At 71.8% G+C, this 57671-nt stretch carries 51 protein-coding genes (2 of these 51 running past the window's edge); 29 read left to right on the forward strand and 22 right to left on the reverse strand.

Annotated elements, in window-relative coordinates; translation table 11 throughout:
• Positions 1-1635, reverse strand: partial view of a serine hydrolase domain-containing protein gene (locus D1369_RS38240; protein ID WP_007379876.1) — the 5' portion only. It extends 129 nt beyond the left edge of the window; only the first 1635 of its 1764 coding nucleotides appear in the window; it begins with the start codon at positions 1633-1635; its stop codon lies beyond the left edge, outside the window.
• A 99-nt stretch (positions 1636-1734) separates the two neighbouring features.
• Here D1369_RS38240 and D1369_RS38245 point away from each other — a divergent pair, with 99 nt between their 5' ends.
• Together D1369_RS38245 and D1369_RS38250 are read left to right on the forward strand one after the other, a co-directional pair.
• Positions 1735-2844 carry a nitronate monooxygenase gene (locus tag D1369_RS38245; protein ID WP_007379875.1) on the forward strand — a complete coding sequence of 370 codons (1110 nt, stop codon included), beginning with the start codon at positions 1735-1737 and terminating at the stop codon, positions 2842-2844.
• Complete coding sequence (locus D1369_RS38250; RefSeq protein ID WP_007379874.1) at positions 2841-4394, forward strand: acyl-CoA synthetase; 1554 nt, start codon at positions 2841-2843, stop codon at positions 4392-4394. Before D1369_RS38245 ends, D1369_RS38250 begins: the two co-directional genes overlap by 4 nt.
• 3 nt (positions 4395-4397) lie before the next feature.
• Here the strand turns inward: D1369_RS38250 and D1369_RS38255 are convergent, their stop codons facing one another.
• Complete coding sequence (locus tag D1369_RS38255) at positions 4398-6794, reverse strand: penicillin acylase family protein (protein ID WP_037898895.1); 2397 nt, start codon at positions 6792-6794, stop codon at positions 4398-4400.
• Between the two features lie 63 nt (positions 6795-6857).
• Between D1369_RS38255 and D1369_RS38260 the strand changes: the two genes are divergently transcribed.
• Positions 6858-8354, forward strand: coding sequence for an acyl-CoA synthetase (locus D1369_RS38260; RefSeq protein WP_037898892.1), 1497 nt, complete (start codon positions 6858-6860; stop codon positions 8352-8354).
• 22 nt (positions 8355-8376) lie between these two features.
• Here the strand turns inward: D1369_RS38260 and paaK are convergent, their stop codons facing one another.
• The gene (gene paaK / locus D1369_RS38265) at positions 8377-9672 is read right to left on the reverse strand and encodes a phenylacetate--CoA ligase PaaK (protein ID WP_118082917.1); all 1296 of its coding nucleotides are present in this window, start codon (positions 9670-9672) and stop codon (positions 8377-8379) included.
• Between the two features lie 213 nt (positions 9673-9885).
• Here paaK and D1369_RS38270 point away from each other — a divergent pair, with 213 nt between their 5' ends.
• Positions 9886-10605 (forward strand): alpha/beta hydrolase, encoded by a 720-nt coding sequence (locus D1369_RS38270; RefSeq protein ID WP_037898887.1) that lies wholly within the window; start codon positions 9886-9888, stop codon positions 10603-10605.
• Here the strand turns inward: D1369_RS38270 and D1369_RS38275 are convergent.
• Entirely contained in the window at positions 10583-12367 is a 1785-nt protein-coding gene (locus tag D1369_RS38275) for a hypothetical protein (RefSeq protein WP_037898885.1), read from the reverse strand. The genes D1369_RS38270 and D1369_RS38275 overlap by 23 nt on opposite strands.
• A 145-nt stretch (positions 12368-12512) precedes the next feature.
• The gene (locus D1369_RS38280) at positions 12513-14144 is read right to left on the reverse strand and encodes an acyl-CoA synthetase (protein ID WP_037898883.1); all 1632 of its coding nucleotides are present in this window, start codon (positions 14142-14144) and stop codon (positions 12513-12515) included.
• Positions 14145-14321: 177 nt separating this feature from the next.
• On the opposite strand from D1369_RS38280, the gene D1369_RS38285 reads away from it, so the two are divergent.
• From D1369_RS38285 to D1369_RS38325, 9 genes are all read left to right on the forward strand, one after another.
• Positions 14322-15122 carry a crotonase/enoyl-CoA hydratase family protein gene (locus tag D1369_RS38285; protein WP_007379867.1) on the forward strand — a complete coding sequence of 267 codons (801 nt, stop codon included), beginning with the start codon at positions 14322-14324 and terminating at the stop codon, positions 15120-15122.
• A gap of 129 nt (positions 15123-15251) precedes the next feature.
• On the forward strand, positions 15252-16193 hold the full coding sequence (locus D1369_RS38290; RefSeq protein ID WP_037898880.1) for an OB-fold nucleic acid binding domain-containing protein: 942 nt from the start codon (positions 15252-15254) through the stop codon (positions 16191-16193).
• Positions 16190-17233, forward strand: coding sequence for a thiolase domain-containing protein (locus D1369_RS38295; protein WP_007379865.1), 1044 nt, complete (start codon positions 16190-16192; stop codon positions 17231-17233). Before D1369_RS38290 ends, D1369_RS38295 begins: the two co-directional genes overlap by 4 nt.
• A complete protein-coding gene (locus tag D1369_RS38300; RefSeq protein ID WP_118082919.1) occupies positions 17230-18396 on the forward strand; it encodes a thiolase domain-containing protein in 1167 nt (388 codons plus the stop codon). The genes D1369_RS38295 and D1369_RS38300 overlap by 4 nt, the downstream gene beginning before the upstream one ends.
• 95 nt (positions 18397-18491) lie before the next feature.
• Positions 18492-18734: a DUF397 domain-containing protein gene (locus D1369_RS38305; protein WP_007379863.1), complete on the forward strand. Its 243-nt coding sequence runs from the start codon at positions 18492-18494 to the stop codon at positions 18732-18734.
• A gap of 153 nt (positions 18735-18887) precedes the next feature.
• On the forward strand, positions 18888-19808 hold the full coding sequence (locus tag D1369_RS38310) for a universal stress protein (RefSeq protein ID WP_118082921.1): 921 nt from the start codon (positions 18888-18890) through the stop codon (positions 19806-19808).
• A gap of 85 nt (positions 19809-19893) precedes the next feature.
• Positions 19894-20499 (forward strand): ABATE domain-containing protein, encoded by a 606-nt coding sequence (locus D1369_RS38315; protein ID WP_007379861.1) that lies wholly within the window; start codon positions 19894-19896, stop codon positions 20497-20499.
• A gap of 161 nt (positions 20500-20660) precedes the next feature.
• A complete protein-coding gene (locus D1369_RS38320) occupies positions 20661-23543 on the forward strand; it encodes an AAA family ATPase (RefSeq protein WP_118082923.1) in 2883 nt (960 codons plus the stop codon).
• 77 nt (positions 23544-23620) lie between these two features.
• Positions 23621-24118 (forward strand): hypothetical protein, encoded by a 498-nt coding sequence (locus tag D1369_RS38325; RefSeq protein WP_007379858.1) that lies wholly within the window; start codon positions 23621-23623, stop codon positions 24116-24118.
• Between the two features lie 181 nt (positions 24119-24299).
• Here the strand turns inward: D1369_RS38325 and D1369_RS38330 are convergent, their stop codons facing one another.
• Entirely contained in the window at positions 24300-26255 is a 1956-nt protein-coding gene (locus D1369_RS38330; protein WP_118082925.1) for a peptidoglycan recognition family protein, read from the reverse strand.
• A 268-nt stretch (positions 26256-26523) separates the two neighbouring features.
• On the reverse strand, positions 26524-27660 hold the full coding sequence (locus tag D1369_RS38335; RefSeq protein ID WP_007379856.1) for an aminoglycoside phosphotransferase family protein: 1137 nt from the start codon (positions 27658-27660) through the stop codon (positions 26524-26526).
• Between the two features lie 243 nt (positions 27661-27903).
• Here D1369_RS38335 and D1369_RS38340 point away from each other — a divergent pair, with 243 nt between their 5' ends.
• A complete protein-coding gene (locus tag D1369_RS38340; RefSeq protein WP_007379855.1) occupies positions 27904-29397 on the forward strand; it encodes a hypothetical protein in 1494 nt (497 codons plus the stop codon).
• A 5-nt stretch (positions 29398-29402) separates the two neighbouring features.
• Here D1369_RS38340 and D1369_RS38345 read toward each other — a convergent pair whose 3' ends face one another.
• A complete protein-coding gene (locus D1369_RS38345; protein ID WP_007379854.1) occupies positions 29403-30833 on the reverse strand; it encodes a PP2C family protein-serine/threonine phosphatase in 1431 nt (476 codons plus the stop codon).
• Positions 30834-31209: 376 nt separating this feature from the next.
• Between D1369_RS38345 and D1369_RS38350 the strand changes: the two genes are divergently transcribed.
• The gene (locus tag D1369_RS38350) at positions 31210-31623 is read left to right on the forward strand and encodes an SsgA family sporulation/cell division regulator (protein ID WP_118082927.1); all 414 of its coding nucleotides are present in this window, start codon (positions 31210-31212) and stop codon (positions 31621-31623) included.
• 34 nt (positions 31624-31657) lie between these two features.
• Here D1369_RS38350 and D1369_RS38355 read toward each other — a convergent pair whose 3' ends face one another.
• From D1369_RS38355 to D1369_RS38380, 6 genes are all read right to left on the reverse strand, one after another.
• Positions 31658-32755 carry a chemotaxis protein gene (locus tag D1369_RS38355; RefSeq protein WP_118082929.1) on the reverse strand — a complete coding sequence of 366 codons (1098 nt, stop codon included), beginning with the start codon at positions 32753-32755 and terminating at the stop codon, positions 31658-31660.
• A gap of 294 nt (positions 32756-33049) precedes the next feature.
• Complete coding sequence (locus tag D1369_RS38360) at positions 33050-34636, reverse strand: alpha/beta hydrolase (protein ID WP_037898872.1); 1587 nt, start codon at positions 34634-34636, stop codon at positions 33050-33052.
• Between the two features lie 88 nt (positions 34637-34724).
• A complete protein-coding gene (locus tag D1369_RS38365) occupies positions 34725-35468 on the reverse strand; it encodes a methyltransferase (protein WP_106433463.1) in 744 nt (247 codons plus the stop codon).
• A gap of 13 nt (positions 35469-35481) precedes the next feature.
• Positions 35482-35631 carry a hypothetical protein gene (locus tag D1369_RS38370; protein ID WP_007379849.1) on the reverse strand — a complete coding sequence of 50 codons (150 nt, stop codon included), beginning with the start codon at positions 35629-35631 and terminating at the stop codon, positions 35482-35484.
• Between the two features lie 353 nt (positions 35632-35984).
• Positions 35985-36362: a nucleoside deaminase gene (locus D1369_RS38375; RefSeq protein ID WP_007379848.1), complete on the reverse strand. Its 378-nt coding sequence runs from the start codon at positions 36360-36362 to the stop codon at positions 35985-35987.
• A 15-nt stretch (positions 36363-36377) separates the two neighbouring features.
• The gene (locus tag D1369_RS38380; protein WP_007379847.1) at positions 36378-37583 is read right to left on the reverse strand and encodes an MFS transporter; all 1206 of its coding nucleotides are present in this window, start codon (positions 37581-37583) and stop codon (positions 36378-36380) included.
• A gap of 58 nt (positions 37584-37641) precedes the next feature.
• Here D1369_RS38380 and D1369_RS38385 point away from each other — a divergent pair, with 58 nt between their 5' ends.
• From D1369_RS38385 to D1369_RS38395, 3 genes are read left to right on the forward strand one after another with little or no spacing between them, the layout of a single operon-like run.
• Positions 37642-38019, forward strand: a complete 378-nt coding sequence (locus D1369_RS38385; RefSeq protein ID WP_037898870.1) for a MerR family transcriptional regulator — start codon at positions 37642-37644, stop codon at positions 38017-38019.
• A 41-nt stretch (positions 38020-38060) separates the two neighbouring features.
• Positions 38061-38837 carry a GNAT family N-acetyltransferase gene (locus D1369_RS38390; protein ID WP_007379845.1) on the forward strand — a complete coding sequence of 259 codons (777 nt, stop codon included), beginning with the start codon at positions 38061-38063 and terminating at the stop codon, positions 38835-38837.
• A gap of 53 nt (positions 38838-38890) precedes the next feature.
• On the forward strand, positions 38891-39814 hold the full coding sequence (locus D1369_RS38395; protein ID WP_118082931.1) for an NAD(P)-dependent oxidoreductase: 924 nt from the start codon (positions 38891-38893) through the stop codon (positions 39812-39814).
• Here the strand turns inward: D1369_RS38395 and D1369_RS38400 are convergent, their stop codons facing one another.
• A complete protein-coding gene (locus tag D1369_RS38400) occupies positions 39815-40696 on the reverse strand; it encodes a GNAT family N-acetyltransferase (RefSeq protein ID WP_037898865.1) in 882 nt (293 codons plus the stop codon).
• 298 nt (positions 40697-40994) lie between these two features.
• On the opposite strand from D1369_RS38400, the gene D1369_RS38405 reads away from it, so the two are divergent.
• Positions 40995-42434, forward strand: a complete 1440-nt coding sequence (locus tag D1369_RS38405; protein ID WP_007379842.1) for a hypothetical protein — start codon at positions 40995-40997, stop codon at positions 42432-42434.
• Here the strand turns inward: D1369_RS38405 and D1369_RS38410 are convergent.
• Entirely contained in the window at positions 42427-42624 is a 198-nt protein-coding gene (locus D1369_RS38410) for a hypothetical protein (protein ID WP_007379841.1), read from the reverse strand. The genes D1369_RS38405 and D1369_RS38410 overlap by 8 nt on opposite strands.
• 65 nt (positions 42625-42689) lie before the next feature.
• Complete coding sequence (locus D1369_RS38415) at positions 42690-43241, reverse strand: GNAT family N-acetyltransferase (protein ID WP_118082933.1); 552 nt, start codon at positions 43239-43241, stop codon at positions 42690-42692.
• A gap of 30 nt (positions 43242-43271) precedes the next feature.
• Here D1369_RS38415 and D1369_RS38420 point away from each other — a divergent pair, with 30 nt between their 5' ends.
• On the forward strand, positions 43272-43997 hold the full coding sequence (locus D1369_RS38420) for a phosphotransferase (protein WP_118082935.1): 726 nt from the start codon (positions 43272-43274) through the stop codon (positions 43995-43997).
• A gap of 63 nt (positions 43998-44060) precedes the next feature.
• Here D1369_RS38420 and D1369_RS38425 read toward each other — a convergent pair whose 3' ends face one another.
• A complete protein-coding gene (locus D1369_RS38425; protein WP_007379839.1) occupies positions 44061-44501 on the reverse strand; it encodes an SPW repeat protein in 441 nt (146 codons plus the stop codon).
• Between the two features lie 174 nt (positions 44502-44675).
• On the opposite strand from D1369_RS38425, the gene D1369_RS38430 reads away from it, so the two are divergent.
• Positions 44676-45677, forward strand: a complete 1002-nt coding sequence (locus tag D1369_RS38430; RefSeq protein ID WP_007379838.1) for a MerR family transcriptional regulator — start codon at positions 44676-44678, stop codon at positions 45675-45677.
• A 2-nt stretch (positions 45678-45679) separates the two neighbouring features.
• Here the strand turns inward: D1369_RS38430 and D1369_RS38435 are convergent, their stop codons facing one another.
• Both D1369_RS38435 and D1369_RS38440 read right to left on the reverse strand, forming a co-directional pair.
• The gene (locus tag D1369_RS38435) at positions 45680-47053 is read right to left on the reverse strand and encodes a deoxyribodipyrimidine photo-lyase (RefSeq protein ID WP_118082938.1); all 1374 of its coding nucleotides are present in this window, start codon (positions 47051-47053) and stop codon (positions 45680-45682) included.
• Positions 47054-47089: 36 nt separating this feature from the next.
• Entirely contained in the window at positions 47090-48616 is a 1527-nt protein-coding gene (locus D1369_RS38440; protein WP_118082940.1) for an SDR family oxidoreductase, read from the reverse strand.
• A 248-nt stretch (positions 48617-48864) separates the two neighbouring features.
• On the opposite strand from D1369_RS38440, the gene D1369_RS44230 reads away from it, so the two are divergent.
• Positions 48865-49053, forward strand: coding sequence for a hypothetical protein (locus D1369_RS44230; RefSeq protein ID WP_007379835.1), 189 nt, complete (start codon positions 48865-48867; stop codon positions 49051-49053).
• 9 nt (positions 49054-49062) lie between these two features.
• Here D1369_RS44230 and D1369_RS38450 read toward each other — a convergent pair whose 3' ends face one another.
• Positions 49063-49983, reverse strand: a complete 921-nt coding sequence (locus D1369_RS38450; protein WP_007379834.1) for a LysR family transcriptional regulator — start codon at positions 49981-49983, stop codon at positions 49063-49065.
• Between the two features lie 344 nt (positions 49984-50327).
• Between D1369_RS38450 and sfnG the strand changes: the two genes are divergently transcribed.
• The 6 genes from sfnG (at position 50328) to D1369_RS38485 (ending at position 56521) form a co-directional block, all read left to right on the forward strand.
• Positions 50328-51437 (forward strand): dimethylsulfone monooxygenase SfnG, encoded by a 1110-nt coding sequence (gene sfnG / locus D1369_RS38460; protein WP_037898859.1) that lies wholly within the window; start codon positions 50328-50330, stop codon positions 51435-51437.
• 13 nt (positions 51438-51450) lie between these two features.
• Positions 51451-52668 carry an acyl-CoA dehydrogenase family protein gene (locus D1369_RS38465; RefSeq protein WP_007379832.1) on the forward strand — a complete coding sequence of 406 codons (1218 nt, stop codon included), beginning with the start codon at positions 51451-51453 and terminating at the stop codon, positions 52666-52668.
• Between the two features lie 66 nt (positions 52669-52734).
• The gene (ssuE, locus tag D1369_RS38470) at positions 52735-53289 is read left to right on the forward strand and encodes an NADPH-dependent FMN reductase (RefSeq protein ID WP_118082942.1); all 555 of its coding nucleotides are present in this window, start codon (positions 52735-52737) and stop codon (positions 53287-53289) included.
• A gap of 5 nt (positions 53290-53294) precedes the next feature.
• Entirely contained in the window at positions 53295-54479 is a 1185-nt protein-coding gene (locus tag D1369_RS38475; RefSeq protein ID WP_118082944.1) for an SfnB family sulfur acquisition oxidoreductase, read from the forward strand.
• Positions 54480-54501: 22 nt separating this feature from the next.
• Complete coding sequence (locus D1369_RS38480; protein WP_007379829.1) at positions 54502-55647, forward strand: LLM class flavin-dependent oxidoreductase; 1146 nt, start codon at positions 54502-54504, stop codon at positions 55645-55647.
• A 58-nt stretch (positions 55648-55705) separates the two neighbouring features.
• Complete coding sequence (locus D1369_RS38485; RefSeq protein WP_007379828.1) at positions 55706-56521, forward strand: alpha/beta hydrolase; 816 nt, start codon at positions 55706-55708, stop codon at positions 56519-56521.
• Here the strand turns inward: D1369_RS38485 and D1369_RS38490 are convergent.
• Complete coding sequence (locus D1369_RS38490) at positions 56518-57564, reverse strand: acyl-CoA dehydrogenase family protein (protein WP_007379827.1); 1047 nt, start codon at positions 57562-57564, stop codon at positions 56518-56520. The two genes, D1369_RS38485 and D1369_RS38490, sit on opposite strands and share 4 nt — an antisense overlap.
• A 94-nt stretch (positions 57565-57658) precedes the next feature.
• Here D1369_RS38490 and D1369_RS38495 point away from each other — a divergent pair, with 94 nt between their 5' ends.
• Positions 57659-57671: the start of a YciI family protein gene (locus tag D1369_RS38495; protein WP_037902977.1), read on the forward strand. It continues 344 nt past the right edge of the window; 13 of the gene's 357 nt are visible here — the first part of the coding sequence; its start codon is at positions 57659-57661; the stop codon falls past the right edge of the window.

The following is a 57671-nucleotide window of genomic DNA, read 5'->3' on the forward strand; positions in this document are numbered from 1 at the left end:
CAGCCGGTCCGTGGAGTACCGCCAGCGCAGGGCGAGTCGGCGATCCGTCGGCAGGTCGGCGGTGAGCCGGTGCCAGACCCGTCCCGACCAGCCGGTGACCGTACCGGTGGCGTGATCCTGCCCGCCGTCGTGTTCCGTGGTGAACGGCACCGGCTGCCACGTGGCCCCGCCGTCCGTCGTGGCCTCCAGGGCCAGGGCGTCCGCGGGCTCGACGTCCCACCACAGCGCACACCGCAGCCGCGCGTCACCCGACGACGTGTCCAGCGCGGGCAGCGTGAGGGTGGCGTTCGTGGCGCTCGCCATCCCCGAGAACCATGCCGTACGGCCCCGGGCCGGACGGACCGCCACCGCGCGGGCCATGTTGTTCCCGGCGGCCACCCGGGGCGCCGAGCCGGAGCGCCACGTGCGCACCGGATGCACCGAGTTGCCGAGCACGACGAGGAAGGAGTCGGTCGTCGGGTCGAGCACCAGCGAGGTGCCGGTGAAGCCGGTGTGGCCCGCGGTGCGCGGTGTGGCCATCGCCCCCATGTACCAGTGCTGGTAGAGCTCGAACCCGAGCCCGTGCTCGTCGCCGGGGAAGGCGGTGTTGAAGTCGGTGAACATCAGCTCCACGGACTCCGGGCGCAGGATGCGGGCCCTGCCGTACGTCCCGCCGTTGAGCAGAGCCCGCCCCAGTACGGCCAGGTCCCACGCGTTCGAGAACACGCCCGCGTGACCGGCGGCCCCGCCCAGGGCGAAGGCGTTCTCGTCGTGCACCTCGCCCCACACCAGGCCTCTTTCGAGGCCGGACCAGGGCTTGCGGGCGTCCTCCGTGGCCGCGATCCTCGGTTTCCAGGAGGCGGGCGGGTTGTAGCGGGTGCTGCGCAGACCGAGCGGGCCGGTGATCTCCTCGCGCAGCAGGACGTCCAGCGTGCGGCCGGTGATCCGTTCCAGGACCAGCTGGAGCGAGATGAGGTTGAGGTCGGAGTAGAGGTAGGTCGTCCCGGGTGGGTTGAGGGGCGCCTGGTTCCAGACGAGCTGGAGCTTCTCCTCGTACGTCGGAGCGTTGTACAGCGGGATCCATGACCTGAACCCCGAGGTGTGCGTGAGGAGTTGACGGACCGTGATGTCCTGCTTGCCCGCCGCGCCGAACTCCGGGAGATACGCGGCGACCTTGCCCTCCAGTTCCAGCGTGCCCCGCTCGATCTGCTGGACGGCGAGGAGCGAGGTGAACAGCTTCGACACCGAGGCGAGGTCGAAGACGGTGTCCTCGGCCATGGGGATCCGCTGCTCGGCCGGGAACTCGACGCCGGTGTCCGTCTTCTCGTCGTACGACCGGTAGCGCACCGCCATGCCGATCGGCCGGTGCAGGGCCACGGTGCCACCGCGCCCGGCGAGCAGGACGGCACCCGCGTACCAGGGGTGTTCGGGGGAGGGGCCGAGGAACGTCTCGGCGTCGGTGACGAGTCGGCGCAGGTGGGCGGGGAGGAGCCCGGCCCGTTCGGGGGAGCCGTGGCGGAGGGTCGGACGGCGTGCGGGGGCGGCCGCCTGGGCGGGGCCCGCGGGGAAGGGGGCGACGGCGAGGGCGCCGCCCAGCGCGAGTGTTCTCCGGGCCAGCTGACGGCGGGTCACTCCGAGGGTCACCTCATCGGTCATCGTGGAACTCTATCCGGCGACCCGGAACCGGCGACCTAAATCTGACGGAGCATCAGAAAACCTCTTCCGTCGTCCGGAGGTCTGCGGCATCCTGCGGCCATGCAGACGGAGCTGAGCAAGAAACTGGGAGTCGAGCACGCCGTCTTCGGCTTCACGCCGTTCCCCGCCGTCGCCGCGGCCATCAGCCGGGCCGGTGGCTTCGGAGTGCTCGGTGCGGTCCGCTACACGGCCCCCGACGAACTCAAACGCGACCTCGACTGGATCGAGGCCCACGTCGACGGCAAGCCGTACGGCCTGGACGTCGTCATGCCCGCCAGGAAGGTCGAAGGGGTGACCGAGGCGGAGGTCGAGGCGATGATCCCCGAGGGGCACCGGCAGTTCGTGAGGGACACCCTCGCCAAGTACGGCGTGCCCGAACTCGCCGAGGGCGAGGCGTCGGGGTGGCGCATCACGGGCTGGATGGAGCAGGTCGCCCGCAACCAGCTGGACGTCGCCTTCGACTATCCGATCCGGCTGCTCGCCAACGCCCTGGGTTCCCCGCCCGCCGACGTGGTGGCCCGCGCACACGAGCGGAACGTCCTCGTGGCGGCGCTCGCGGGCAGCGCCCGGCACGCCGTGAAGCACAAGGAAGGGGGGATCGACATCGTGGTCGCCCAGGGTTACGAGGCCGGCGGCCACACCGGGGACATCGCCTCCATGGTCCTCACCCCCGAGGTCGTCGACGCCGTGGACCCGCTGCCCGTGCTGGCGGCGGGGGGCATCGGCAGCGGTCAGCAGGTGGCGGCCGCACTGGCACTCGGCGCCCAAGGTGTGTGGCTGGGCTCCATATGGCTGACCACCACAGAGGCCGAACTGCCCTCGCCCAAGCTGATCGAGAAGCTGTTCGCGGCCGGTTCCGGCGACACCGTCCGCTCCCGCGCGCTGACCGGGAAGCCCGCGCGCCAGCTCCGTACGGAATGGACCGACGCCTGGGACTCCGCCGACGGGCCGGGCACCCTGCCCATGCCCCTCCAGGGCCTGCTGGTCGCCGATGCCGTCTCGCGGATCCAGAAGTACGAGGTGGAGCCCCTGCTGGGCACGCCCGTCGGCCAGATCGTCGGCCGGATGACCAGCGAACGCAGCGTCCAGGCCGTCTTCGACGACCTCACCCGCGGCTTCGAGGAAGCCGTCGATCGCATCAACCGCATCGCCGGAAGGAGCGGCCAGTGACGAGCACACCTCCCGCGGGCTTCTGGGCCCAGGCCGCGCAGGATCCCGCCCGCACGGTCCTCGTCGCCCCCGACGGCTCGTCCTGGACCGCGGGCCGCCTCCTGGCGGCCGCCAACCAGCTCGTGCACGGCCTGCGGGCCGCCGGCCTCGAACGCGGGGACGCCTTCGCCGTCGTCCTGCCCAACGGCGTGGAGTTCTTCACCGCGCACCTCGCCGCCAGCCAGGCCGGTCTCTACCTGGTCCCGATCAACCACCACTTCGTCGCCCCCGAGATCGCCTGGATCGTCGCCGACTCCGGCGCCAAGGTGCTCCTCGCCCACGAGCGCTTCGCCGACGCGGCCCGGCAGGCGGCCGACGAGGCGGGCCTTGCCGCGACCCACCGGTACGCCGTCGGCGAGATCGAGGGCTTCCGTCCGTACGCCGAACTCCTCGACGGGCAACCCGAGTCCACGCCCGCGGACCGTGAACTCGGCTGGGTCATGAACTACACCTCGGGGACGACGGGCCGCCCGCGCGGCATCCGTCGGCCCCTGCCCGGGAAGCGGCCGGAGGAGGCGTACCTCGGCGGCTTCCTCGGCATCTTCGGGATCCGGCCCTTCGACGACAACGTCCACCTCGTCTGCTCGCCGCTGTACCACACCGCCGTCCTGCAGTTCGCGGCCGCTTCCCTGCACATCGGCCACCCGCTGGTCCTGATGGACAAGTGGACGCCGGAGGAGATGCTGCGGCTGATCGACGCCCACGGCTGCACCCACACCCACATGGTCCCGACCCAGTTCCACCGTCTGCTGGCGCTGCCCGAGGAGGTCCGGGCACGCTACGACGTCTCGTCCATGCGGCACGCCATCCACGGCGCCGCCCCCTGCCCCGACCATGTGAAGCGGGCGATGCTCGACTGGTGGGGGCCCTGCGTGGAGGAGTACTACGCGGCCAGCGAGGGCGGCGGAGCCTTCGCGACCGCCGAGGACTGGCTGAAGAAGCCGGGGACGGTCGGAAAGGCCTGGCCCATCAGCGAGCTCGCGATCTTCGACGACGACGGCAACCGGCTGCCGCCCGGCGAACTCGGCACCGTGTACCTGAAGATGAACACGGGCGGCTTCGCGTACCACAAGGACGAGGCCAAGACGAGGAAGAACCGCATCGGCGACTTCTTCACCGTCGGCGACCTCGGCCTCCTCGACGAGGACGGGTACCTCTTCCTGCGCGACCGCAAGATCGACATGATCATCTCCGGCGGGGTCAACATCTACCCCGCCGAGATCGAGTCCGTCCTGCTCCAGCACCCGGCCGTCGCCGACGCCGCCGCCTTCGGCATCCCGCACGACGACTGGGGTGAGGAGGTCAAGGCCGTGGTGGAACCGGCCCCGGGTCACACCCCCGGGCCGGACCTGGCCACCGACATCCTCGCCCACTGCGCCGCGCAACTCGCCGGCTACAAGCGCCCCAAGAGCGTCGACTTCATCACCGAGATGCCCCGCGACCCCAACGGCAAGCTGTACAAGCGGCGCCTGCGGGACCCGTACTGGGAGGGGCGCTCGCGACCGGTGTGAGCCTCAGGAACGGACCCGGACGATTCTCAGCGCGGGCGACGACAGGATGTCCTTCTCGCAGAACCGGGACGTCACCCACTTCTTCGCCGAGAACAGCCGGGTCTGGTCGCTGAAGTGCGGCGAGTTCGGGTTCGAGGACTGGGAGTACGTCAGCAGGGTCCGGGCCACCGGGCAGCGGCCGCCGTCCCAGCCGACCGCCTGGATGTAACTGGACCCGGTGGTCACCTCGGTGTATCCGCCGCCCGCCGGGTCCCACACCGGCTCGACCTTGTTCCACACCCCCAGCGACTCGGTGCCGCCCGGAACGGCGATGCGCTTGCCGTTCCGTACCACGAACTGGTACTCCCCGAGCCGGGAGTTCAGCGCGATGCCCGCCGCCCTGAGCTCGGTGACCGTGTCCGCGAGGGCCCTCGCGAAGGCGGGTGAGCCGGTGTCGAGGGTGTTCGGGGTGTTCACCGGGTCGGCCGCCGAGAACGGCACCTTCCACAGCTGGGACACGGGCAGCCTCCGCCACAACCGGTCGAAGAGCAGCGCGCCCCGGCTGCCGGTGTTGGCGGAGCGGTCCCAGGCAGCGAGCACCCCGCAGGCCTCGGTGACGTCAACGGCCTTGCCGTCGCTGCCCGTCGCCGTGCCGCCGGGCAGGGCCGCACACGCCCGCGCCGCGTCCGCCGCCACGAGGGCGCCCGCGGGCACGCGGTTGGCGAACTGCTGCTTCTGAAGATCCCGCACGGTCAGCCCACCCCGCGCGGCCATCGCGGACACGTCCTGCAGAGCGCCCCGCGTGCGCAGGGAGCGCTGCGTCCCCAGCGTGCCGAAGACCCGCTCGTAACCCGTCAGCGGACGCTCGGCGTTGGCCAGCCAGGCGCTGTCGTTGGAGTTCTCCGCGTACGGCGCGTCCTTGAGGACCGGCATCTTCGCGGGTCCGAAGATCCCCGGCTGTACGGCGTCCGGGTCGCTGCCGAGGGCGCAGTCGCCGCGCGAGCCGTCCAGGACCGCCACCCCCGAGGCGGGGTAGGTGGCCTTGCCCAAGGGGGTGGAGCAGCGCTGCGCCAGCTCGTCGGTGATCCGGGGGAGCACCTGGGACTGCGTGAACAGCGTGTGCCCCCGCGAGTCGGCGGCGATCGTGTTGACCCAGGGCAGCCCCTGCGTGCGCCTCAACGCCCCCAGCACGTCGCTCGTAGCGCGGGCCCTGCTGAACCCCAGGGCCGTGTCGGAGGCGCGCAGGTTGGTGGCGTTCGGGTCGTTGAGGGCGTACGCCGTCGTCGTCGTCCAGGGCAGCGGCAGCGCGGCCCCGAGCGAGGTGACGACGGGGCCGTACCGCGTCCACCACTGGGTCCTGGTCACCGGTGCGCCGCCCTGGACGGCGACGGTCACCTCGCGCCTGGTCATCCGTTCCGGCCGGCCGTCCACGAGATACGTGGTCGGGTCGGCCGGGTCCAGGGTGAGCTGGTGCAGGTTGAAGGGGACGCCGGTGGCCACGGTGTGGCTCCAGGCCACCTGAGCGTTGTGGCCGATGGACATCGTCGCCGAGCCGAGCAGCGAGCCGCCCGCGATGTTCAGTTCGCCGGGGATGGTCTGCTGCGACTGCCAGAAGCGGCGGCCGCCCTGCCAGGGGTAGTGCGGGTTGCCGAGCAGGAGCCCGCGGCCGTTCGCCGTCGTGGCCCCGCTGAAGGCCACGGCGTTGGAGCCCATGTCGGCGGAGTCGGCCGCGAAGAGCTCATGAGCTGCGCGTGCGGTGTCCTGCGCGTCCGGTGCGCCGGCCGCCGGGGTGGTGGACGAGGGTGGCTGCGCGGCGGTGATGCCGTCCACGGCCCGGCCCTGACCGCCGAGCACGGCCAGCGCGAAGCTGCGCGCGGCCACGTCCTGGACCGACACCGGACGCACCCAGTCGGCGCCCCTGCACGCCGGGTCGGTGATCCGGTTCTTCTTCAGCCAGGTGTTGTAGCCCGCGGCGAAGCCCCGGATCAGGTCCTTCACCTCGCGGCTCGGACCACGCGGCGCCGGCTCGGCCATCAGCCTCTCCACCGTCCCCGCCTCCCGCACTCCGCGGAAGTACAGGTCGCCGGCGAGGTTCTTCGTGGCCGAGGAGAGCGCGGAGTCGGAGGCCGCGTCGGCCCCGAAGTACCGAGAACGCTCGCCGCGCACGGTCACGAACCCGTCGGCGAGCGTGCACACCTGGTCGGCGGCCTGCGCCCATCCGGTGCCGAAGCCGAGGTCCGCGTAGTTCTTCGCGAGGATGTGCGGGACGCCGTACTCGGTGTAGCGGATGGTGGCGGACAGACCGCCGTGCGACGGATGTTCCTGTCTGTGCTGGTCCTGCGCGGCTGCGGCCGGCAGGGTGCCGACGGCGGCGAACAGGGCGACGGCCGTGACGACGGCGCGTCTGGGACGGGTGCGCATCGTGCCTCCCAACGTCATTGAGGGAAGGAGCGGTTGAGCGTACCAACCGGTAGGTTGTCCCGTATGACGCCTGGACACGGCAGTACGGTTGACGGGGTGCTGAGGCGCAGCGCCCGGCGCACCCCAGCGCGCGTCGCGGTGGAGTACGGCGAGCGCTCATGGACGTACGAGGAACTCGACGACGCCGTCTCCCGCGCGGCGCGCCTGCTCCTCGACCAGGGCCTCGACCGCGGCGACCGGGTCGGTGCCTACGGCCACAACTCGGACGCGTATCTGATCGCCTTCCTCGCCTGCGCCCGCGCGGGACTGGTGCATGTGCCGGTCAACCAGAACCTCACCGGCGACGAACTGGCGTACCTCGTCGGCCAGTCGGGCAGCAGCCTCGTCCTCGCCGATCCCGGCCTCGCGGGACGGCTGCCGGACGGTGTGCGCACGCTGCCCCTGCGGGATTCCGCCGACTCGCTGCTGACCCGCCTCGCCGCGACGCCGCGGTACGACGGCCCCGAAGCGCGCGGCGAGGACCTCGTCCAGCTCCTGTACACCTCGGGGACGACGGCCCTGCCGAAGGGCGCGATGATGCCCCACCGCGCCCTGGTCCACGAGTACCTGAGCGCGATCACCGCCTGCGACCTGAGCGCGGGCGACCGCCCCGTGCACTCGCTGCCGCTGTACCACTCGGCCCAGATGCACGTCTTCCTGCTGCCCTACCTCGCGGTCGGCGCGACGAACATCATCCTCGACGCGCCCGACGGCGACCGCCTCTTCGACCTGATCGAACAGGGCCGCGCGGACAGCCTGTTCGCCCCGCCCACGGTGTGGATCGCGCTGACCAACCGCCCCGACTTCGCCACCCGTGACCTCGGCGGGCTGCGCAAGGCGTACTACGGCGCCTCGATCATGCCGGTGCCCGTCCTGGAACGGCTCCGCGAGCGCCTGCCGAAGCTGGCCTTCTACAACTGCTTCGGCCAGAGCGAGATCGGCCCGCTGGCCACGGTCCTCGCTCCCGACGAGCACAAGGGGCGGATGGACTCCTGCGGCCGTACCGTCCTGTTCGTCGACGCCCGGGTCGTGGACGAGGACGGCAAGGACGTGCCGGACGGCACGCCCGGCGAGATCGTCTACAGGTCGCCGCAGTTGTGCGAGGGCTACTGGGACAAACCCGAGGAGACCGAGGCGGCCTTCCGGGACGGCTGGTTCCACTCCGGTGACCTCGCGGTGCGGGACGCGCACGGCTACTTCACGATCGTCGACCGGGTCAAGGACGTCATCAACTCCGGTGGGGTGCTGGTCGCCTCACGCCAGGTCGAGGACGCGCTCTACACGCACGAGGCCGTGGCCGAGGTCGCCGTGATCGGCCTGCCCGACGAACGGTGGGTCGAGGCCGTCACCGCGGTCGTGGTCCCGCGCGGCGAGGTCACCGAGGCCGAACTGATCGACCACGCGCGCGAGGAGCTCGCCCACTTCAAGGCGCCCAAGCGGGTGCTGTTCGTGGACGAGCTGCCGCGGAACGCCAGCGGGAAGATCCTCAAGCGGGAGCTGCGGGACCGGTTCTCGTCGTGAGGGCCAGGGCCTGTTGCAGGCCTCAGCGGGGGCGCAGGTCGACGATCCGGCGGATCTTCCCGACCGACCGCTCCAGGGACTCCGGTTCGACGATCTCGACGCCGACCGACACCCCGATGCCGTCCTTGACGGCCGCCGCGATGGACTGCGCGGCGGCCTCGCGGGCCTCGGGCGTGGCGCCCGGCCGGGCCTCCGCGCGCACGGTCAGGGCGTCCAGGCGGCCCTCGCGGGTGAGCCGGAGCTGGAAGTGGGGCGCCACGCCCGGAGTACGCAGGACGATCTCCTCGACCTGGGTGGGGAAGAGGTTCACCCCACGCAGGATCACCATGTCGTCGCTGCGGCCGGTGACCTTCTCCATCCGCCGGAACACCCGGGCCGTGCCCGGCAGCAGCCGGGTCAGATCCCGGGTCCGGTACCGGATCACGGGCATGGCCTCCTTGGTCAGCGAGGTGAACACCAGCTCACCCCTTTCTCCGTCCGGCAGGACCTCCCCGGTGATCGGGTCGACGATCTCGGGGAAGAAGTGGTCCTCCCACACATGGAGCCCGTCCTTCGTCTCCACGCACTCCTGCGCGACACCCGGGCCGATCACCTCCGACAGCCCGTAGATGTCGACGGCGTCGATCGCGAACCGCTCCTCGATCTCCCGGCGCATCTCCTCCGTCCAGGGCTCGGCACCGAAGACGCCCACGCGCAGGGAGGTACTGCGCGGATCGACGCCCTGTCGCTCGAACTCGTCCAGCAGCGTGAGCATGTACGACGGGGTCACCATGATGATCGCGGGTTCCAGGTCCTGGATGAGCTGGACCTGGCGTGCCGTCATGCCGCCGGACGCGGGGACGACCGTACAGCCGAGCCGTTCGGCGCCGTAGTGCGCGCCGAGCCCGCCGGTGAACAGCCCATAGCCGTACGCCACATGCACCACGTCCCCCGGCCTGCCGCCGGCCGCCCGGATGGAACGTGCCACCATGTCGGCCCACAGGTCCAGATCGTTGTCGGTGTAGCCGACGACCGTGGGGCGCCCGGTGGTACCGCTGGAGGCATGGATGCGGCGCACATGGTCCCGGGGCACGGCGAACATCCCGTACGGATAGTTCGCGCGCAGGTCGGCCTTGGTGGTGAACGGGAACTTGGCCAGATCGCTCAGGGACCGGCAGTCGTCCGGCCGGACATCCGCCTTGTCGAAGGACTCCCGGTAGAACGGCACATGCTCGTACGCGTGCCGCAACGAGGCCCGCATCCGCTCCAGCTGCAACGCCCGCAACGCCCCGGCGTCCAGCCTTTCCCCGGAGTCCAGCAGCTCCGCCGCATCCGCCATCGGAACGTCCCTTCCGCCAACCACATCATTACGGGCGACCGATCATTCGGTCGAGGTGCTGGGGATCAGTAATCCAGGCGAGGGGGGTCGAGGCAAGAGGTCGGCGCGATTCAGGGGCGGAACCCACCGACCAGCCGCTGCTCTTCGCGTCGGCGCTCTGCCCTGGGCAGAGCCGGGACTCGGCCGACCGTCCCTCCGGATACGGTCACCGGCATGGACTTCGTCAAGGCGAACGGCATCACCCTCGCGTACCGGTCCTGGGGCCCCGAGGACGCGCCGCCCGTGCTGTTGTTGCACTGCCGGGGTGCGGACGGGGCCGACTGGACCCGGATCGCCGAGCGGCTTGCCGTGGGAGCACGACCGCGCCGCGTGTACGCGCCCGATCTGCGGGGGCACGGGCGCAGCGACTGGCCGGGAGCGTACGGGTACGAGGCGATGCGCGACGACATGCTCGGCTTCCTGGCCGCCCTGGGTGTCGAGCGCGCCGACGTCGTGGGTCATTCGCTGGGTGGGGCCGTCGCCTACCTCCTCGCGCAGCACGCGCCCGGTGTCGTACGACGGCTGGTCCTGGAGGACGTCCCCGCGCCGATGCCCCTCGACCCGCCGCGACCACCTGCCCCCGCCCCGGACACCGACCCGCCCTTCGACTGGGCCATGCTGCGGGCCACCGACGCGCAGCGCAACGCCCCGGACCCCGTGTGGTGGGACCACATGGAGCGGATCACCATGCCCACGCTGCTCATCGGGGGCGGTGCCACCAGTGCGATCCCGCAGGAGCAGGTCGCCCTGTTGGCCTCAATGATCCCCGCCGCCCGGCTGGTGACCGTCGGCGGCGGTCATCTCGTGCACGAGACCAGGCCGGAGGAGTTCCTGGCAGTCGTCGTGCCCTTCCTGGACGCGCCGCCGGACGTCACTTCGCGAACGCCGTCATGAAGCGGTCGCGGAACTTGTCCATGCCCCACTCGGGCGCGTTGTCGGCGGGCTTGAGGCCGTCGGTCCAGTTCCAGTCGGCGACCCGGTCGAGCACCTTCGGGTCCTTGGCGACGATCGTGACCGGCACGTCCCTGCTGGTGGAGCCCTTGGTGACGGTCGGGACGGGCTGGTGGTCGCCGAGGAAGACCAGAACCGTCTTCTCGTCGCCGTAGCGCTGCATCCACTGGGTCAGGCTGTCCACGGAGTACTGGATGGCCTTGCGGTACTCGGTGCGCACCCGCTCCTGGCTCTTCCAGACCTCCGTCGGGTTCGTGCCCTCCTTCTTGATCTGCTCGAAGACCGAACCGTCACCGAGGTCGTTCCAGTCGATCGTGTGCGCGATCGGCGACCAGGGGTTGTGACTGGAGGCCAGGATGATCTCCGCCATGATCGGGTCACGGTTCTTCTTGCCGTGCTCCAGCTTCTGGAAGGCCTCCAGGCTGAACTGGTCCGGCACGGGCGTCCAGCTGAAGTAGGGGCCCTTGTAGCCGAGGTGTGTGGAGTCGTAGATGTGGTCGAGACCGAAGTACTTGCCCTCGGGCCAGGACTTGCGCACGCCCGGCACGATGCCGACCGTGCGCCAGTCGCCGGTCTTCTGGAAGTAGCTGGTGAGGGTCGCGCGGTCGCTGGAGGTGAGGTTCAGGTACCGCTGCTGGTTCTTGACCCACAGCCCGGACAGGAACGTCGAGTGGGCCATCCAGCTGCCGGCGCCCGTCACGGGGGACCTCAGCCAGCCACTGCGCGACGCGAATCCGGCCGCCTTGAGCGTCGCGTCGCCCTTCTTCAGCGTCGCGTCCATCTCCGGTGCCATCGCCGGGTCGTCGATCGCCACGCGGCCGTAGCTCTCGATGAAGGTGAACAGGACGTCCTTGCCGCGCAGCCCGGTCAGGAGCTGGTCGGGAGGGGTGGCGGCGAAGGCGTCGACGGCGGACTGCTTCTCGAAGACCTTGGCGTCACCCAGTCCGTTGCGCACATGCTGCACCCGGTTGGCGAGGAACTCGGTGTTGCCCTTGGTGGCGAACGAGACCCCGCCGAACTGCACGCCCACCGTGAAACAGGTGACCCACACCGTGCCGAGGACGAGGGTGGTGCCGACGGCCTGGGGGCGGTGCCGGGACATCACGTTCGTCAGCCGGACCATCGCCCACGTGCACAGCGCGAGCAGGGCGAGGAAAAGGACGATCACCCCGATCACCGCGAGGATCTCGCCGGTGCGGCCGAACGTCTCCCTGAGCCAGTCCGTGGCGTTGCCCAGCATGATCCAGTCGAACACCAGGTCGAACGGTCGGGCCAGGGTCTGGTAGAAGCCCATGTCGAGGAACTTCACGACGGTGAACAGTCCCAGGAACACCCCGAAGGCGACCGCCGCGATCCGCCGTGCCTTCGGCGGCAGCACCAGAAGGACCGCCGCGATGACGATCGCCTCGACGGGGAGACGGAGGAACGACCGGAGGTTCATGTGGTCGAGACGGTTGGGGAAGAGCAGCACGAGCAGCAACAGAAGTCCGGCCAGCACGCTCGTCCCCACGGACACACCACGGGCCGTACGGGGGTAGCGGCGGCGCCAGCCGAACCAGCCAGGGCGAGGGGAGCCGGGTACGTCCGTGGACAGGGGTGCGTCCGGGGGGAGGTGCTCAGCCTCGTCCTGGGCCGACGGAGTCCCCTCCACGGCCTCCTCCGTCACCGTGTCCGGCAGTTGACGAGAGCGAGTGAAGAGCGACACCCGGTGGTCCTTCCGTGCTGTCTTGCTATGGCGTGCGGTCCTGCCGCGACGGCATGACGAACAGGGCCCGCTCACCGAGCCTGCCATCACCAGTACGTTCGCACGTCACGTTCGGTTCAATCGCACGGGGGCCGGAACGGGACCGTCACCCGTCGGCCGGTGCCGCCGCCACGGCAGCCACCTTCTGCGCCCACCGGTAGTCCGCCTTGCCGCTCGGCGACCGGCGGATGGACTCCGCGATCACCAGCTGGCGCGGCACCTTGTAGCCCGCGAGCCTTGCCCGGCAGTGCGTCTGGAGGTCGTCCAGGGACATCCGTACCGCCCCCGCGCGCAACTGGACGACGGCCGCCACATGGTGTCCCCACCTTGCGTCCGGCACTCCGGCCACGAGCGCGTCGTAGACGTCCGGATGCGCCTTGAGCGCCTGCTCGACCTCCTCCGGGTACACCTTCTCGCCGCCCGTGTTGATGCACTGCGAGCCCCGTCCGAGGACGGTGACGACCCCCTCTTCGTCGACGGTGGCCATGTCGCCGAGCAGCACCCACCGCTCACCGTCCTTCTCGAAGAAGGTCTCGGCGGTCTTGCGGGGGTCGTTGTAGTAGCCGAGCGGCACATGACCGCACTGCGCGACCCGGCCCACCTCGCCCACCGCGACGGGTTCATGGGTCGCGGGATCGACCACCTGGGTACGGGAGTTGACCCGGACCCGGAAGCCGCGCTCGGGGCCGGAGTCCTCCGTGGCCGTGCCGTTGAAGCCGGATTCGGAGGAGCCGAAGTTGTTGAGCAGCATGGCGTTCGGGACGAGTGCCCGGAACTGCCGGCTCACCGTGTCCGACATGATCGCGCCCGACGAGGACACGCTGAACACCGACGACATGTCGGTGCCCATCATCGGGCCCGCCAGCGCGTCGATGAGCGGCCGCAGCATCGCGTCGCCCACCAGCGACATGGCGTTGACCTTCTCCCGCTCGACGGTCCGCAGCACCTCCTCGGGCACGAACTTGCGGTGCAGGACGACCCGTTGGCCGAAGTTGAAGCCGATGAGGGAGGTCAGGGTCGAGGTGCCGTGCATCAGCGGGGGCGTGGGGAAGAAGGTGATCCCCGCCCCGCCCGCGGCGACCCGCTCGGCCAGTTCCTCGGGTCGCTTCACCGGCTCCCCGGTCGGAGCGCCCCCGCCCAACCCGGAGAAGAACAGGTCCTCCTGACGCCACATCACTCCCTTGGGCATCCCTGTGGTGCCGCCGGTGTAGATGATGAACTGGTCGTCGGCCGAACGCGCGGGGAACCTCCGCGCGGGCGACCCGGAGGCCTCGGCGTCCGCGAAGTCCACCGCCGACAGCCCGCTCGGCTCCGCCTCCGCCGCCCCGACCCGCACCAGCTGCCGCAGCCGTTCCGTGTGCGGCAGCGCCGCCGCCACCCGGTTCGTGAACTCGCCGTCGAAGACCAGCGCCACCAGATCCGCGTCCCGGTAGATGTAGACCAACTCCTCCTCGACGTAGCGGTAGTTGACGTTGACCGGCACGATCCGGGCCTTCAGGCAGCCCAGCAGCGTCTGCACGTACTCCACCCCGTTGTAGAGATGCAGTCCGACGTGCTCACCGGCGCGTACTCCGCTGTCGAGCAGATGGTGACCGATGCGGTTGGCGGCGGCGTCCAGTTCCGCGTACGTCAGACGGCGCTCCGCACCCGTACCCGGAATGTCGAGGTACGCGAGTGCCTCACGGTCCGGCACCACGTCGACGACCGACTCGAACAGGTCGGCAAGGTTGTACTCCACCGTTCCTCCTGAACTGGTCCCGGCCCGGCGCTGTGACGGCTCGCCGGTCATCAGAGCAAAGGGCGGCGTGACTGTGAAGGGTTCACGCGAAGAAATCTGACTGTCTGTCAGAAAACCCTTGAAGTGCATCGGCGCCTCCTGCAACCTGTTCTCGTTCCGGCAGAGGGGAGACGGTCGATGGGTGGCACGGAACACCTCGACATCCAGCGCGAGGGCGCCACACTGGTGCTCACGCTCAACAGGCCGGAGGCGAAGAACGCGCTCTCGTTGCCGATGCTGGTCGGCCTCTACGACGGCTGGGTGGAGGCGGACGCGGACGACTCGATCCGCTCGGTGGTCTTCACCGGCGCGGGCGACTCGTTCTGCGCCGGCATGGACCTCAAGGCCCTCGCCGGCAAGGGCACCGGCGGCGAGCGGTACCGGGACCGGCTGACCGCCGACCCCGACCTGCACTGGAAGGCGATGCTGCGCCATTACCGCCCCCGCAAACCGGTGATCGCGGCCGTCGAGGGGTACTGCGTGGCGGGCGGCACCGAGATGCTCCAGGGCACCGACATCCGGGTCGCCGGCGAATCCGCGACCTTCGGCCTCTTCGAGGTGAAGCGCGGCCTGTTCCCGATCGGCGGCTCCACGGTCCGGCTGCAACGCCAGATCCCGCGCACCCACGCGCTGGAGATGCTGCTCACCGGACGCCCGTACACCGCACGCGAGGCCGCCGACATCGGCCTCGTCGGGCATGTCGTCCCGGACGGCACCGCCCTCGACAAGGCCCTGGAGATCGCCGAACTGGTCAACGGCTGCGGTCCGTTGGCGGTCGAGGCGGTCAAGGCCTCGGTGTACGAGACGGCGGAGATGACGGAGACCGACGGGCTCGCCGCCGAACTGAAGCGCGGCTGGCCGATCTTCGACACGGCCGACGCGAAGGAGGGGGCCCGGGCTTTCGCGGAGAAACGGTCACCCGACTACAAGCGCATGTAGCGCCGCGCCGGTTGGAAGCTGCGGGCCGTCTGTGGCTGGTCGCGCCCACGCGGCGGAGCCGCAGATGTCACCGCCCCGCGCCCCTGAGGGCGCACCCACCGCACCGACCTCCTAAGGAGGCACGCCCCTATGCCCGACGTGCTCAAGGCCCCCCTGGTCGTCGAATTCCCCTTCACCCGCTCCCTCGGCCCCGTCCAGAGCGCCTTCCTGACCGGTCTTCGTGAACGCGTGATCCTCGGGGTCAAGACCCGCGACGGGCGCACCCTGGTTCCGCCCGTCGAGTACGACCCCGTCACCGCCGAGGAGATCCGCGACCTCGTCGCTGTCGGCGTCACCGGCACCGTGACCACCTGGGCCTGGAACCACGCACCGCGCCGCGGCCAGCCGCTGGACAGGCCGTTCGCCTGGGTCCTGGTGAAGCTCGACGGTGCCGACACCGCACTCCTGCACGCGCTCGACGCCCCCGGCCCCGACGCCGTCCGCACCGGCATGCGCGTCCGCGTCCGGTGGGCCGAGGAACGCACCGGCGCCATCACCGACATCGCCTGCTTCGAGCCGTACGACGGGGACGACTCCGAAGTCGCCGTCCACGCGGGCGAGTTCGAGGACCCGGTCCACGGCATCGTCGCCCAGGCCCGCCTCGACTACACCTACTCGCCGGGCCGCGCCCAGACCGCCTACATCAACGCCCTCGCCGAACGCCGGGCCGTCGGCGAGCGCTGCCCGTCCTGCCGCAAGGTCTACGTGCCACCGAGGGGTGCCTGTCCCACCTGCGGTGTCGCCACGGCGGAACAGGTGGAAGTGGGCCCGAGCGGCACGGTCACGACCTTCTGCATCGTCAACATCAAGGCGAAGAACCTCGACATCGAAGTGCCGTACGTCTACGCCCACATCGCCCTGGACGGCGCCGACCTCGCGCTGCACGGCCGGATCGGCGGCATCCCGTACGACCAGGTGCGCATGGGCCTCAGGGTCGAACCGGTGTGGACCGAGGGCGGCCGTTACCCGGACCACTACCGGCCCACCGGTGAACCCGACGCGGAGTACGACACCTACAAGGAGCTGCTGTGACCCGTGACATCGCGGTCGTCGCCTTCGCCCAGTCCGACACCCTGCGCTCCACCGAGGAAGTGTCCGAGGTGGAGATGCTCATGCCGGTCCTGCACGACGTCCTCGCCCAGACCGGCCTGAAGACCGCCGACATCGGCTTCACCTGCTCCGGTTCCTGCGACTACCTCGCCGGGCGCGCCTTCTCCTTCACCCTCGCCCTCGACGGCGTGGGCGCCTGGCCGCCCATATCCGAGTCGCACGTCGAGACGGACGGGGCGTGGGCGCTGTACGAGGCGTGGACCAAGCTGCTGTCCGGGGACGCCGACACCGCGCTGGTGTACTCCTACGGCAAGTCCTCGCCCGGCTCCCTCCGGGACGTGCTCACCCGGCAGCTCGACCCGTACTACGTCGCCCCGCTGTGGCCCGACTCCGTCGCGCTGGCCGCCCTCCAGGCCCAGGCGCTCATCGACGCGGGTGACACGGACGAGCGCGAGCTGGCGGCGATCGGCGCCCGCAGCCGCAGCACCGACAACCCGCGCGCGCAGCTCAAGGGCCCCGTACCGCAGGGGGATTACCTCGTACGACCGCTCCGCACCGGGGACTGCCCGCCCATCGGTGACGGGGCCGCCGCGGTGGTCCTCGCGGCGGGGGAGCGGGCCAGGGCACTGTGCGAACGCCCCGCGTGGATCCGCGGGATCGACCACCGCATCGAGGCGCACTCGCTCGGTGTCCGCGATCTCACCGACTCACCCTCCACCCGCCTGGCCGCCGAGCGGGCCGGCGTCTTCGAACGGCCCGTGGACACCGCCGAGTTGCACGCACCGTTCAGCTCGCAGGAGGTCGTCCTGCGCAAGGCACTCCGGCTCGACGACAGCACGCGGGTCAACCCCTCAGGGGGCGCACTCGCCGCCAACCCGATGATGGCCGCCGGACTCGCACGTATCGGTGAGGCCGCCGCCCGGATCCACCGGGGGGAGTCCGACCGGGCCCTCGCCCACGCCACCTCCGGGCCCTGTCTCCAGCAGAACCTGGTCGCCGTACTCGAAGGGGATCCCCGATGAGCAAGGAGCCCGTAGCCGTCGTAGGCATCGGCCAGACCAAGCACGTCGCGGCCCGCCGGGACGTGTCGATCGCCGGGCTCGTCCGCGAGGCGGCCGTGCGGGCGCTCGACGACGCCGAGTTGACCTGGGCCGACGTCGACGCCGTGGTGATCGGCAAGGCGCCCGACTTCTTCGAGGGCGTCATGATGCCGGAGCTGTACCTGGCGGACGCCCTCGGCGCGGTGGGCAAGCCGATGCTGCGGGTGCACACGGCGGGCAGCGTCGGCGGCTCCACGGCGCTCGTCGCCGCGAACCTGGTGGCGGCCCGGGTGCACTCCACCGTCCTCACCCTCGCCTTCGAGAAGCAGTCCGAGTCCAACGCCATGTGGGGCCTGTCCCTGCCGATCCCCTTCCAGCAGCCCCTGCTGGCCGGGGCCGGCGGCTTCTTCGCTCCGCACGTGCGCGCGTACATGCGGCGCACCGGCGCGCCCGACACGGTCGGCTCCCTGGTGGCGTACAAGGACCGCCGCAACGCGCTCAAGAACCCGTACGCGCATCTGCACGAGCACGACATCACCCTGGAGAAGGTCCAGGCCTCGCCCATGCTCTGGGACCCCATCCGCTACTCGGAGACCTGCCCGTCCTCCGACGGCGCCTGCGCGATGGTGCTCACCGACCGGGCGGGCGCGGCCCGAGCACCGAGGCCCCCGGCCTGGATGCTGGGCGGCGCCATGCGCAGTGAGCCCACGCTGTTCGCGGGCAAGGACGCCGTGTCGCCGCAGGCCGGCAAGGACTGCGCGGCCGACGTGTACCGGCAGGCGGGGATCGCCGACCCGCGCCGGGACATCGACGCCGTCGAGATGTACGTGCCGTTCTCCTGGTACGAGCCCATGTGGCTGGAGAACCTCGGCTTCGCCGACGAGGGCGAGGGCTGGAAGCTCACCGAGGCCGGGGTCACCGAGCTGGACGGGGACCTCCCCGTCAACATGTCGGGCGGGGTGCTGTCCACCAATCCGATCGGCGCCTCCGGCATGATCCGCTTCGCCGAGGCCGCCCTCCAGGCCCGGGGACAGGCCGGGGAACACCAGGTGGAGGGCGCCCGCAGGGTGCTGGGGCACGCCTATGGCGGCGGATCCCAGTTCTTCTCCATGTGGCTCGTGGGGTCTGAGCCCCCTGATGCGTGAAACGCCTCCGGAAAGGTCCCCCTCACGTGGCCTGTCCGCGGTCGGGGTCGATCGCTAGGCTGGCCGCGGACGACGCAATCGGGAGGAGCACGGACGTGGCCGAGACCACCATCCAGCAGCAGCCGCTCATGGGCTGGGAGAAGCCGGAGCTGGACCTGAGCAACGCCGACTGGCACTCCAGCAGCCGCGGCCTGGGGGATGTCCAGATCGCCTTCGTTGAGGGGTTCATCGCGATGCGCAACAGCGGCCGCCCGGAGAGCCCTTCCTTGATCTTCACCCCCGCGGAGTGGGGCGCGTTCGTGTCCGGGGCGCGGGAAGGAGAGTTCGACCTCACCTGAGGGTGAGCACGAGGGGGCGTGAACCCGACGGGCCGAGCCGGCGGTGTTCCTTCCGTTTTTCCGGACACGCGACCTTGAGCACCTTCCCGGGGCCGACGCCTGAGCGAGGCTGACCCCAGGAAGGGGAGGGTCGTTTCCGGAAGTGAGGAACACATGAGCACCCTGCCGGTGATCGCCGCGGTGGACGGTTCGGACGACAGCCTGCGCGCCCTGGACTGGGCGCTCGACGCGGCCCGTCGGCGTGAGGCACCGCTGCGCGTGGTGCACGTACGGCAGTACGCCGTCTGGGCCCAGCCCGACGTCCTCGTCGCCGGTGCCCCCGACGCGGACGACGATCCGGTCCTCGACCGGGTACGGACGTATCTGGAGGACCGGTCCGACCGGCCGCGGACGGAGTACCTCGGTGTCGAGGGCGCGCCCGGTGCCGTGCTGCCCGAACTGGGCTCCACTGCCCAGCTCCTGGTGCTCGGCTCCCGGGGCCGGGGCGGTTTCGCCAGTCTGCTGCTCGGCTCCAACGGCATGGCCGCCGCCCGTGACGCCGAGTGCCCCGTGGTCGTGGTGCCCCGCCCCGGGCGCGAGGTCGACGGCGAGGCGCCTGCCGGACCCGGCCCGCGCGTGGTCGTCGGCCTGCACGTCGACAGCCCCGACGACGCCACCCTCGACTTCGCCTTCACCGAGGCCGGCCTGCGCGGCGCCCGCCTCCAGGTGGTCGCCGCCTACCAGTGGCCCCTGCAGAGCTGGGCGGTACCGGCCGAGCTGGGCCCCACGATGATCGACCAGGACGCGGTCGCGAACGAGACCCGCGCCCTCGCCGAGGGCTTCCTGGCCCCGCACGGCGCCCGTCACCCCGGGGTGGTGGCCGAGCCGTACGTGCCTGCGGGCGACGCGGCCGGGCATCTGGTCGCGGCTTCCAAGGGCGCCGACCTGGTCGTCGTCGGCCGGCACCGGCGCCGCCTGCTGGCGCCGGCCCGCATCCTGGGGTCCGTCACCCAGGCGGTCCTGCTGCACGCGGCGAGCCCGGTGGCGGTGGTCCCGCCCGGCCCGGTGGAGCCCCAGGACCTCCCGGAGGACTGAGGCCCCGCCAGGCCCCGGCCGGTTGATCAGCCTGCTGTGCGACGGACGTGCGCTAACGGATGCGCCGACACCTACCATTAGCCCCATGCAGGACACGACCCACACGGACAGCCGTCTCGCCCTCGACCTGGCCCTCACCATCCGGCACGACGGACACGGGGGCGTCGCCGACGACCTGAGCGACCTCGCCGGTCTCACCGCCTGGGTCCGGGAGCACGCCGAGACACTGCCGGACGCCTCGGAGCTCAGTGTCGACGAGACGACCCTGGCCGCGGTGCGTGACCTGCGGGCCGCCGTCCGCGCCCTGTTCGCCCGCGCCGTGCGCCCCGGCGCGCCCAGCCCCGCCGACGCGACACGCCTCGTGCCGGTGCCCGAGGCCGTCGCCCGCCTCAACGCGGCCGCCGCCCGCACCCCGACCGTCCCCGTGCTGCACTGGACCGACGACACCGAACCCGTCGTGCACCGGCAGCCGTCGCCGCGGGGGACCGACCTCACGGCCGTGCTCGCGCAGGCCGCGATCGCGTTCGTCTCCGGAGCCGACCGGCGACGGCTGCGGGCCTGCCCCGCCCCGCGCTGCGTGCGGTACTTCCTGAAGGATCATCCGCGGCAGGAGTGGTGCAAGCCCTCCTGCGGAAACCGCGCCCGGGTCGCACGGCATCATGAGCGTCACAAGCAGGGCGGGAGACCGTGACGTCGAAGCGTGTGACGTCGTACGAACAGGTCCTCCAGCCAGGCACGGAGTAGGCCGAGACAGGCCCGCCCGGCACCCCCGAGGCGTACGCTGAGGTGCCTGTAGGTCACGGTGTGCGCTCGCTCCCCGCGCGGGTGTGCCGCCGTGACGGGGGGTGCGCCATGATGCAGCGCGGTGTTCGGAGCAGAAGGACTCTCCTGGAGCGGGAGAGTGAACTCGCCACCGTCGACGAGGCGTTGGGTGAGCTCACCGGGTTGCGTCCGGACGGTGCCGAACCGCACGGGCGCCCCCGCGGAGCGTTGCTCGCCGTCGCCGGACGCCCCGGCATCGGCAAGACCACCCTGCTCGCCGAGGTCCGCCGCCGCGCCGCCGCGCGGGGCTGCACCGTCCTGGCCGCCCGCGGCGGCGACCAGGAGCAGCGCGTCGCCTTCCATGTCGCCCGGCAACTCCTCCAGCCCCAGTTCGCCGGCGCGGGCGAAGCCGATCTCCGTGCCCAGCTGGGCAGTTGGTACGACATCGTCGGCCCCGCACTCGGCCTGTGCGCCCCGACCGACGGAGCGCCGCCCGATCCGCAGGGCCTGCGCGACGGACTCGACTGGGTCCTCACCCATCTCGCCGTCCTGCGCGCCCCGATGGTGCTGGTGCTCGACGACGCCCACTGGGCCGACCCCGAGTCCCTGGGCTGGCTGTCCGCGTTCGCACCCCGGGCCGAGGAACTCCCGATGCTGGTCGTCGTCGCCTACCGGCCCGACGAACTCCCCGAGCACGCCGAGTCGTTCAGGGCACTGCCCGGCCGGGCCGGCGGACGTCCGCTCGACCTGGAACCGCTCAGTGCCGTCGCCGTCGCCCGGCTGGTACGGGAGACGCTCGGCGCGCACGCCGACGACGCGTTCTGCCGGGAGTGCTGGGCCGTCACCGCGGGCAACCCCTTCGAGACGGTCGAACTGACCGCCAAGGTGCACGACCGCGGGGTCGCCCCCACCGAGGACGCCGCCCACCTGCTCCGCGACCTCGCCGCCGCCGTCAAGGGCAGCGGCCTGGTCGCCCGCCTCGAACGCCTCGGCGCCTCGACCGTCCGCTTCGCCTGGGCCTGCGCGGTCCTCGGCACCGAGATCCATCCCCACCTCGCCGCGGCCGTCGCAGGACTGGGCCACGAGGAGGCCGCCGACGCGGCCGACGACCTGCGCGGCGCCCGCATCCTCACCGGTGTCGAATCCCTGGAGTTCGTCCACCCGCTCATCGCCACCGCCGTCTACCGGGCCATCCCGCCAGGCTTCCGCGTCGCGCTGCACGGTCAGGCCGCCTGGTGCGTCGTCGACGACGGACGGGGACCCGCCGCCGCTGCCCGCCACCTCCTGGAGACCCACCCCGACGGCGACCCCTGGGTCGTGCAGCAACTGCGCGCCGCCGCGGCCGAGACCCTGCGCTCCGGCGCCCCCGACGCGGCCCGCAGCTATCTCGCCCGCGCCCTGCGCGAACCCCCGCCCTTCGAGGACCGCGCCGCCGTTCTGTACGAACTGGGCAGCGCCTCCCTGCTCACCGAACCGGCCACCACGGTCAACCACCTGCGCGCCGCCCTCGAAGAGCCCATCGCCGACTCCGCTCTGCGGCACCGCATCGTCTACCGGCTCTCCCAGGTCCTCGCCCACAGCGACCGCCTCGCCGAGGCCTCCGACACCCTCGCCCGCGAGATCGAGGTCACCGGCGACGCCCGCGTCAAGCTGCGCATGGTCGCCGAACAGTTCATGTGGGACGCCTTCCGCGCCGACGAACCCGACCACCCCTCCCGCTCCCGCCGCATGGCTCGGCTCGCCGACCGGCTCACCGGCCGCGATCTGACCGAGCGGTACATCATCGGCCTGCGCGCCTGGGACGCCGTCCTGCGCGGCGAACCCGCCCACATCGCCCTCCGCCATGCCGAGCGTGCCCTCGCCGGCGGCCTCGGCTGGGCCGATCCCGACTGCGGCTTCGAGGTGCCCGTCCTCGTCGCCCTCGCCTTCACCTACGCCGACCGGCCCGGCCGCACCGAGGAGCTCTTCGCCGCCGGGATCGCCGACTTCGAGCGCCAGGGCTGGCGCGGCGCCCACCTCTCCTTCGCCTACACCCTCCTCGCCTACGTCCGCTTCCGCCGCGGCCGCCTCGCCGAGGCCGAGGACTTCGTCCGCGCCGGGCTGCGGCTGGCCGAGCGTGTCGGTCCGGGCACCCCGGCCCACTGGTACGCCGTGGGCATCCTGATCGAGGTCCTGCTGGCCCGCGGCCGGGTCGAGGAGGCCGCGCAGATCGCCGAGGACTACTCCTTCGGCGCCCCCTACCCGGCCGTCGTGGTCTTCCCCGACGCTCAGACCGTGCGCGGCGAGCTGCTGCTGGCCCGCGGCCTGACCAAGGACGCGGCCGCCGAACTGGCCGCCGCCGGCCGCCGTCTGGAACCGCGCGGCATGCGCAACCCCGCGTGGTGCCCCTGGCAGCTCCACCTGGCCCGCGCCGAGAGCCACGACGCCCCGGAACGGGCGGTCACCACGGCCCTCGAAGCGGTGGCCCGAGCCCGGCAGTTCGGGGCCCCGTCCGCCGTGGGCCAGGCACTCCGGCTGGCCGCCGAGGTATCGCCCGGCTCGGCCCGGGTGAAGCTCCTGGAGGAGTCGGTCGCCCATCTGGAACGTTCTCCCGCCGCCTACGAGCTCGCCTGCGCGCTGGTGGCGCTGGGCTCGGAACTCCGTCGCGCGGGCCGCGCCCGGGAGGCCGCGGACCACCTCTACCGGGGCCTCGACACCGCCGTCCAGTGCGGCGCCGACGGCCTGGTCGAGACCGCCCGCGACGAACTGATCGCCGCGGGCCTGCGCCCCCGCCGTCTGCACAGCACGGAGACGGACACGCTCACGGCACGCGAACGTACGGCGGCGAACCTGGCGGCGCGGGGACACACGGACGAGGAGATCGCGAAGGAACTCGACGCCGACGAGCAGACGGTGACCCGCCTACTGTCGGCCGTCTGCCGCAAGCTGGGAACGGACAGCACCGGCCTTCGAACGCTGAGTGACCGCCCCTAGGGGGCGGCGGGAAAGCGAGACCAGCAGCCACGCACCTGTACCCGCACGAGCACGTGAGAGCCCATTACGATGGGCGCATGTCGTTCCTCCGCCGCCGCAGCGCAACCCCCGCCGGTCCAGACTTCGACGTACTGGCCATGGACCCGGGCGACTGGCCCGGCAACCTCGGCGCGGGGCTCCTGCCCGCCCCCGACGGCACCTGCCAGGGCGTCTTCCTGCGCTACGACCTCTTCGGCGGCCGCGGCCCCGCGATGATCATCGGCAACCTCCCCGAGGGCTCCCCGGCCCGCGAGGTCCCCGAGGGCCAGGTCCCCTTCGAGGTGGCCCAGCTGCTGATCGCGCTGGAGAACGACGAGGAGGTGACCGTCACCGACACCGAGGACATGCCGGTGATGCAGGGCGACAACCTCCTGATCGTGCGCCGCCTCAAGCTCTCCGAGAGCCGCATCTCCTGCGTCCAGTTCGACCGCAGCGACAACGTCCTGGTGACCATCGCCGCCTGGGACCGCCCGATCACGGACGACCTGTACGCCCTCCTCAAGCCCCTGCCGGCGGAGCTCTTCCAGCAGGGCTGAACCGTCTCACGCGGTCACCTTCGGCCGGGCCGCGACCGCCGAGTGGCGACGGTGTTCAGCCGCGACGGCAACGGCCGGCCACCGCCCACCCGGACCCGGACGGGCGGCTCGTGGCCGACGTCGGCACGTGGTCGTGCCGGGCGAGCGCCGACGACTGCACCGGCACCCTCCCGGACGTCTCCTACCGCCGCACCGAGGGCTTCACATCGACGTCCGCCGCCCGCACGAACGCCACCCGGTGGCCGTACTGGATCTCGTAGTACAGGTCCTTGCCGACCACGACCTTGTGCGAGTCCGTCGTGAAGGTGACCGCGTAGTAGTACTCGCCGGGCACCCGGTCACCGATCACGTACGTCTGGCCCTTGAGCACCTTGTACGGCAGTGGCGACACCGCCTGCGCCGGGACCCCCGTCGGATAGGCGGAGGCCTCGGGGTAGGCGCGGCCGTACACCGGGACGCTGTCGAGACCCTCCTTCGGCGTCACCACGAGACCGGCGGCGTTCACCGCGGTCGGGTCGCTCGCGGGGTTCCTGAACCAGGCCTTCTGGCCCAGGTACCAGATCGCCGTCCAGTCGCCGTCGCGGCCGGCGACCGCGTACTGCTGGCCGGTGGAGACCCGCGACGACAGGTCGTTGACGTCGGTCGTCGGAGCCCTGCCGCCCAGCCCGATGTCCGTGATGAGGGCGGAGCTCTCGTCGGGCGCCGAGTAGAGCCGCACCTCGCTCGAACCGTGGGACGCGCAGGGCTCGCCCTTGGTGACGCAGCCCGTGTACTGCGGCTGGTTCGTGGCGTAGTCGGGCCGGATCGTCACCAGGCCGCCCTGCTTGGGTGCGGTGGCCCGGAACGGGTGGCCCAGCAGCTCGAAGTAGTGCCGCCAGTCCCAGTACGGGCCGGGGTCGGTGTGCATGCCCGCCACGGTCGAGGTCGTGGGACCCGGCACGTTCTCGTGGCCGAGGATGTGCTGCCGGTCCAGCGGGATGCCGTACTTCGCGGAGAGGTACTTCACCAGCCGCGCCGAGGAACGGTACATCGCCTCCGTGTACCAGGCGTCCGGACGGGCCAGGAAGCCCTCGTGCTCCAGACCGATCGACTTGGCGTTGATGTACCAGTTGCCCGCGTGCCAGGCCACGTCCTTGGCCTTCACATGCTGGGCGATGTGACCGTCGGTCGAGCGCAGGGTGTAGTTCCACGACACATAGGTGGGGTCCTGCACCAGGTTGAGGACCCCCTCCCAGGAACCCTCCGTGTCATGGATGACGATGTACTTGATGCTCTGCGACGCCGGACGGTCGCCCAGGTCGTGGTTGCCGTAGTCGTTGTCCCCGAACTCCTCGTACGGCGCCGGGATCCACTCGCAGGACACCGTCTTCGGGCACTCGGTGTTGCCGGCGCCGAGCTTCCTGAGGCCCGTCCGGGCGAGCTGCGTGGTGTCGGGGGCGAGGTTCGGCCGACCGGTCAGGGCGACCTGCTGACCGGCGTCCGTGGTGCGTTCCTCGCCGGTGCGCAGCACGTCGAAGACGTCGTTCGCGTACGCCGCCGCCGTCGCGGTGTCGTCCGCGCCGGAGAAGCGGGCCACCGCGCCGTACCAGTCCGCGGGGTCCTGGCTCAGCGGCTCTCCCAGCTCCTGCTGGGCGGCGGCCAGCAGCGCGGCGCCGCCGGCGACGTTCGCCGCGGGGTCGGTGCGCAGCTCCCGCGTGCTCAGGCCGGTCAGCTCGGCGGCCTTCGGCAGGGTTTCCAGGCGGGCCGGGAGCCCGGCGGGCTCCGGGACCTTCGTGTCGGGCAGCAGGGCAACGCGGGCGCTGTCGCCGCGCGCGTCCTCCGTGCCTTCGCTGTGGTGCGGCGCCGAGGCGAGCGCGGTGCGGGCGTCCGTCAGGTGCATCGGGCCGTAGCCCCCGGTCACGCTCGGGACGCCGGCGTGGGTGTCCCAGCGGGACTGGAGGTACGAGACGCCCAGCAGGACACTCTGCGGCACGTGGTACTCGGCGGCCGCCGTGGCGAAGGCCCGCTGGAGACCGGCCGAGGAGTCCTCGGCCGAGGACGGGACCGCGCCGAGCAGGGGCAGCAGCAGGGCGGTGCCGGCCAGCGTGCCGACCACCCGCCGGGTGGCTCTGTTGGGGTCGGTGGCGGATCCTCGCAATGCAGCCTCCAGGGACGATCGAGTGCGATGAGCCGAGCGGGGCCGGACGTGCGTCAGTGCTACCGGCTTGTCGACGATCCGTCAATCATGCCCAGAGGCAGGAGATTTCCCATGTCAATGGGGGGCCGCGGGAGTTTCGTGGCGCAGGCCCGCGGGCCTGCGGGGCGTCAGTGGCGTACACCATTGACCGGCACCCGCGAAGGTGCCGCGGACATACGAAGGTCCGCGGCACGCCGCTCCACAGGGCGCACCGCGGACCTCCGTCCCCTCAGCGAGTGCCGACCGCCGCGCGTACGGCCCGACGGGCCAGCTGGCAGTCGTCGTGCAGCCGCCTCAGCAGCAGCCGCTGTTCCTCGCCGGACGGCGCAGCACCCGGGTGGGCAGCGCCCGGTGCCGCCGGGGTCGAGTCGTGCATCGAACGCTGCACGGCCGTCTCATAGGTACGGATCTCGCGGGTCAGTACGAGCATCAGGTTCACCAGGAAGGCGTCCCGCGAGGCCGGGCCCGCCGACTGGGCGATCTGGCTGATCTGACGGCGCGCCACCGGGGCGTCACCGAGGACCGACCACAGCGTCGCCAGGTCGTAGCCCGGCAGATACCAGCCCGCGTGCTCCCAGTCCACCAGCACTGGACCGGCCGGTGAGAGCAGGATGTTCGAGAGCAGTGCGTCGCCGTGGCAGAACTGGCCCATGCCCTGCCGGCTCGCGGAGTGCGCGATGCCGTGCAGCAGCTTCTGGAGGTCGCCCATGTCCCGGTCGGTCAGCAGCCCCAGCTCGTGGTAGCGGGAGATGCGGGCCGCGTAGTCGAGCGGGGCGTCGAAGGTGCCCGCCGGGGGACGCCAGGCGTTGAGCCGGCAGACCGCGCCGAGCGCCGCCCTGATGTCCGCGCGAGGCGGAGCCTCCGCCGGATGCCGGTGCAGCGCCGCCACCCGTCCGGGCATCCGCTCGATGACCAGGGTGCAGTTGTCGGGGTCCGCCGCGATCAGCCGCGGCACACGCACCGGAGGCCGGTGCCGGACGAACGAACGGTAGGCGGCTATTTCGTGCCGGATCCGCTCGGCCCAGACGGGGGAGTGGTCGAGTAAACACTTGGCGACGGCCGTGCTGCGTCCCGTCGTACCGACCAGGAGCACGGAGCGTCCGCTGCGGCGCAGCACCTGCACCGGGGCGAACTCCGGGCAGATCCGGTGCACCGACGCGATCGCCGTGCGCAGCTGGGCGCCCTGGGGGCCGGACAAGTCGAGTCTCCCGCTGAGCGGTTGGGTGCCGAGCCCCGGAACGCGCCGTGCCCTGCCCGTACCCGGTACGGGGGCCGTCGGCCGCGCGGGGTCGAGGTAGGGGCCACCGCCCGGGCGGAGATGCGGCGACCGGGGCGGGGCGGACACGGAGGACGATGCTGCGTACATGGGCGAGACAGATCCCTTCGTGTGCCTGCTGTGCCTGGAGAAGCAGCGCGCCGCCCGGCCCGGACCACCGGGTGCACCCTGGGGAATGTCCCTGTGCGGTCCGGGTCGGGGTGGCGCGTTCCTACCTCAACGCATATGCCCCGTGGCACACCATCTGGCGGACCCTGGCGAACCCTGGCGAATAGTCCCGGAGCAACTGACCCGGGGCTACTGTCAACTCAGCCGAGAACCTGGGGGCTTGACGTGAGCGGACAACCCAACACCCGACTTTCGGACCTGTTCGGCCTGGCCGGCTGGTCCAAGGGTGAACTCGCGAGGCTGGTCAACCGGCAGGCGGCGGCCATGGGCCATCCCCAGCTGTCGACCGACACCTCCCGGGTGCGGCGCTGGATCGACATGGGAGAGATCCCGCGCGATCCCGTGCCGCGGGTGCTGGCAGCTCTGTTCACCGAGCGTCTCGGCCGTGTCGTGACCATCGAGGACCTCGGTCTGGCCCGGCACGGGCGTACGGGAAAACGGCAGGGCGACGGGAGCGCGGAACATCCCGACGGCATGCCGTGGGCGCCCGACCGAACCGCTGCGGTCCTCACCGAATTCACGGGAATGGACCTCATGCTCAACCGACGCGGCTTGGTGGGTGCGGGTGCCGCGCTCACCGCGGGATCCGTGCTCAGCAGCGCCATGCACGACTGGCTGCACACCGATCCGGCCCTCACCGCCGATGCCCCCCAGTTCGACGACCCCCTGCACGCCGACCCCGCCGGGTTCGACCGTTACGAGGCCGCCCCCATCGGGTCGCAGGAGATCGAGGAGCTGGAGCGCTCCGTCGAAGTGTTCCGGGCCTGGGACGCGGCCCGCGGCGGCGGCCTCCAGCGCAAGGCGGTCGTGGGCCAGCTCAACGAGGTGGGCGGCATGCTCGCCTACCGGCACCCCGACCATCTCCAGCGGCGCCTGTGGGGTGTCGCCGCCAACCTGGCCGTCCTCGCGGGCTGGATGTCCCACGACGTCGGCCTCGAACCCACCGCCCAGAAGTACTTCGTGATCGCCGCGCATGCCGCGCGGGAGGGCGGTGACCGGCCCCGCGCCGGCGAGGCGCTCTCCCGGGCGGCCCGCCAGATGGTGCACCTGGGCCGGCCCGACGACGCGCTCGACCTGATGAAGCTCGCCCGATCCGGTTCCGGCGACGAGGTGCTGCCCCGCACCAAGGCGATGCTCTACACCATCGAGGCCTGGGCACAGGCCTCGATGGGCAAGGGCCAGGCCATGCGCCGCACCCTCGGACAGGCGGAGGACCTCTTCGTCTCCGACAAGAGCGACGTGCCGTCACCGAGCTGGATGCAGACCTTCAAGGAGGAGGACCTTTACGGCATGCAGGCCCTGGCCTACCGCACGCTGGCCGAGCACGATCCGAGTGCGGCCGCGCACGCCCAGCACTACGCGGAGAAGGCCCTCGCCCTGCGGATCGACGGACGTCAGCGGTCGAAGATCTTCGACTTCCTGTCGATGGCCTCGGCCTGCTTCATCGCTGACGACCCCGAACAGGCCGACCGCTACGCCCGGTTGGCGCTGGTCTCGATGGGCTCCAACTCCTCCCACCGCACCTGGGACCGGCTGCGTCAGATGTACCGGCTCACCGCCGAGTACGCCGGCTACCCGAAGATCAACGAGCTGCGCGAGGAGATCAGGCTGGCACTGCCGAAGCCGAAGGGAAGGGGTGGCAACAGCACACGGGCATGAGGTTGTTATGAAGTCACCTTGGCGATGAGCACGCAGGCGTCGTCCTCGCGCTCGGTCTCACCGAACTCCTCCATGACCATCCGCACACAGTCCTGCGCGGTGCGCGCCCTTTCGAACCGGGGGGCCAGGTCCAGGAGACGGTTCACGGCAGCCGCGCTGTCACGCCCGGGCACCAGTCCGTCGGTGTGCAGCAGGAGCAGGTCGCCCGCTTCGAGGGTCTCCTCGGCCTGCGCGTAGACGGCTCGGGAGGTCGCGCCGAGGAGCACGCCGTCGGGGGAGTGCAGCCGGCGCCCCGTCCCGCCCCGGAACAGCAGCGGGGCGGGGTGCCCGGCCTGCGCCCATACGAGGGTGCGGGTCCGGGGACGGTAGCGGCAGCACACCGCGCTGCCGAGAGCCGGCTGCACGGTGGCGTCGAGCAGCTGGTTGAGCAGGGCCATCAGCCGGCCGGGCTGGGTGCCCGCCATCGCCATGCCGCGCACGGCGCCCAGGAGGGTGGCCATGCCGGAGGCCACGGCGACTCCGTGACCGGTGAGGTCGCCGACACTCAACAGAGTTTCCCCGTCGGCCAGTTCGAGTGCGTCGTACCAGTCGCCGCCGATCATGGTGCTCGACGACGACGGCAGATAATGGGCGGCCAGGTCCAGGGTCTCGGCGCCCTGGTGCGGGAGCCGCAGCGAGCCACGCCACGGCGGCAGCACGGCCTCCTGCAGTTCGACCGCGAGCCGGTGCTCGCTCTCTGCGTGCTGCTGGTGGCGCCGTAACGAGTCACGGGTCTCGCTCACCGCCCGTTCGCTGCGGCGCAGTTCGCTGACGTCGCGCAGCACGGCCCACATCGAGGCGGTGCTGCCGTCGGCGGCGAGCACGGGCTCGCCCATCATGTGGACGGTGCGCACCTCGCCGTCCGGGCGCACGACGCGGAACTCGCCGTCGATGCGCTTGGCGTCGACCAGACAGTCCGTGACCATGACCGTCAGCTTCGGCTTGTCCTCGTCGAGCACCAGAGAGGGGAGCTCGTCGAGGGTGAGCGGGGGAGCGGTGCGGTCGCGGCCCAGGATCTCGTACAGCTCCGCTGACCAACTGGCCTCGTCCGTCAGCAGGTTCCACTCGGCGCTGCCGACCCGGCTGAGCAGCGAGCCGCGCCGGGGAGCGGGCGGCGCGGTTCGCGCGGCCGGCTCCGCCCCGGCTGCCGAGGGCGCGGGCCGCGGGCCGTCCCGCAGTTGGGCCAAGTGCGCGTCCAAGTCGCTGAGTTGGTGCAGCGCGAGGTCGTAGAGCGCGCGCTGCCAGCGCTCCTGGGGGTCCGAGTCGTCGCTGGGTGCGTCCCGTCGTACGGCGTCCACGTCGCCCTTGAGTCGCCGCGTCTGCGTGATGAGCGCGTCTACCGAGCCGCGTTCTGGCGGCTGGGCGGCGGGGCGGTCCGCGGAGAGGTGGGACGGCATGACGCACTCCGATGCGGGGACGGTTCGACCAAGGCGGGACGGAGAGGGACCGTTACGACTGTGGCACAGGCCGCGACGCGCTGTAAGGGATTTGGCAACACACGACACGGTGGTGCTTCTGGCATATGCCACAGTCTTCGCGGAGCGGTCGTACCGGGCTTGCCGTCTACCCTGTTCGATGTCTCAAGTCGTAGGTGGCGTACGTGACTTGGCGGGTCCTCGGGGTCGTCGGCCCGGTGTTCATTTATGTGTTCGAGGGTCCTGTGTTCTAAGGAGTGTGGCACGGGCCGGCCGGATGGAACGAGTGTGATGCGGGTCACATAATTCACCCCTCGTTCGGACGTAATGCAAAGGGGGTCCGCGTGCTCCTAAGAACATGGACACAACCTTCGAGCAGCCCGCCCGCGCCCGCCTGATCACCGCGGAGAACCAGGAACTGCCCGTCCCCGCCACCCTGCGCTACCGCTCCACCGACCCGCTGGCGGTGTGCGTCGACTTCCCGCCCGAGGTCTCTCTGGACGGGCAGGGGGTGACCTGGACCTTCGCCCGTGCCCTGCTGGAAGAGGGGTTGCGCGGGCCGGCCGGCGGCGGTGACGTGCACATCTGGCCGTGCGGCCGGGACATCACGGTCGTGGAGTTCCACTCGCCGTACGGCCTCGCCCTCCTCCAGTTCCCCACATCCACCCTGCGCGGCTTCCTGCTGCGGACCTACAGGGTGGTCGGCCCCGGACGGGAAGACCTCGACGAGGCCGTCGAGCGGGGGCTCAGCGCGCTGTTCGGGAGCGTATGAGCGGTGCGGGGCGGCTCGGTGGCCGCTCTCCCGCTCAGTACCGCAGTACCCCGGCGATCCCGTCGACGCCGCCCAGCGTGCCGTCCGGCACGAAGCGGACGTCGGCGCCGGTCTCCAGGCACTGTTCGACGATCTCGTCCACGATGTCCTCGCGGGCGTCGAGGTCACCGCTCTCGGCCGGGACCAGATGGTCGCCGCCCCCGTCGCGGACGGTCACCCGGTAGTTCTCCTCGACAGCCAGCAGTCGTACCCGGCCTTCCCGGGCGCTCTGCCAGATCTCGTCGACGCCGGCCGCGAACGCCCGCCGCCCGCGCGCCGATTCGAGCTCGCGGGTCACCGCGTCGGCGCTCTTGCGGGCCTCCGCGGCGACCAGCGGGCCGACCGCCTGCCACACCGCGTCCGGGGTGCCGTGCGCGAGACCGCCGTGCGGGACGTGCACCGCGTCCCTGGTGACGCTGCCGACATCGTCCAGCGCGGACAGCGCCGCGGTCTCGCCGGTGATGTACAGCGGCCGCGGTTCCTCACGCAGAAGCTTGGCCACCGCGGTGTCCGTGTCCCGCAGGAAGTGCCGGGTGTCCTCGTCCCGGAACGTGCTCGGCATGTCGCCGATCCGTTCCAGTCGCTCGGCGTCGAAGTTCTGGCGGGTCCTGGTCAGCGGGAAGCCGCCGCCGCGGTGCTCGGCGACCCGGTCGACGCCGCCGTTCCACAGGGTGGCGCGGTCGGCGGAGACCGACAGCACCCAGAACGGCCGCTCGGAGGCCTGCGCGGAGACGAGGTTGCGGGTCAGGAAGGTGTCCGACAGCACCACGCGCTCGGGAACGGGGCGGGCCAGGGACCACACCTGGTGCTCGCCCGGCGCGGCGAAGATCACCAGTCCGTCCTCGGAGTGCGCCAGATCGATCTCGGTGAGGGCCTGGTCGAGCTGTCGGGCCACGTCGATGCGTCGATCCCGGGGGACCGCCGGGTCGGTCTCCAGCTGCTTCTTGGCCTCGGCCACCACATTGCGCAGCCGGACCGGGTCCTGGGCGTTCTCGGGTTCGCGGCGGTGGGTCGGCGTCAGCACGGACACCGCCGGATAGGCGCGCGGGCGGCGCAGTTCGGAGAGGGTCGCAGGGCTCAGTGCGTGCTCCATAACAGCACCATAGGGCCGATCGGCCGATCAGGCATTTGGGGCAACTTGATCGGGCATTCAGGGTATTTCATGGTGGAATTTATGATCTTGCGGCGCTCGGACCGCGCGAGTCGGCGGTGACCGCACTGGTCGGACGGCTCACCGCGGCGGGGCTCGACATCAAGGGTCCCAGCCGGAGATCGGCCGCTTCAACGCGGACCTGCGCGAGGCGTTGGGCGAGGACAGCTTCACCGGTGCGGCGACGGCCATGCGCCGGCTCGCGTACTGGGAGCCCTAGGGGGACCAGGGGGTGCCTCACTCGTCGCGTTCGGCCCCGCACGAGCTGCCGTTCGGCGGCAGGCTGCCGTACAGCAGGAAGTCGTCGACCTTGCGGTGCACGCACTTGGAGGAGCCGTAGCCGGTGTGGCCCTCGCCCTTGTTGTCGAGGACGACGGCCGAGTCGCCGAGGCGCTTGGCGGTCTCCACGGTCCAGCGATACGGCGTCGCCGGGTCGCCCCGGGTGCCGACGAGCAGGATCTTCGCGGTGGGGACGTCGCGCACCTTCTCGCGGATGAAGTCGGTGCCCTTCGGACGGCCGAAGCACATGAGGTACTCGGTGAGCCTGTAGCGGCCGAAGACGGGGGACGCCTGTTCGTAGGCGGCCCGCAGCCGGGGCAGGTCCGCGGTGATCCGGTCGGCGCCGGGGCGGTCGGGATCGTCCGCGCAGTTGACCGCCATCAGCGCCGCCGGAAGATTGTCGAGCGGCACGTCCTCCGCGTCCACGAGGGGGGCGTGCGTCGGGTCGTCGGAGAGCGGGCGCGCACGGGTGAGGACGCCGGAGCCGCCGCTCGCGAAGCTGAGGACCCCCGTGGTGTCGCCGTCCTCCACGAGCTCGGCGAGCGCCCGCTCCAGAGAGGGCCACAGATCCTCGCTGTAGAGGGCCTGGCTGATGGCGCCCACGAGGTCCTGTCCGGTGAAGTCGGGGCCGAAATCCGTCGGCACCGGGTCCTCGTCCAGCGACGCCACGAGCCGCAGGACCTGCTCACGGGCACCGCGTGCGTCGGTGCCGAACGGACAGGCGACGTCCTTCACACACCAGCCGACGAAGTCCTCCAGTGCCGTCTGCTGCCCGGCCGCGCCCGCCACGCCCTGCTCGGACAGCGGCTCGGTGAGGGTGTCCACACCGTCCAGCACCAGCCGTCCCACCTTCTTCGGGAACTGGGTCGCGTACACCGCCCCGAGCCGGCTCCCGTAGGAGAAGCCGAGGTAGTTGAGCTTCTTGTCGCCGAGGGCCTGGCGCATGATGTCCAGGTCGCGGGAGACGTTCACCGTGCCGATGTGCCGGAGCACGGGCCCGGAGTGCTTGGCGCACTCGGCGGCAGCATCCCGCAGCCTCCCGAGCACGGCCCGCGTATTCTGCGCGACGGCCGTCTCGTCGTCGGTGGCCGCCAGCGCCTCGTCGGTGCCGGCGCCGCAGCTGACCGGCGAGGACCGGCCCACTCCGCGCGGGTCGAAGGACACCACGTCGTACTCGTCCGTCAGACCCATGAAATCGTCGCCTGCGCCCGCGAGCGCGGGCACGCCCGGGCCGCCCGGGCCGCCGAAGTTGATCAGCACCGAACCGCGCTTGTGCTTGGCCGTGGACCGGTAGCGGGCGAGTGCCAGGTCGAGGCTGCCCTCGTGGGGCTTCGCGTAGTCGAGGGGAACAGTGACCTTTCCGCACTGCAGATCCTTCGGTGCCTCCATGCCCACGCACTTCGACCACTTGATCTTCTGGCCGTAGAAACGCGACAGGTCAGGTCCGGAGCCGTCCGCGGCCACGGCCGGCAGCCCGGCGCCGAGCAGGGCCAGCCCGACAGCTCCGGACACAGCGCATCGTCGCCTCGTCACCTTGGCGAGCATCCATGCCTCCAAGGACGCCCATCGGCGCCCTCCGATCACGATAAGCGTCCCTCCCACAGCACGCCTCCGGACGAGCGGGGACGCCCGCTCACCCCCGCCGGTCCGCCGTCACCGCCGTGAGCAGCACCATCCCGGAGTCTCCGTGGTCCGGGAGGGTCGGATCGGTGTCGACGCGGGTGACGGACAGCTCCCGGGTGAGGGGGGCGAACACCTCCGTGACGGTCGCCGGGCTCACGGGACAGCCCGGCCAGCGCGAGGTCGGCCCGATGCGGTAGGTCGGCATGTTCTCCATGAACGCGGCCACCAGGTACCCGCCCGGCACCACACAGCGGGCGAAGGCCCGGCAGAGGTCGGCGAACTCGGCCCGGTCCTCGGTGGCCCCCTCGGCGACGAAGTGCATGGACGCCAGCTCGTAGTCGCCCGGCTCCAGTTCCCGGACGTCCGCGTGGATGACCTGCACCTGCGCCAGCGACGCGGCGAGGGTCCTCGGGAGGTCGGGGTTGAGGCGCCGGCACAGGGCGTCGAACGGCAGCCAGCTCGCGTCCGGCCCGCAGACGATCTGCCGGTGCAGATAGGCAACGTTGCCCGCGCCTGCCTCGACGGCATCCACCCGACGGCTCGCGGCGGACGCCAGGATCAGCGGATAGAGGTTGGGCCCGGCACCGAACTCCACGGAGCGGGCGATCCCGCCCGGGGGCAGACGCCGGTAGAACGCGGAGTGGTGGGCGATCACCTCGGCGTCCGCGTGATGCAACTCCCGGTAGTTCTCGGCGAGATAGTCGGCGACCGGCCAACGGTCCCAGTCCACGTCGTCGTTGTGCGTCGTCGTCACCGTATCCACCTCCTCACTTCCTCGGCCGCAGCCGGAAGCGTTCCGCCGGCGCGGTCAGCGTGGCGTTGAGCCGGTCGATGTCCTCGTCGATGTCGAGCGCCGTGATCTGCGCCCGGAAACCGACCCGGTCGCGGGTCACGAGCGGGTGGGCGGCGAGCGTCACGTAGATGCCCTCCTGCGACAGGAACGCGGCGACCGCGGAAGGGGTCGGAGGCGGCGAAGTACTCCTCCAGGACGTTCATGACGTGGTAGTACGTGTCGCCCAGGCCCAGGGCTAGGGGTGGGCGGACCGGTGCAGCCGGATGCCGACGAGCACGGCGCAGACGCCGGCGAGTCCGATGACAACCGACACCGGTGTGCGCGCGGGGCGGGGACGGCCATCGGCCGACGTGCGGACTGGACGGGCAAGCGCCTCCCCCCACTGGCCGTTGGAGGAGACCGGGCCCTCGACCAGGTCCGGGATCCTCTTCGATCGTAGGCACCGGGGACAGGTGCTGCATCCCGGGAAGTCGGGCGTCAGCGCCGGTGGAACCGATGGTGCAACTGCCGTACACGCTCCGTGAACTCGGGCACCGGGCCCGCCACGACCACACCGGGCACGACCTCGTTGACCGGCAGGGTCCGCACCGGTCGCGCCGGCACGCCCAACTGGCCCAGCCACTGGGCCGGCTGCTCGGACGAGGCGACGTACACGATGCGTCCGAGGCCCACCCAGGCGTGCGCGGCGGCGCACATCCGACAGTGCTCGCCGGAGGCCACGCGGTTGTGGTCCTCGGCGAGGATCTCGCCCTCGGCGCCCACCAGGACCGAGCCGAACGGCTCGTCCCCGGCCTCCAGCGCCTCGGCCGCCGGCTCGACCCAGCGGCGCAGATAGGGCAGTTCGGTGTCCTTCACGGCCGTGCGATGGGCCTAGGAGCATCCCCGCCTCGGCGGAAACGCGTTTCGCCTGCTGAGGCCGACCACCGCGAGGGCCGTCACGACCAGCGGCAGTGCCGTCCAGGGCAGGGCGCCCGCGCCCAGGTCCGCCAGCACCACGCCGCCGGTCAGCGAACCCGTCGCGATCCCGGCGTTGTACACCGTGGTCTGCAACGACGTTGCCGCGTCCGCCCGCTCCGGGCCCGAGGCGTCGACCAGCGCCGTCTGGATCAGCGTCGGCGCGCCCCCGAAGGCCACGCCCCACAGGGCGACCGCGACCAGCATTAGGCCCGGCACCCCGGCGGCCAGCCCCAGCACGGGCATCACCGCCGCGCACAACCCCAGCGCGCCGAGCAGCGCCGACCGCGGATGCCGGTCCACCAGCATCCCGGTGAGCCAGATCCCCACCACCGTGGCCGCTCCGAACACCAGCAGGAGCACTCCGGTACGGCCGAAGCCGGCATGCGCCGCGAACGGCGCGACATACGTGTACATCGTCTGGTGCCCCACCAGCAGGAACAGCGTGACGCACAGGACGGCGGGGACGCCCGGCAGCGCGGCGACCCGGACGAGCGGCACGCGCGCGTGCGGCGCCTCGCCCGGCAGACCGGGAACCCGCCACCGCACCCAGCCCACCAGCAGCACGGCGAGACCGGCCAGCAGCCCGAACGCCGTGCGCCAGCCCACCGCCCCGGCCAGCGCCGTACCGGCGGGGACGCCCAGGGACAGGGCGAGGGTGATCCCGGCGAGCACGATCGCGATCGCCCGGCCGCGCCGCCCGGCCGGCACCATCCGGGCCGCGTACCCGGCGAGCATCGCCCAGAGGATTCCGCCCATGCAGCCGGCCACCAGCCGTGCGGCGAACGTCAAGGGGTACGAGGAGGACAGCGCCACCACCGCGTTGCTCACCGCGAACCCGAGCAGAGCGCCGATGAGCACCGGCCGGCGCGGCAGCCCGCGCAGCAGCGCCGTGAGCGGGACGGCGGAGGCGAAGGACGCGGCCGCGTACCCGGTGACGAGGAAGCCGATCCGGGTCTCGGAGACGCCCAGGGACGCGGCCATGCGGGGCAGCAGGCCCGCGGGCAGCAGTTCCGTCAGCACAGCGGTGAAGGCGGCCGTAGACAGGGCGAGGAGCCCGGACCACGGCAGCGGGGCGGAGGCGGGCAGGGCCGTGCCCTTGGCCGGGGAGAGGGTGAACATGCGACCATGCTCGGACCCTCACATCAGTGTGAAGGCAAGGGCGAGCCGGGAGCGCGTGATGAGAATCGGTGAACTGTCCCGTCGTACCGGAGTCCCCACCAGGCTGCTGCGCTACTACGAGGAGCAGGACCTGCTCCACCCCGAGCGGGCCGACAACGGCTACCGCGCCTACGGCGAGGCGGCCGTCCGGGACGTCCAGCAGATCCGCGGTCTGCTGGACTCCGGCCTGACCACGGAGATGATCCGCACGATCCTGCCGTACCTGTCGGCGCCGGAGGAGATCCTGCTGGCGCCCGAGCACCTGACCCCGGAGACGGCCGCCCTCCTGGAGGCCCACGTCGACCGCATCCAGGCCCGGATCGACTGCCTGGCCCGCAACCGCGACCGGCTCAGCGCCTACCTGGCGGCGGTGCGCGAGGAGGCCGGGCGGCCGTAAACGGCATTGCCGCGGAGACCTCCGGGTGATGGAGTGAGCCCATGGATCATGTCGCGGTACTCGCCCTCTTCGACCGGAACATGCGCGAAGGCGCCCAGCCGGACGGTCCCGGTGCCCGTGTCGAGCGGGTCGGCAGGGTGGTCCGCCAGGTCGCCGCCGAGCACGGCTGGAACGGTGTCGTCTGGTCCGACCTGGACGAGGCGAGCGCCGACCGGGCGATCGCCGAGCAGATCGCGTACTACACCCGGCTCGGCCGCGAGTTCGAGTGGAAGCTGTACGGGCACGACCTGCCCGTCGACCTGGGAGAGCGGCTGCGGGCCGCCGGGTTCACCCCGGAGCCCGAGGAGACGCTGATGATCGCCGAGGTCGCCGATCTCACCCTGGACGTCGAGCCGCCCGAGGGGATCCGCTTCCTGCCGGTCACCGACCAGGCGGGCGTCGACCTCGTGGCGGACGTGCACGAGAAGGCCTTCGGCACCGACAGCACCCGGTTGCGGCACCAGTTGCGCGCCCGGCTGCGGGACGATCCCGACACCGTCGTCGCGGTCGTCGCGCTCGCCGGGGACGAGCCGGTCAGCGCGGCCCGCATGGAGCTCGTGCCCGGCACCCGCTTCGCCGGCCTGTGGGGCGGCGGCACCGTCGAGGGCTGGCGCGGCCGTGGCATCTACCGCGCCCTGGTCGCCCACCGTGCCCGCTCCGCAGTGGAGCGGGGATACCGCTACCTCCAGGTCGACGCGCTGGCCACGAGCCGCCCCATCCTGGAACGCCTCGGGTTCGAGCCGCTGTCGATCACACAGCCGCACGTGTACCACCCGTAGCGTCCAGTGGGCGCGGATGTCACATCCGGGCCCGCCCGGTCCGTCGCACCGGTATGACGACGAACCAGCACCAGAACATCCTCCTCGCAGGCGCGAGCGGCGTCCTCGGCCGCCACATCGCCAGGGCCCTGACCGACGCCGGTCACAAGGTCACCGGACTGGGCCGGGGCGAGGGCAACGGCGTGCGCGCCGATCTCATGGACCGCGACGCCCTGCTGCGGGCCGTGGACGGCGAGCATTTCGACACGGTCGTCCACGCGGCGACCGCCCTGCGCAAGCCGCCCGTGCGCCACCGCGACATGTACGCCACCGACGCCCTGCGCACCGAGGGCACCGCCCATCTGATCGAGGCGGCCCGGGCCACCGGAGCACGCCGTTTCGTCACCGAGTCGATGGTCTTCGGATACGGCTACGGCGACTTCGGCGACCAACCGATCACCGAGGACGACGAGTTCGGCCCGCGCGGCACCGACCCGGAACTGGAGCGGCATCTCGCCGGCATGCGGGTCAAGGAGCAACTCACTTTCGGTGCGCCAGGGTTGGAGGGTGTCGCGCTCCGGTTCGGCCTCTTCTACGGCCCCGGCGGCACCGACGCCCTGCTGCCTCTGCTGCGCAAGCGGCAGCTGCCCGCTCCCGCGGACCACGGCCGGGCCCTGCCCTGGGTGGAACTCACCGACGCGGCCCGCGCGGTGGCCGCCGCGGTCGAACACGGGCGCGCCGGGCAGGCGTACAACATCGCGGACCGCACCCCGATGGGCTTCCGTGCCCATCTGCTGTGCGTGGCCGCGGAGTTCGGGCTGCCGAAGCCGATGTCCGTGCCCCTGTGGCTGACCAGGCCGATGGGGTACGCGCACACGATGTTCTCGTCGAGCATGCGGGTGTCGGCGCGGAAGGCCGAGCGGGAACTGGGCTGGACGCCCGTGTACCCCTCCGGCCGTGCGGGCCTGGCCGCGCTGCGGGCCGCGACGACCCGGTGATCACAGGTCGAGCTGGTACTCCAGGGCCTTGTGCGTCGGCACGTATCCGAGGGAGTCGTTGACGGCGAGCATCGGCTTGTTGCTGTCCGCGGTGTCGGTGCGGAGCCCGGCCAGTCCCGGGTGCCGTTCGAGGGCGTGGCTGATGGCCGCGGCCTTCATCCAGCGGGCGAGGCCATGCCCACGGTGTCCGGGGAGCACGGCCGTGCCGTAGTGCCGGCCGTCGCCCGACCCGTCGCCCGGCACGACCAGTTCGGAGAAGCCGACCACGCTGCCGTCCGCCTCGTCCAGCACGGCGACGGTGTGCAGCAGCTCACCGCGCCGCGCCACGGCCTCCGCCGCCGCGACCACCCGCTCAACGTCCCAGACGACCCTGCCGAAGTCCGTGCCCTCCATCGGCATGTCGTCCATCGCCCGCCGCGAGTGGGCGAACGACTGCGCCAGCGCGTCGGGCACCGTGCCCTCCCACTGGGTCAACCGGTAGCCGGGACGGGGCAGTTCGAGGAGTGTGTCGATCGCGGACCGATCGACGTCGGCCAGCGGGAGCCGGGTGTACGTGAGCGCCAGGACCTGCCTGAAGCCCCGTGCGGCCAGGAACAGATCGGCGGGGGAGCCCTGTTCCGCCTGGGCGATCACGGACCGCCGCCGTTCCACCCTCGCGGCGTCCACGGCGGCCTCCAGAAGCCGGGTTCCGACGCCCTGCCGCCGCTCGGTGCCGTGCACCGCGAGTCGCAGTTCGGCGAGGTGCTCCTGCCCCGCCCTCGTGAACAGCCGCAGGAAGGCGGACCCGAGCGGGACACCGTCGTCGCCGGAGGCCAGCCAGGCCAGACGGCGGCTGGAGGCGGCAGGCCGGGGATCGGCGAGGGGGGTGATGTCGAAGGACAAGTGCGTCTCCGTCACGGAGGGAGGGGCGGCGGGCGCGTGAAGCCTGCCGTCGGGCCCCGGCGTCCGCAACGGGATTTACCACCACGGGACCTCGGTGCGCCGCACTCCTGCGGCCAGGGCGGCGCGCAGGCTGTGTCCCAACCGTCGGTCAACACCGGGTCAATCCTCGTCGCGCGGACCTGATCGGTTCTGTTCAGCCATCTGTATGTCATGTACCGTTCAAAAACATCGCGTTATCTATGCGCGTAGTTCCCGTCCCCGCATCACCCTTCCCCAACTCCTCACGGAGGTATGCCGGATGCTCGGGCTCGCCCTTCCCCGTCACAGACTCGGCGCCGTCCTCGCCGGATTCGGTCTCGTCGCCGCAGGCGTCGTCATGCAGGCCACCGCCACCCCCGCCGCCGCTGCCACCCCGCACCGGATCCTCTTCGACAACGCCCACGCCGAGACGGCCGGCAACGCGGACTGGATCATCTCCACCAGCCAGCCCGACCCGCTGGGCCAGGACTCCTCGCCCTCCGCCGAGACCAACTGGACCGGCGCCCTCTCCTCCTGGGGCGTCGCCCTCCAGAAGACCGGCGGCTACAGTCTCAAGACCTCGACGAGCGCCCTCACCTACGGCGGCTCCTCCACCACCGACCTGTCGAACTTCGACACCCTGGTCCTGCCCGAGCCCAACACGCTCTTCACGGCCGCCGAGAAGACGGCGATCATGACCTTCGTGAAGAACGGCGGCGGCCTCTTCATGATCTCCGACCACACCGGCGCCGACCGCAACAACGACGGCGAGGACGCGGTCGAGATCCTCAACGACCTGATGACCAACAACAGCGTCGACTCCACCGACCCGTTCGGCTTCTCCATCGACTCGCTGAGCATCAGCTCGGACTACCCCTCGGCCATCAGCGACAGCAGCAACCCCGTCCTGCACGGCTCCTTCGGCACCGTCACCAAGAGCCTCATCGCCAGCGGCACCACGGCCACCCTCAAGCCCGCCGACAACGCGAACGTCAAGGGCCTGCTCTACCGCACCGGTTACTCGGGCAACACCGGCGCCTTCTTCGCCACCAGCACCTTCGGCAGCGGGCGCGTCGCCTTCTGGGGCGACAGCTCACCCATCGACGACGGCACCGGCCAGTCCGGCAACACCCTCTACGACGGCTGGAACGACTCGGGCGCCACCAACGCCGCCCTCGCCCTCAACGCCACGGAATGGCTGTCCGGAGCGAGCGGCAGCGGCGGCGGGGACGGCGGCGGTTCCACCTGCACGTCGGCGCAGCTCCTCGGCAACAACGGCTTCGAGTCGGGCAGTTCGACCTGGACCGCGAGCAGCGGCGTGATCACGAATGCCGGCGGCGAGTCCGCCCGCACCGGCTCCTGGTTCGCCTGGCTCGACGGCTACGGCTCCGCGCGCACGGACACCCTGTCCCAGTCGGTGACCGTCCCGTCCGGGTGCACGACGGCCACGCTCAGCTTCTACCTGCACGTCGACACGGCCGAGACCACCACCAGCACCGCCTACGACACCCTCAAGGTGCAGGTGCTCAACAGCTCGGGCACGGTACTGAGCACCCTCGCCACGTACTCGAACCTCAACGCGGCCTCCGGCTACACCCAGCGCAGCTTCAACCTGGCGGGCTACGCCGGCCAGAACGTCACCCTCAAGTTCACCGGCACGGAGGGCTCCACGCTCCAGACGTCGTTCGTCATCGACGACACGGCACTGAACGTCAGCTGATCCGGGCCGGGACCCACCCGGTGGCGGCCGTCACCTCGGCCGCGATGTCGATCACCGTGCGCCCGTCGGTCACCACGCGCAGCGTGCCGACGGGCGCACGCTCGTCCAGCATCCGCGCCTCGCGGACGCCGCCGTGCAGCTCCCTCCCCGCGGCCGGTCGTCCTGCCGACCCCGGCGCGTCCCCCGGCAAGCAGTACCTCCGTGTGATCCGTACGGCGCGAGCGGCACGCCAAGTCCGCGCCGAGCCGTGGAGTTTCAGGAGCGCAGTCGCCAGGTGCGCAGGACGGCCTCGCGGCCCCGCGACACCCTCCTGACCGGTGGCTCGTCCGTGAGCTCGAACGCATAGGACCGGGCGACCGCCTCGCTGGCCGCGTTGGCGGCGTCGATGCGCAGTACCACCCGGCGCGGCCGGATCTCCCGGAGCGTGTACTCGGCGGCCAGCCGCACCGCCCGTCCGGCCAACCCCTGCCCCCGGTGGGCGGGTCCGACGCCGTAGGCCAGCTCCACGTCCCGTTCGTCCGAACCGCTGCGGAACAGCAGGACCTCACCCCGGGGAAGGACCCCGTCGGTGGTGACGGCCAACTGGACCTTCCGCCCCTCGGCCTGCCCCTCCCGCGCCCCGGCCAGGTACGCTCGCGCCGCCGTCAGGTCGAACGGCGAGGCCACCGGAGTCCACCGGGCCATCTCGGGATCGTCGTAGAGCGCGACCAGGTGGGCGAGGTCGGCGTCGGACCACTCGCGCAGCCGGACGCCGTAGCCTTCGAGACGCACCGGTGGGACGAGGGTGAGGGTTCGGTTCGGGTCCATGGGCCGATCCTGCCCCGGGAAGGCGGTCGGATGGAGGAGTCGGTGCTCGGCGGCGGCGCGGTCAACGACGTCGTCCGGGTCGGCGGGACCGTGCGGCGCACTCCGTCCGAACGGTCGGGATTCGTAAGGGAGTTGCTCGCTCTGTTCGAGAGCGCGGGCTGGCAGGGCGCGCCGCGGTTCCTCGGTGTCGACGAGCTCGGCCGGGAGACCTTCGGCCACATCGAGGGGAAGGCCGCCGTGACCCCGCGCGAGCGCGCCGCGGCCCGGACCGACGAGGCCCTCACGGAGGTTGCCCGACTCGTCCGCGCCTTCCACGACCTGACGCACGGCACGGCGCTCGCCGGCGACCGGGACGTCGTCTGTCACAACGACCTCGCGCCGAAGAACACGGTGTACGCGGCATGGCGGCCCGTCGCGTTCATCGACTGGGACCTGGCAGCTCCGGGCGAGCGGATGCACGACCTCGCCCATGTCTGCTGGCAGTACCTCGACCTGGGGCCGGGCGTCACGGACGTACGGGAGGCCGCTCGCCGCATGCGGCTGATCTGCGATGCCTACGGCGTCGACGAGCGGGACGGGTTGCTGGACACGGTGCTGTGGTGGCAGGGCCGCTGCTGGAGGGGGATCGAAGCCGGGGCGCTGCGGGGGGAGCGGGCCATGATCGGGCTGCGCGAGCGGGGGGCGGTGGACGAGGTGCGGGCCGCGGAGAGGTGGGTCGCGGGGCACCGGCGCGAACTCGGGGCGTGCCTGAGGTGACGGGCCGGTCCACGTCCGGTGGACCGGCCCTGCTGTCTCGTGCTGTCTCCGGTGCCGGGTCCTCTACGGCCTGGGCGCGCTCTTCGCCGCCGTGACGGTGCACATCAGCCCCAGGATCACCGCGAGGGCGCCGATGATGATGTTGTTCAGCGCCACACCGGCGTCGGGGCTGTCGCCGACGACCCAGGGAGCGATGATCATCCAGATGCCGACCGCACAGAAGGCCCAGCTGAGGCCGTACATGCGCTCAGGGGTCTGGGTGAATCCGAGGGCCAGCAGACCGATCGCTATGCCCACGATGAGGTTGTGGGTCACGAGGGCGGGCTGGCTCGTCGTGTAGTGGAGGATCCAAGGGGACACGGCGCAGTACAGACCGAGGAGGAACACCGGTCCGTCCACGAGCGCCACATCGCGACCGCCGAGCATGCGGGCGTAGCGTTCCCGCATTTCCGGAGCATCGGGGTGGCTGGTGATGTCCCCTCTGGTGTGCGAGACGTTGGCCATGACTCGTCTCCTTTGACTACTGGCCTGACCGCTCTGGTGCGGTGTGCGGTAAGCGCCGCCTGTGTACATTCTGCGCTTATCTACCCTTTATGTGTAGAGGTGAGAGGGTCCGTTCCGGGCCGGAACCGGGCAAGGCCATCAACTCGCATCGGTTCTGCGTCGTACAGTCGCTCCATGAGCGACATCCCGGACACCGCGACGCGTCTCACCACCGGTGCCCTGGCCCGTCGTCTGGGGGTCTCGCCCACCACGCTGCGCTCCTGGGACCGCCGCTACGGCATCGGCCCCGCCGTCCGCACCGACGGCCGGCACCGCCGCTGGACCCCGCGGGACGTGGCCGTGCTGGAGTCGATGTGCCGGCTCACCTCCACGGGTGTGCCGCCCGCCGAGGCGGCCCGCGCGGCCAAGGAGTCGGCGGGGCCGGGGCCGGGCGGCGCCCCGGCCGCGCCGAGGGCGCCGGAACCCGCCACCCGTGCCCGGTCCCGGGCGGCCGGCACGCTCCCTCTGGGCGATGTGCGCCAGGAGTGCCGTGGCCTCGCCCGCGCCGCCGTACGCCTCGACGCGCCCGCCGTGGAGGAGCAGTTGGCCGCGGCGGTCGAGACCCACGGCCTCGCCGTCGCCTGGCAGGAGGTGATGGTGCCCACGCTGCACGCGGTCGGCCGCAAGTGGGCCTCGTCCGGGGACCGTTACATCGAGGTCGAGCACCTGCTGTCCTGGCACATGTCCACCGCGCTGCGCCGCTGCACCAGCCCGCCGGCCCGGCAGGGCGACGCGCCCGGCGCCGGGCCGGTACTGCTGGCCTGCGTCCCCGGCGAGCAGCACACCCTGGCGCTGGAGGCGCTCAACGCCGGCCTGGGCGAACTGGGCCTGCCCACCCGGATGTTCGGGGCCGCCGTACCCGTGGAGGCGCTGACCGCCGCGGTGGACCGGCTCGGCCCGGCGGCCGTCGTCCTGTGGGCGCAGTCCCGCTCCACGGCGAGCCTGCCGCTGGCCCGGCACATCGCCGGTGCCCAGTGGGGGGTGAAGGGCGCCCGCCGGAGGCCCGTGGTGATGCTGGGCGGGTCCGGCTGGATCGGCCGCTCCGGCCAGGGGATGCTGCGGCCGACGTCCTTCCAGGACGCCCTGGACACCCTGGCCGGTCTGTACGCGACCGGGGCGCCCACGGCGCCCGCCTGACCTCAGTCGCGGCCACGCGCCCGCTTGAAACGGGCGAGCCCCTCGGACAGTTCGACGAGGGGATCGGGATAGTCCAGGGCGGCGCGGTCCAGTCCCCGCAGCTTCCACGGCTCGTGCACCGCGGGTCCTTCCAGCGCGGCCAGTTCGGGCACCCAGCGGCGGACGTACGTGCCGTCGGGGTCGTACCGCTTGGCCTGGGCCACCGGGTTGAGGACCCGGTTGGGGCGGGTGTCGGTGCCCGTGCCCGCCATCCACTGCCAGTTGAGCTGGTTGTTGGCGAGATCCCCGTCGACCAGCAGGTCCAGGAAGTGCCGGGCACCGATCCGCCAGTCCACGTACAGCGTCTTGGTGAGGAAGCTTGCGGTCAGCAGGCGGCCGCGGTTGTGCATCCAGCCCTCGTGGCGCAGCTGGCGCATGGCCGCGTCGACGATCGGGTAGCCGGTGCGGCCCTCCTTCCACGCCTCGATGTCGTCGCCGGCGGTCCGCTCGGAGCGCCAACGGTCGTGCTGGGTGCGGTAGTCGGCGCCGGCCGCGGCCGGGCGGGCCGCGAGCACCTGCCGGTGGAAGTCGCGCCAGGCGAGCTGGCGTACGAAGGCCTCGGCGCCCGGCCCACCCGCCCGGCGTGCCCGGTGGACGAGCTCGACGGGGGAGAGGGTGCCGAAGTGGAGGTGCGGGGAGAGCCGTGAGGTCGCGTCGCCGGCCAGGTCGTCCTGGCGGTCCTCGTACGCGGCCAGGCCGGACCGCAGCCAGACGGCGAGCCGCCGGCGGCCCTCCGTCTCGCCGCCCGCGGCGAGTCCTGCCGAGAGCCCGGACAGGTCGTCGCGGGAGGGCAGCGGCTCGGATCCGACGCCGTCCGGGACCGTCACGGTCCGCGGTGCCCCGAGCGGGTCCCGCAGCCGCTCCTGGGACCAGCGCCGGAAGTAGGGCGTGAAGACGGCGAAGTGGTCCGAGCCGGCCGGGACCACCACACCCGGGGCGACGGCCGTGGTCACCGTGTCGTGGACGTGCAGCCGAACGCCCTCCGCCTCCAGGGCCCGGCGCAGCCGCTCCTCGCGCCGGTGGGCGTGGGCGCTGACGTCGGACGTCATGTGCACCTCGTCGGCGTCCGCCTCGGCGGCGACCTTGCGCACCTGGTCGACGAGGTCGCCGGAGCGCAGGACCAGCCGGCCGCCCCGCTCGCGCAGACCCTCGTCGAGGTCGCGCAGACAGTCGGCGAGGAACGCCAGCCGGTTGGGGGCGGCGAATCCCGCGGCGTCCACGGCCCGGTCTCGCACGAACAGCGGGACGACCCGCTCGGTGCCGTCGAGGGCCGCGCTGAGCGGCGGGTGGTCGTGCAGGCGCAGGTCGCAGGTGAACAGGACGACCGAGATGCTCATGGTGCGTACTCCGGTGTGCGGTGAGGAGCCGGGAGGTCAGGGGACGGGGGTGTGCGCGGGCTCGCGAGCCGCCGAGCCCGCCGCGGCGCGGGCGATGTTGCGGGCCATGCCGCCGAAGACGAGCGCGTGGAAGGGGGACACGCTCCACCAGTAGGCCTGGCCGAGCAGACCGTGCGGATGGAACAGGGCGCGCTGCCGGTAGCGGGTGCGGCCCGCCTCGTCGGTCACCACTCCCATCTCCAGCCACGCCAGGCCGGGCAGCCGCATCTCCGCCCGCAACCGCAGCAGCCGGCCGGGCTCGATCGCCTCCACCCGCCAGAAGTCCAGCGAGTCGCCGACCCGCAGCCGTGCCGCGTCCCGGCGTCCCCGGCGCAGTCCGACCCCGCCCACCAGCCGGTCCAGCCACCCTCGTACCGCCCACGCGAGCGGGAAGGAGTACCAGCCGTTCTCGCCGCCGATGCCCTCGACGACCCGCCACAGCGCCTCCGGCGAGGCGTGCACGGGGAGCTCCCGGTGGTCGCTGTAGAGACTTCCGCCGGCCCAGTCGGGGTCGGTGGGCAGCGGATCGCTGGGGGCGCCCGGCACCGAAGCCGACGACCACCGGGTGGTGACCCGAGCATCCCGCACCCGCTGCAGAGCCAGTCGTACGGCCTCGTCGAAGCCGATCGGACGGGTGGGCGGGCCGGGGAGCCGGCGGGCGATGTCGTTCTCCTGGCAGACCACCTCGTGCCGCAGCGACTCGGTGAGCGGCCGGGCGATCGAGGCGGGCACCGGCGTCACCAGGCCCACCCAGTGGCTGGAGAGCCCGGGGGTGAGCACCGGCACCGGGAGGATGATCCGGCGCGGCAGCCCGGCGACCGCCGCGTACCTGAGCATCATCTCCCGGTACGTCAGCACCTCCGGGCCGCCGACGTCGAAGGCCCGGTTGACGTCCGGCGGCATCCGGGCGCTGCCGACCAGGGCCCGGAGCACGTCGCGGACCGCCACGGGCTGGACGCGGGTGTGCACCCAGCTCGGGGTGACCATCACGGGAAGGCGTTCGGTCAGGTAGCGCAGCATCTCGAAGGAGGCGGAACCCGAGCCGATGACGACGGCCGCCCGCAGGACCGTGGTCGGGACTCCGGAGTCGAGCAGGATGCTGGCCACCTCCGCACGCGAACGCAGATGCGACGAGAGCTCGTCCGCGGGCACGCCCGCCGGGATGAGGCCGCTGAGGTGCACGATCCGCCGCACGCCCGCCTTCCGGGCCTGCTCGGCGAAGATCCGCGCGGCCCTGCGGTCGGTCGCCTCGAAGCCCTTGCCCGCGCTCATCGAGTGCACCAGGTAGTACGCCACGTCCACCCCGTCCAGGGCCCGGGCGACGGACACGGCGTCGGTCACGTCACCCGCCACCACCTCGGCCCGGCCGGCCCAGGGATGGTCGCGCAGCCGGTCGGGGGAGCGGGCCAGACACCGTACGCGGTACCCCGCGTCGAGCAGCTCGGGAACCAGGCGCCCGCCGATGTATCCCGTAGCACCGGTCACCAGACAACGCGGTCCCGCGCGCGTGTCGTCGTGGTCCATCGCGTCCCTGTCCTTCCTGTCGCCCCCCTGATCACTTCGACCGCCGGGTCCGGTTCGGATGCGGCCCGGGAGGACGAGCGACCGGAGTGCGGCACGGACGGGCCGGCGACATCCAGGCCCTCGCCGCGATCATGGACGGGCGCCGGTGGTCGCCGGTCTGGACTCGGTGGCCGACCTTGTCGCGAAACCACGTGACATGTACGCCCGAATCCCGGGCAACCGCACAGGTACGAAGCGGTTCGTCAGCGATGTTGGAGGTGTCTGCCGCTATGAGCGCGAAGGTGTTGGAGCGGTTTCCAGCGGGAGCTCCGCGCGGATCGTGGCCGGCAGAGGAGTACGCGGCGCAGAGGCGGGCGCAGGGTGAACCAGCGACCGTGGTGATGGATCTCAAGTCGGACGCGTTCCTCGTGGTGGTCCCCGGACGGGACGAGGACTGAACAGACGGCTCAGCCGGGCGGGGTGAGCGTCCCGCCCAGCCGGTCGGCCCGGAGCACGAAGGCTTCGTGCAGATCCCGGGCGGCCCTTGGCACGGACTCGGCCCTGCGCCGCTGGAGCATCAGCAGCACCCGGGTGGAGTCGCCCTCGATCGGCCGGTGGGTGATCGTGCCCTGGCGTTCCAGCGGATCCCCGACCACGCTGAAGTCGGGCAGCACGGTCACCCCCAGCCCCTCCGCCACCATCAGCTTGCCCATCTCGGCGCCGTCGGTGGAGTACGCGAAGGCCGGGCCGCGCCCTTCCAGCAACCGGTGGACGAAGCGGTGCATGACATAGCCGGTGCGCATGGCGATCAACGGCTGGGCGAGCAGATCGTCCACCGGCACACAGGTCCGCGCGGCCAGCGGAGAGTCCGGGCGCAGGCACACCACCGGCCGCCCGTGCAGCAGTGGGGTGGACTCGCATCCCGCGGGAGTGTCGTCGCCGTCGAGGTGGTTGACCAGACCCAGGTCGAACCCGCCCTCCGCGAGGCCCCGCTGGATCTCCGTCTGCTGCGCGCCGACCACCTCGACCTGGGTGACCGGATGAGCGGTCCGGAAGTCCTCGACCGCCGGGATGAGCAGCGGTACGGTCGCCGCGTTCACCGTGCCGACCCGGACCATACGGCTGATGCGGTGCTGCTCGCCCGCCGCCGACCGCAACCGGTCCACCGCCTCCAGCACGCCGACGATGTGCGGCAGCAGCTCCCGGCCCTCCGCGCTCATCGTCGCCCCGGACCGCTTGCGCTCCAGCAGGTCGACCCCGAGCTCCCGCTCCAGATTCCGCACGGTCTCGCTCAACGCGGGCTGCGACAGGCGCAGTTCCTCCGCCGCCCGGCGCAGGGATCCGAGCCGGGTCACCGCCGCTATGTATTCCAGCTGTTCTGTCCGCACGCCCAGCAGAATGCGGGACCATTCACGGCACGTTCAAGGGTTTCCCTGTCACACGTTCGTGAAATTCAATGGTCCGCGATACGAGACCGGTCGGGTTTTCCTTGACGCCTCTCGCCGCCGGCTGTCACGATCGACGACATGATGATGCGACTGGACCTCACGCGGCGACGCCATGTCGACCTCGCGCGCGTCTCCAGCGCCTCCTGTCGCGCCGCGGCCTGATCAACCTCCCACGATCCGCCGCGTTTTCCTCTCTTTCTGAGAGTTTCCACGCCTGAATTCCGTGTGCCCGCGCACCTTTTGAATTCGGCGTGCCCGAAAACATTCCGCAACAGGAGTCACGCATGCCTGCCGCGCCCGTGCAATTCGCCTACTGGGTCCCCAACGTCAGCGGGGGACTCGTCACCAGCAAGATCGAGCAGCGCACCGACTGGGGCTACGACTACAACCGCGAACTCGCCGTCCTCGCCGAGAACAACGGCTTCGACTACGCCCTCAGCCAGGTCCGCTACATGGCCAGTTACGGCGCCGAGTACCAGCACGAGTCGACCAGCTTCAGCCTCGCCCTGCTGCTGGCCACCCAGCGCCTGAAGGTCATCGCCGCCGTCCACCCCGGCCTGTGGCACCCGGGCGTCCTCGCCAAACTCGGTGCCACCGCCGACCACCTCTCCAAGGGCCGCTTCGCCGTGAACGTCGTCTCCGGCTGGTTCAAGGGCGAGTTCACCGCCCTGGGCGAGCCCTGGCTGGAGCACGACGAGCGCTACCGCCGTTCGGAGGAGTTCATCACCGCCCTGCGCAAGATCTGGACGGAGGACCACGCCGAACTCGCCGGCGACTTCTACCGGCTGCGCGACTTCTCCCTGAAGCCCAAGCCCCTCAACACCGCGGAGCGCCCCCACCCGGAGATCTTCCAGGGCGGCAACTCCACCGCCGCCCGTGCCATGGCCGGGCGGGTGTCCGACTGGTACTTCTCCAACGGCAAGGACTTCGACGGGGTGGTCGAACAGCTCACGGACGTCCGCAAGTCCGCCGCCGAAGTCGGCCGTACACCACCGAAGTTCGGGCTCAACGGCTTCCTCATCGCCCGTGACACGGAGGCCGAGGCCCGCGACACGCTCCGGGAGATCGTCGCCAAGGCCGACAGCGAGGCCGTCGAGGGGTTCGGCGCCGCCGTGAAGCAGGCGGGCCAGTCGACCTCCGACAAGAAGGGCATGTGGCAGGACTCCTCCTTCGAGGACCTCGTCCAGTACAACGACGGCTTCCGCACCGGCCTCATCGGGACGCCGGAGCAGATCGCCGAGCGGATCGTGGCGTACAAGAAGCTCGGCGTCGACCTCCTTCTCCTCGGCTTCCTGCACTACCACGAGGAGGTCGAGTACTTCGGCCGGCGGGTGCTGCCCCTCGTCCGCGAACTGGAGGCCCAGCTCCCCGAGTCCGTCCCCGCCCACGCCTGAGGAGGTCACCGACATGAGCACCGCCACGAACACCGACTGGCAGACCCGCCCCGCCCCCGCCACCGCCCAGGAGTGGATCGCCCGCGCCGCCGAGGTCGCCGCCGTCCTCGCCACCGACGCCGCCGCCCGCGACCACGCGGGCGCCACCCCGTACGCCGAGGTGCAGCTCCTCAAGGACGCCGGACTCGTCACCCTCCTCGGCCCGACCGGGCACGGCGGCGGAGGCCAGGACTGGACGACCGCCTACCGGGTCGTCCGCGAGATCGCCAAGGCCGACGGCTCCATCGGCCAGCTCCTCGGCTACCACTACCTGTGGTTCTGGGCCGCCCGCCTGGTCGGCACCCGCGAGCAGTGGGAGCACGTGGAGGCGCAGGCCAGCCGTGAGCGCTGGTTCTTCGGCGGCGCGGTCAACCCGCGCGACAAGGACGTCGTCGTCACCGAGGACGGCGACGACCTCGTCTACACCGGCCGTAAGTCCTTCTCCACCGGCAGCAAGGTCTCCGACGTCACCGTCCTCGAAGGCGTTCTGGAAGGCACCGACCAGCACGTCTTCGCCATCGTGCCCTCCGACTCCGAGGGCCTGACCTTCCACGACGACTGGGACAACATCGGCCAGCGCCTCACCGAGAGCGGCGGCGTCTCCCTCGACGGCGTCCGCACCCCCTGGTCGTCAGCCGCCGGATACGTCGACAAGGTGTTCAAGCCGCGCGTCTACAACACCCTCAACGTCCCCACCATCCAGCTGGTCTTCGTCAACTTCTACCTCGGCATCGCGGGCGGCGCACTGGAGACGGCCGCCACCTACACCCGCGAGAAGTCCCGCTCCTGGCTGCACGGCGGCTTCGAGCGCGCGGTCGACGAGCCGTACGTCATCGACACCTACGGCGATCTCACCGCCAAGCTCTGGGCGGCCGAGGCCCTCGCCGACGCCGTCGCCGCCGAGGGACAGAAGCTGCACGACGACCCCGACGCGGTCACCGAGAAGACCCGCGGCGACTTCGAGGTCCGGGTGGCCGCGGTGAAGGCCCGCGCCACCGACGTGGCCCTGGAGGTCTCCAACCGGATCTTCGAGGTGACGGGAGCCCGCTCCACGGCCACCTCGGAGGGCCTGGACCGGTTCTGGCGCAACGTCCGCACCCACACCCTGCACGACCCCGTCGCCTACAAGCGGCGTGAGGTCGGCCGCTGGGTCCTCGAAGGCGAACTGCCCGAACCCACCTGGTACTCCTGACCGCTTCCCCCGGGGCGCCCCTCCCGAACCGGGGCGCCCCGCCTCCTCCCTCCGAAAGAGGACCCCATGGCCACCGTCCTGTCCGTCTCCGGCAGCCCCTCCGCCGCCTCGCGCACCAACCGGCTGCTGCGCCACCTCGACCGGCGCCTGGCCGCCCAGGGCCACGAGGTGATCCCGCTCGACGTGCGCACCATCCCCGCCCAGGCCCTGCTCGGGGCCGACTTCAAGCACCCGGCGATCGTCGAGGCCACCGAGCTGTTCGCGCGCGCCGACGGGGTCGTCGTCGGCACCCCCGTCTACAAGGCGTCGTACTCCGGAGTCCTCAAGGCGCTCCTGGACCTGCTGCCGCAGTACGCGCTGGCCGGCAAGACCGTGCTGCCGCTGGCCACCGGCGGCTCCACCGCCCATGTCCTGGCCATCGACTACGCGCTCCGCCCGGTCCTCAGCTCCATGGGCGCGGCCCACATCGTGCAGGGCTGGTTCACCCTCGACAAGGAGATCAGCGTGCAGGACGACGGCTCGCTGACCGTCGCGCCCGCCGCGAGCGAGGCGCTCGCCCAGGTCGTCGACCAGTTCTCGACCGCGCTGGGACGACGGCCGGTGCTGGCGGCGGCGGGCTGACGGACATGACCGCCCATGTGATCGCCGACGACCAGGAGGCCCTGGCGGTCGCCGCGTCGCTGGCCGAGGAGTTCCGCGCGGGCGCCTCCGCCAGGGACGCCGAACGCAGGCTGCCGCGCGCGGAGCTGGACCGTCTCTCCGCGTCCGGGCTGCTCGCCGTCACCGTCCCCGCCGGACACGGGGGAGCGGACGTGAGCGCGTCCACCCTCGCCGAGATCTTCCGGCTGCTCGCCGCCGCCGACGCGAGCCTGGCCCAGATCCCGCAGAGCCACTTCGTCTACGTCAACGTGATCAGCCGTCAGGGCACGGAGGAGCAGAGGAAGTTCTTCTTCGCCGAAGTCCTCGGCGGCCGCCGCTTCGGCAACGCGCAGTCGGAGGCGGGCACCAGGCACGTCCAGGACATCCGCACCCGCCTGCACCGGCAGCCGGACGGCTCGTACCGCCTCGACGGCGTCAAGCAATACTGCACCGGTGCCCTGTTCGCCGACTGGATCCCGGTGCTGGGCCGTGCCGAGGACGACAAGCTGCACGTCGCCTACGTTCCCCGGGACACGCCCGGTGTCACGGTGATCGACGACTGGGACGGCCTCGGCCAGCGGACGACGGCCAGCGGCACCGTCCGCCTGGAAGGCGTCGAGGTCCCGGCCGACCGGGTCCTGCCCCACCACCTCACCTTCGAAGGACCCCAACTCCACGGAGCAGTTGCCCAGTTGCTGCACGCCGCCATCGACGCCGGGATCGCCGGGGGCGCGCTCGCGGAGGCGGCGGAGTTCGTCCGGACGAAGAGCCGTCCATGGTTCGAGAGCGGAGTCGAGACGGCGGCCGAGGACCCCTTGCTGATCCAGCGCTTCGGTGAACTCGCTCTCCAGGTACGGGCGTCCGAGGCGCTGCTGCGGGAAGCCGCCCGCGCCGTCGACGCGGCCCGCGCCGACCTCACCGACGAATCGGCGGCCGAGGCGTCCGTCTCCGTCGCCGTCGCCAAGGTCCAGGCGGCCCAGGCGGCGGTGGACGTGGCCGGGGCGCTCTTCGAGGTCTCCGGCACCCGTTCGGCGCTCAACTCCCTGAACCTGCACCGGCACTGGCGTGATGCCCGCACGCACACCCTGCACGACCCGACCCGCTGGAAGATCCAGCACATCGGCCGGTACGTGCTCAACGGCACCCGGCCGCCCCGCCACGGCCTCCTCTAGCGACACCCGAACGGAGACCCCCATGTCCCTCACCTTCCACTGGTTCCTGCCCACCAACGGCGACAGCCGCCACGTCGTGGGCGGCGGTCACGGCACACCCGCAACCGTCTCCGGACGGGACCGGCCGCCGACGGTCGCCTACCTGAGCCAGATCGCCCGGGCGGCGGAGGACCTGGGCTTCGTGGGGGCGCTCACCCCCACCGGCGCCTGGTGCGAGGACGCGTGGCTGACCACCGCGATGGTCAGCCAGCACACCGAACGCCTGAAGTACCTGGTCGCCTTCCGGCCCGGCTTCGTCTCGCCGACCCTCGCCGCGCAGATGGCGTCCACCTTCCAGCGGCAGACCGGGGGACGGCTGCTGCTCAACGTGGTCACCGGCGGGGAGAGCCACGAGCAGCGGGCCTACGGGGACTTCCTCGACAAGGACGCCCGCTACCGTCGTACCGGCGAATTCCTGGAGGTCGTACGGGGGTTGTGGGAGGGCAAGACCGTCGACCTGCACGGCGAGCACCTCCAGGTCGAGGACGCGAAGCTGGCGCGGGTGCCCGATCCGGTGCCCGAGGTGTACTTCGGCGGCTCCTCGCCCATCGCCGGGGAGGTGGCCGCCAAGTACGTCGACGTGTACCTCACCTGGGGCGAGCCGCCCGCGCAGGTCGCCGAGAAGATCGCCTGGATCCGCGGACTGGCGGCGAAGCAGGGCCGCACCCTGCGCTTCGGGATACGGCTGCACGTGATCACCCGGGACACCTCCGAGCAGGCCTGGGCGGAGGCCGACCGCCTCCTGGCGGGCTTCGACCCCGAGACGGTGAGGTCCGTGCAGGCCGGGCTCGCCCGCAGCGAGTCGGAGGGGCAGCAGAGGATGCTCGCCCTGCACGGCGGCGGCGACCGGAACGGCCTGGAGATCCACCCCAACCTGTGGGCCGGCATCGGCCTGGTGCGCGGCGGCGCGGGCACCGCGCTGGTCGGCAGCCACGACGAGGTGGCCGAGCGGATCAAGGAGTACCACGCCCTCGGCATCGACGAGTTCGTGCTCTCCGGCTACCCGCACCTGGAGGAGGCGTACTGGTTCGGCGAGGGAGTCCTGCCCCGGCTCGCCGCGCAGGGGCTGTGGCGGCACCCGTCCGGCGAGGAGGCCGCGTCCGCGCCGCAGGTGCCGTTCGCGAGCTAGGGCCGCCACCCCGTACGCTGACGGGTTCGCCCCGCGCATCCGTCGAGAGGAACAGCCCGTGAGCGACTGGCAGTTGACCAGGACCTTCCGCAGCAGCTCCGGTGAGGTCCGCTGGGACAGCCTCGGAGATCCCGGCCGCCACCCGGTCGTTCTCCTCCACGGCACGCCCGTCTCCTCCTACGTGTGGCGTGCCGTGGCCCGTGCCCTCTCCCGCCGCCACCACGTGTTCGTGTGGGACATGCCCGGCTACGGGACCTCGGAGAAGTCCGCGGGCCAGGACGTCTCCCTGGCCGCCCAGGGCAGGGTCTTCACCGAGCTCCTGGCGCACTGGGAGCTGGCCGAACCCCGGGTCGTGGCCCACGACTTCGGCGGTGCCGTGGCCCTGCGGGCCCATCTGCTGCACGGCGCCCGCTACCACTCGCTCGCCCTGGTCGACCCGGTCGCGCTGGCCCCCTGGGGAACGCCGTTCTTCCGGCTCGTCGGCAAGAACTCCGAGGTCTTCGACCAACTCCCGCCCGCCCTGCACCGGGCCCTCGTCCGCGAGTACGTCAGCTCGGCCAGCAGCCCCGGCCTGCACCCCGCCGTCCACGACCGGCTCGTCGAACCCTGGCTCGGCGCCACCGGCCAGGCCGCCTTCTACCGCCAGATCGCCCAGGCCGACCAGCGTTACACCGACGAAGTGCAGGACCGGTACGGCGAGATCACCATCCCGACCCTGGTGTGCTGGGGCGAGGACGACACCTGGATCCCCGTCGACAAGGGGCACGAACTCGTCGCCCGCATCCCGGGCGCACGCCTCGCACTCATCCCCGGCGCAGGACACCTGGTCCAGGAGGACGCACCCGCCGCACTCCTGGCGGCCCTGCTCGACTAGATCTCCGCCAGGGCGTCCAGATGCGCGCGGCGCACCTGTGCCGTCTGCCCCTGCACCAGCAGGAACATCCCCTCGCGGAACAGCCGTTGGGCCGTACCGTCGAGGCCCATGGCCCGGCCGCCCCCGGCCACCACGGCAGCCGTCGTGGCGGCGCGCATCAGGTCGTACGACCGCGTCTTGAGCGCGAGCCGTTCCGTGACGCGCTCGTACGGGACGGGGTGCTCGGCGAGGTGGTACACCTGCCCGCGCACCTCGTCGAGAGGGCCGCGCAGGGCAGCCGCGGTCTCCCGCTCGCCGGCGTCCTCCAGTACCTGGAGGGCCGCGTACGCCACCCCGAAGACGGCGGGGGAGGCGTTGGTGTTGCGGGGCTGGTCCACCAGCGCGAACTCCTCCTGGGGAGTGCGCAGCACCACGGCGTCATCGGGCAGCCACAGGCCGTCCAGGGACAGGGAGACCGTCCGGGCGGCGGTGAGCGCGGCGAGCCGCATCGGCTCCGACGCCCGCAGGCCGGGCTGCTCGCGTGCCTCCGCGAACGCGAACACCACCTCGTCCGCCTCGCTCACCCCGGCCAGCAGCATCACATCGTTCAGGCCCCAGCCCGTGTACCAGGGCACCCTCCCGTCGAACCGCCAGCCGCCCCGCTCGGCCGTCGCCCGCACCGGCACCCGCGGAAACGCGCGGACGTGCGCGAACGCGATCCCGGCCAGCAACTCACCGGTCGCCAGCGGCCCGAGCAGCCGCTCCCGCACCGGCAGGGCGGACTGCGCGAGCAACCGCACCGGCGAGTGGTGCTGCGTCTGCACGAACCAGGTGGAGCAGCACGCCCCGGCCAGGATCTCCTGCACCTCCCGCGCCACCGCGTCCGGAGCGCCCGCACCGCCGTACTCCTTCGGCGCGCTCACTCCGAGCAGACCCGAGCGCCTGATGGCGTTGAGGTGACTCGCGGGCACGCCCTCCTGATCGACGCGCGCCGCGTGCGGGGCGAGGAGGTCGTCCGCGAGGGCGCGGGCGGTGGGGAGGAGCGGGTGCGGTGCGGTGGTCATGGCGAAGATTCTCCCGGTCCCGTCGCGCGCGGTGTCGATCCGGGGGTGTGCCGTTCGTGTAGGAGGTGAGACGGACTCACAGGAGGAGATGGACATGCAGTACTACC

Source organism: Streptomyces sp. CC0208, assembly GCF_003443735.1.
GTDB lineage: Bacteria > Actinomycetota > Actinomycetes > Streptomycetales > Streptomycetaceae > Streptomyces > Streptomyces sviceus.

Bases quoted from the DNA above. Each gene is read 5' to 3' on its own strand.
- D1369_RS38245 (WP_007379875.1), top strand. From the start codon at position 1,735: ATGCAGACGGAGCTGAGCAAGAAACTGGGAGTCGAGCACGCCGTCTTC.
- D1369_RS38255 (WP_037898895.1), bottom strand. From the start codon at position 6,794: ATGCGCACCCGTCCCAGACGCGCCGTCGTCACGGCCGTCGCCCTGTTC.
- D1369_RS38260 (WP_037898892.1), top strand. From the start codon at position 6,858: ATGACGCCTGGACACGGCAGTACGGTTGACGGGGTGCTGAGGCGCAGC.
- paaK (WP_118082917.1), bottom strand. From the start codon at position 9,672: ATGGCGGATGCGGCGGAGCTGCTGGACTCCGGGGAAAGGCTGGACGCC.
- D1369_RS38270 (WP_037898887.1), top strand. From the start codon at position 9,886: ATGGACTTCGTCAAGGCGAACGGCATCACCCTCGCGTACCGGTCCTGG.
- D1369_RS38285 (WP_007379867.1), top strand. From the start codon at position 14,322: ATGGGTGGCACGGAACACCTCGACATCCAGCGCGAGGGCGCCACACTG.
- D1369_RS38290 (WP_037898880.1), top strand. From the start codon at position 15,252: ATGCCCGACGTGCTCAAGGCCCCCCTGGTCGTCGAATTCCCCTTCACC.
- D1369_RS38300 (WP_118082919.1), top strand. From the start codon at position 17,230: ATGAGCAAGGAGCCCGTAGCCGTCGTAGGCATCGGCCAGACCAAGCAC.
- D1369_RS38310 (WP_118082921.1), top strand. From the start codon at position 18,888: ATGAGCACCCTGCCGGTGATCGCCGCGGTGGACGGTTCGGACGACAGC.
- D1369_RS38315 (WP_007379861.1), top strand. From the start codon at position 19,894: ATGCAGGACACGACCCACACGGACAGCCGTCTCGCCCTCGACCTGGCC.
- D1369_RS38320 (WP_118082923.1), top strand. From the start codon at position 20,661: ATGATGCAGCGCGGTGTTCGGAGCAGAAGGACTCTCCTGGAGCGGGAG.
- D1369_RS38325 (WP_007379858.1), top strand. From the start codon at position 23,621: ATGTCGTTCCTCCGCCGCCGCAGCGCAACCCCCGCCGGTCCAGACTTC.
- D1369_RS38335 (WP_007379856.1), bottom strand. From the start codon at position 27,660: ATGTACGCAGCATCGTCCTCCGTGTCCGCCCCGCCCCGGTCGCCGCAT.
- D1369_RS38345 (WP_007379854.1), bottom strand. From the start codon at position 30,833: ATGCCGTCCCACCTCTCCGCGGACCGCCCCGCCGCCCAGCCGCCAGAA.
- D1369_RS38350 (WP_118082927.1), top strand. From the start codon at position 31,210: ATGGACACAACCTTCGAGCAGCCCGCCCGCGCCCGCCTGATCACCGCG.
- D1369_RS38355 (WP_118082929.1), bottom strand. From the start codon at position 32,755: ATGGAGCACGCACTGAGCCCTGCGACCCTCTCCGAACTGCGCCGCCCG.
- D1369_RS38360 (WP_037898872.1), bottom strand. From the start codon at position 34,636: ATGCTCGCCAAGGTGACGAGGCGACGATGCGCTGTGTCCGGAGCTGTC.
- D1369_RS38380 (WP_007379847.1), bottom strand. From the start codon at position 37,583: ATGTTCACCCTCTCCCCGGCCAAGGGCACGGCCCTGCCCGCCTCCGCC.
- D1369_RS38385 (WP_037898870.1), top strand. From the start codon at position 37,642: ATGAGAATCGGTGAACTGTCCCGTCGTACCGGAGTCCCCACCAGGCTG.
- D1369_RS38390 (WP_007379845.1), top strand. From the start codon at position 38,061: ATGGATCATGTCGCGGTACTCGCCCTCTTCGACCGGAACATGCGCGAA.
- D1369_RS38395 (WP_118082931.1), top strand. From the start codon at position 38,891: ATGACGACGAACCAGCACCAGAACATCCTCCTCGCAGGCGCGAGCGGC.
- D1369_RS38405 (WP_007379842.1), top strand. From the start codon at position 40,995: ATGCTCGGGCTCGCCCTTCCCCGTCACAGACTCGGCGCCGTCCTCGCC.
- D1369_RS38415 (WP_118082933.1), bottom strand. From the start codon at position 43,241: ATGGACCCGAACCGAACCCTCACCCTCGTCCCACCGGTGCGTCTCGAA.
- D1369_RS38420 (WP_118082935.1), top strand. From the start codon at position 43,272: ATGGAGGAGTCGGTGCTCGGCGGCGGCGCGGTCAACGACGTCGTCCGG.
- D1369_RS38425 (WP_007379839.1), bottom strand. From the start codon at position 44,501: ATGGCCAACGTCTCGCACACCAGAGGGGACATCACCAGCCACCCCGAT.
- D1369_RS38430 (WP_007379838.1), top strand. From the start codon at position 44,676: ATGAGCGACATCCCGGACACCGCGACGCGTCTCACCACCGGTGCCCTG.
- D1369_RS38435 (WP_118082938.1), bottom strand. From the start codon at position 47,053: ATGAGCATCTCGGTCGTCCTGTTCACCTGCGACCTGCGCCTGCACGAC.
- D1369_RS38440 (WP_118082940.1), bottom strand. From the start codon at position 48,616: ATGGACCACGACGACACGCGCGCGGGACCGCGTTGTCTGGTGACCGGT.
- D1369_RS44230 (WP_007379835.1), top strand. From the start codon at position 48,865: ATGTTGGAGGTGTCTGCCGCTATGAGCGCGAAGGTGTTGGAGCGGTTT.
- sfnG (WP_037898859.1), top strand. From the start codon at position 50,328: ATGCCTGCCGCGCCCGTGCAATTCGCCTACTGGGTCCCCAACGTCAGC.
- D1369_RS38465 (WP_007379832.1), top strand. From the start codon at position 51,451: ATGAGCACCGCCACGAACACCGACTGGCAGACCCGCCCCGCCCCCGCC.
- ssuE (WP_118082942.1), top strand. From the start codon at position 52,735: ATGGCCACCGTCCTGTCCGTCTCCGGCAGCCCCTCCGCCGCCTCGCGC.
- D1369_RS38475 (WP_118082944.1), top strand. From the start codon at position 53,295: ATGACCGCCCATGTGATCGCCGACGACCAGGAGGCCCTGGCGGTCGCC.
- D1369_RS38480 (WP_007379829.1), top strand. From the start codon at position 54,502: ATGTCCCTCACCTTCCACTGGTTCCTGCCCACCAACGGCGACAGCCGC.
- D1369_RS38490 (WP_007379827.1), bottom strand. From the start codon at position 57,564: ATGACCACCGCACCGCACCCGCTCCTCCCCACCGCCCGCGCCCTCGCG.